General features: G+C 70.2%; 29 protein-coding genes, 1 tRNA gene and 2 pseudogenes. 17 read left to right on the top strand and 15 right to left on the bottom strand.

The features are described from left to right. The 4 genes and pseudogenes from ACRWNP_RS29930 to ACRWNP_RS29915 form a co-directional block, all read right to left on the bottom strand. Positions 1-352, bottom strand: a 352-nt coding sequence (locus tag ACRWNP_RS29930; protein ID WP_431966838.1) for a hypothetical protein, incomplete at its 3' end; no start/stop codon positions are given. Between the two features lie 664 nt (positions 353-1,016). Then, positions 1,017-1,949 (bottom strand): annotated as a pseudogene (locus tag ACRWNP_RS29925) (IS5 family transposase). A 42-nt stretch (positions 1,950-1,991) separates the two neighbouring features. Beyond that, positions 1,992-2,198: pseudogene (locus ACRWNP_RS29920) on the bottom strand (IS5/IS1182 family transposase); the annotation flags it as partial. A 34-nt stretch (positions 2,199-2,232) separates the two neighbouring features. Then, positions 2,233-7,533: a sacsin N-terminal ATP-binding-like domain-containing protein gene (locus tag ACRWNP_RS29915; RefSeq protein ID WP_431966836.1), complete on the bottom strand. Its 5,301-nt coding sequence runs from the start codon at positions 7,531-7,533 to the stop codon at positions 2,233-2,235. Between the two features lie 592 nt (positions 7,534-8,125). On the opposite strand from ACRWNP_RS29915, the gene ACRWNP_RS29910 reads away from it, so the two are divergent. Then, a protein-coding gene (locus tag ACRWNP_RS29910) for an IS630 family transposase (RefSeq protein ID WP_431966834.1) occupies positions 8,126-9,201 on the top strand; the annotation gives its coding sequence in 2 pieces (ribosomal slippage) (positions 8,126-8,572 and positions 8,575-9,201; 1,074 coding nt in all). 898 nt (positions 9,202-10,099) lie between these two features. Next, positions 10,100-12,127, top strand: a complete 2,028-nt coding sequence (locus tag ACRWNP_RS29905) for an N-6 DNA methylase (RefSeq protein WP_431966832.1) — start codon at positions 10,100-10,102, stop codon at positions 12,125-12,127. Between the two features lie 5 nt (positions 12,128-12,132). Here ACRWNP_RS29905 and ACRWNP_RS29900 read toward each other — a convergent pair whose 3' ends face one another. Then, a complete protein-coding gene (locus ACRWNP_RS29900) occupies positions 12,133-13,620 on the bottom strand; it encodes a serine/threonine protein kinase (protein WP_431966830.1) in 1,488 nt (495 codons plus the stop codon). 150 nt (positions 13,621-13,770) lie between these two features. Here ACRWNP_RS29900 and ACRWNP_RS29895 point away from each other — a divergent pair, with 150 nt between their 5' ends. Genes ACRWNP_RS29895 through ACRWNP_RS29880 form a run of 4 tightly spaced genes read left to right on the top strand, consistent with a single transcriptional unit; the run spans position 13,771 to position 23,177 of the window. Further along, positions 13,771-15,414 (top strand): PD-(D/E)XK nuclease family protein, encoded by a 1,644-nt coding sequence (locus ACRWNP_RS29895; protein ID WP_431966828.1) that lies wholly within the window; start codon positions 13,771-13,773, stop codon positions 15,412-15,414. Then, positions 15,411-16,586 carry a hypothetical protein gene (locus ACRWNP_RS29890; RefSeq protein ID WP_431966826.1) on the top strand — a complete coding sequence of 392 codons (1,176 nt, stop codon included), beginning with the start codon at positions 15,411-15,413 and terminating at the stop codon, positions 16,584-16,586. Before ACRWNP_RS29895 ends, ACRWNP_RS29890 begins: the two co-directional genes overlap by 4 nt. After that, positions 16,579-20,184 carry a hypothetical protein gene (locus ACRWNP_RS29885; protein ID WP_431966824.1) on the top strand — a complete coding sequence of 1,202 codons (3,606 nt, stop codon included), beginning with the start codon at positions 16,579-16,581 and terminating at the stop codon, positions 20,182-20,184. The genes ACRWNP_RS29890 and ACRWNP_RS29885 overlap by 8 nt, the downstream gene beginning before the upstream one ends. A 23-nt stretch (positions 20,185-20,207) precedes the next feature. Beyond that, positions 20,208-23,177, top strand: coding sequence for a pPIWI_RE module domain-containing protein (locus ACRWNP_RS29880; protein ID WP_431966822.1), 2,970 nt, complete (start codon positions 20,208-20,210; stop codon positions 23,175-23,177). Positions 23,178-23,185: 8 nt separating this feature from the next. On the opposite strand, the gene ACRWNP_RS29875 is transcribed toward ACRWNP_RS29880, so the two are convergent. Continuing rightward, entirely contained in the window at positions 23,186-24,151 is a 966-nt protein-coding gene (locus tag ACRWNP_RS29875; protein WP_431966820.1) for a serine/threonine-protein kinase, read from the bottom strand. Between the two features lie 185 nt (positions 24,152-24,336). Here ACRWNP_RS29875 and ACRWNP_RS29870 point away from each other — a divergent pair, with 185 nt between their 5' ends. From ACRWNP_RS29870 to ACRWNP_RS29855, 4 genes are all read left to right on the top strand, one after another. Continuing rightward, positions 24,337-29,583, top strand: a complete 5,247-nt coding sequence (locus ACRWNP_RS29870; protein WP_431966818.1) for a DEAD/DEAH box helicase — start codon at positions 24,337-24,339, stop codon at positions 29,581-29,583. A 50-nt stretch (positions 29,584-29,633) separates the two neighbouring features. After that, positions 29,634-32,669 carry a helicase-related protein gene (locus ACRWNP_RS29865; protein ID WP_431966816.1) on the top strand — a complete coding sequence of 1,012 codons (3,036 nt, stop codon included), beginning with the start codon at positions 29,634-29,636 and terminating at the stop codon, positions 32,667-32,669. Then, complete coding sequence (locus ACRWNP_RS29860; protein WP_431966814.1) at positions 32,669-36,796, top strand: Eco57I restriction-modification methylase domain-containing protein; 4,128 nt, start codon at positions 32,669-32,671, stop codon at positions 36,794-36,796. Before ACRWNP_RS29865 ends, ACRWNP_RS29860 begins: the two co-directional genes overlap by 1 nt. A gap of 108 nt (positions 36,797-36,904) precedes the next feature. Then, a complete protein-coding gene (locus tag ACRWNP_RS29855) occupies positions 36,905-38,551 on the top strand; it encodes a hypothetical protein (protein WP_431966812.1) in 1,647 nt (548 codons plus the stop codon). Between the two features lie 18 nt (positions 38,552-38,569). On the opposite strand, the gene ACRWNP_RS29850 is transcribed toward ACRWNP_RS29855, so the two are convergent. Then, the gene (locus ACRWNP_RS29850; RefSeq protein WP_431966810.1) at positions 38,570-38,701 is read right to left on the bottom strand and encodes a DUF397 domain-containing protein; all 132 of its coding nucleotides are present in this window, start codon (positions 38,699-38,701) and stop codon (positions 38,570-38,572) included. Between ACRWNP_RS29850 and ACRWNP_RS29845 the strand changes: the two genes are divergently transcribed. The 3 genes from ACRWNP_RS29845 (at position 38,664) to ACRWNP_RS29835 (ending at position 43,315) form a co-directional block, all read left to right on the top strand. Next, the gene (locus ACRWNP_RS29845) at positions 38,664-39,215 is read left to right on the top strand and encodes an ATP-binding protein (protein ID WP_431966808.1); all 552 of its coding nucleotides are present in this window, start codon (positions 38,664-38,666) and stop codon (positions 39,213-39,215) included. The genes ACRWNP_RS29850 and ACRWNP_RS29845 overlap by 38 nt on opposite strands. Positions 39,216-39,375: 160 nt before the next feature. Then, on the top strand, positions 39,376-40,137 hold the full coding sequence (locus ACRWNP_RS29840; protein ID WP_431966807.1) for a hypothetical protein: 762 nt from the start codon (positions 39,376-39,378) through the stop codon (positions 40,135-40,137). Continuing rightward, positions 40,130-43,315 (top strand): DEAD/DEAH box helicase, encoded by a 3,186-nt coding sequence (locus ACRWNP_RS29835; RefSeq protein WP_431966806.1) that lies wholly within the window; start codon positions 40,130-40,132, stop codon positions 43,313-43,315. The genes ACRWNP_RS29840 and ACRWNP_RS29835 overlap by 8 nt, the downstream gene beginning before the upstream one ends. A gap of 1 nt (position 43,316) precedes the next feature. Here the strand turns inward: ACRWNP_RS29835 and ACRWNP_RS29830 are convergent, their stop codons facing one another. Then, positions 43,317-43,961, bottom strand: a complete 645-nt coding sequence (locus ACRWNP_RS29830; RefSeq protein WP_431966804.1) for a hypothetical protein — start codon at positions 43,959-43,961, stop codon at positions 43,317-43,319. A 92-nt stretch (positions 43,962-44,053) separates the two neighbouring features. Between ACRWNP_RS29830 and ACRWNP_RS29825 the strand changes: the two genes are divergently transcribed. After that, positions 44,054-44,431: a hypothetical protein gene (locus ACRWNP_RS29825; RefSeq protein ID WP_431966802.1), complete on the top strand. Its 378-nt coding sequence runs from the start codon at positions 44,054-44,056 to the stop codon at positions 44,429-44,431. A 1,333-nt stretch (positions 44,432-45,764) separates the two neighbouring features. Here the strand turns inward: ACRWNP_RS29825 and ACRWNP_RS29820 are convergent. Next, a complete protein-coding gene (locus ACRWNP_RS29820; protein ID WP_431966800.1) occupies positions 45,765-46,532 on the bottom strand; it encodes an IclR family transcriptional regulator in 768 nt (255 codons plus the stop codon). 278 nt (positions 46,533-46,810) lie between these two features. On the opposite strand from ACRWNP_RS29820, the gene ACRWNP_RS29815 reads away from it, so the two are divergent. Next, positions 46,811-47,332 (top strand): hypothetical protein, encoded by a 522-nt coding sequence (locus tag ACRWNP_RS29815; protein ID WP_431966798.1) that lies wholly within the window; start codon positions 46,811-46,813, stop codon positions 47,330-47,332. A gap of 210 nt (positions 47,333-47,542) precedes the next feature. Here the strand turns inward: ACRWNP_RS29815 and ACRWNP_RS29810 are convergent, their stop codons facing one another. Then, positions 47,543-47,863, bottom strand: a complete 321-nt coding sequence (locus tag ACRWNP_RS29810) for a helix-turn-helix domain-containing protein (protein WP_431966796.1) — start codon at positions 47,861-47,863, stop codon at positions 47,543-47,545. Positions 47,864-47,884: 21 nt separating this feature from the next. Here ACRWNP_RS29810 and ACRWNP_RS29805 point away from each other — a divergent pair, with 21 nt between their 5' ends. After that, positions 47,885-48,889 carry a hypothetical protein gene (locus ACRWNP_RS29805; protein ID WP_431966794.1) on the top strand — a complete coding sequence of 335 codons (1,005 nt, stop codon included), beginning with the start codon at positions 47,885-47,887 and terminating at the stop codon, positions 48,887-48,889. A 95-nt stretch (positions 48,890-48,984) separates the two neighbouring features. Beyond that, complete coding sequence (locus tag ACRWNP_RS29800) at positions 48,985-50,787, top strand: hypothetical protein (protein ID WP_431966792.1); 1,803 nt, start codon at positions 48,985-48,987, stop codon at positions 50,785-50,787. Between the two features lie 244 nt (positions 50,788-51,031). On the opposite strand, the gene ACRWNP_RS29795 is transcribed toward ACRWNP_RS29800, so the two are convergent. The 5 genes from ACRWNP_RS29795 to sucC all read right to left on the bottom strand — a co-directional run bounded on the left by ACRWNP_RS29795 (position 51,032) and on the right by sucC (position 55,253). Then, positions 51,032-51,116, bottom strand: a tRNA-Leu gene (locus ACRWNP_RS29795). Between the two features lie 126 nt (positions 51,117-51,242). Then, positions 51,243-52,787 (bottom strand): aldehyde dehydrogenase family protein, encoded by a 1,545-nt coding sequence (locus tag ACRWNP_RS29790; protein ID WP_431966790.1) that lies wholly within the window; start codon positions 52,785-52,787, stop codon positions 51,243-51,245. Next, entirely contained in the window at positions 52,784-53,236 is a 453-nt protein-coding gene (locus ACRWNP_RS29785) for a carbonic anhydrase (protein WP_431966788.1), read from the bottom strand. Before ACRWNP_RS29785 ends, ACRWNP_RS29790 begins: the two co-directional genes overlap by 4 nt. Continuing rightward, positions 53,233-54,108: a succinate--CoA ligase subunit alpha gene (gene sucD, locus ACRWNP_RS29780; protein ID WP_431966786.1), complete on the bottom strand. Its 876-nt coding sequence runs from the start codon at positions 54,106-54,108 to the stop codon at positions 53,233-53,235. Before sucD ends, ACRWNP_RS29785 begins: the two co-directional genes overlap by 4 nt. Before the next feature lie 5 nt (positions 54,109-54,113). Then, the gene (sucC, locus tag ACRWNP_RS29775) at positions 54,114-55,253 is read right to left on the bottom strand and encodes an ADP-forming succinate--CoA ligase subunit beta (protein WP_431966784.1); all 1,140 of its coding nucleotides are present in this window, start codon (positions 55,251-55,253) and stop codon (positions 54,114-54,116) included. Between the last annotated feature and the right edge of the window lie 187 nt (positions 55,254-55,440).

Raw genomic sequence — 55,440 nt, 5'->3', positions numbered from 1 at the left:
GATCTCCGCAGCGTCCCATGCTTCGGCGACCTGCCCGCCAGACTCGATCCCCATACTCCTCCACTTGGCGCTTCCTCTCCGCGTCACCGATTCGCTGCAGCACGTAGTGCGGATACGCCTTCAACCCCGCCTCCTTGTTGCGCGGGCACCAGGCAGCGGCGTTCTCGCCGTCTCCTGCCTCCAAATAGAGGCGCTCCATCAATTCGCACGCCCTCGCGTTGCTGGCCAAGGCCATCGGTTCGGCCCATGCGATCGCTTCAGGGATCTGGCCCGCGGCCTCCGCCAGGTCCGAGATCCAGCCCCAACTGTTCTCCTCACCCAGCTCTGCCGCCCGTTGATACCAGACCAACACCTCGGCCGGGTCCTGGCCCCTTTCGCGTGACAGCTGTGCGATCGCGACCGTGGTGTCCCGATCCCTGACCGGTCGCACATCAGCCAGCCGAGTACCTCTGCCTCCACTCCGGCCTGCTCACTCTTCCGCTTGATGGCCCTCTCGTCACGTGAGCGCTTCATCGATCGGCCCTCGGTGTAGGACGCGGCGCGGTGGAAGGTCCGGTACCCGGGAGAGCGGTACCGCTTCGCCGCCATGACCACGCCGACGGCGGGGTCAAGCGGGTCGGCGCGCTCGACGAGGTGGACGTCGGCCTCCTTGCCGGTCTTCAGGACGCCGAGCTCCGTGTCGATCGCGCTCTGCGAGGTCGCCACCCAGTCCGGTAGAGGCTCGGGGCCTCGGCAGAGGCGTTCGACGCTGAGCCTCGACCAGCACTGGCCGTCCTCGAGGTCGTCGTAGGAACGGAAGTCGAAGACGAATCGGTCGTCGACGTCGCCCAGGTCGTCCGGCGGCGGGACGCAGCAGTAGGGGTCGGTGATGAAGCCGTCAGGGAATGCGGGGTGCTGAGGGTGCTGCGAGAGATCGTCGCGAGACATCGCACTCCGGGAAGACCGCCTTGATGCGGCGTTTGCGCAGGTGGGCGCGGTTAGCGCGGGAGGAGTAGGCCTAGGCACTGTTTCTTGGATCATGTGCGGAGCCAGATCACCAGTGATGCGACGGTGACGGTTCCGAGGTAGGTGTAGGCGCGTTTGTCGTAGCGGGTGGCCACTGCCCGGAAATTCTTGAGGCGGTTGATCGCCCGCTCGACGACGTTGCGCTTCTTGTACCGCTGTTTGTCGAAGCCGGTCGGCCGACCGCCGGCCGAGCCGCGTCTACGGCGGTTGGCTCGCTGGTCCTTGGGCTCGGGAATGGTGTGCCGAATCTTGCGTCGGCGCAGGTAGCGGCGATTGCTGCGGGAACTGTACGCCTTGTCCGCACTGACGCTGTCCGGCCGGGAGCGAGGCCGACCGGGCCCGATGCACGGCACCGAGATCTTGTCCAGCACGGCCTCGAACTGCGGGCTGTCGCCGCGCTGCCCTGGCGTCAAGACGATCGACAGCGGACGGCACCGACCGTCGGCCGACAGGTGGATCTTCGTGGTCGCCGCGCGAACGGCCTAAGCACTCGCCTGCTTCACCACCTCCGCCAGGCGGACGGACAGGCTCCGAAATGTCGGATCGCCCAGGTTTGCACCGCCGTGGGGCCCCTTTTGAGGAACAATCACCGGCGGGGCGGCTTTACGGGCACCGGCGGCATGCTGATGGGCCCGGGCCGTTGTGGAGTCCACCGACACATCCCAGTCGATCCTGCCCGCGGCGTTCTCGGCCGCCTGCACCCGCGCCAGCAACATTTCCCACGTACCATCCGCCGACCAGCGACGATGCCGCTTATAGACCGTTTCCCACGGTCCGAAGCGTTCCGGCAAATCCCGCCACGGCACACCGGTCCTCGCCCGGAACAGCACCCCGTTGATGACCTTCCGGTGCTCACTCCACCGACCGCCACGTGTACCGCCACGAGGCAGGAGCGGCTCCAGCCGCCCCCACTCCGCGTTCGTCAGATCTCCTCGGCCAACCACACTGAACAGCCTCAACCCACGCGCGTGATCACTTCAGGAGATCCGAGAAACAGACCCTAGTCGCCCCGCCACGGCGGTGGGCCGGGTGCGGGGACGGCCGACCGGCAGACGGACCCGCACGTTGTTCAGCACCGGGATGGACTGAAGGCTGTCGGCGGCCTGCCCGGCGGTCAGGACGATCGCCATCGGCCGACAGCGCCGGTCGGCGGCCAGGTGAATCTTGGAGGTCAACCGGCCGCAGGACCGGCCGCTCCCCGACACTCGGGACATCGTGCGCTTCAGCTCACGGCCGTCGGCTGTTCCGCAGCGGCGAGCACTGATAGCGCAGCCCCTTGCCCACGATCCGGAACCGCTCGCGACCGGCCGCCGAGAACGGGTTGGGCAGCTCGAACACCTGACGGTGCTCCGGGTCCAGAGCTGCGGTGATCAGCAGGATCCGGTACCGACCGCCACGCGCGTGGGTGCGCGCGGCATCCACCTCGGACGGCCCGAACTCGAACTCCACTCGCTTGCCGACGGGTTCGCTCAGCGCCTTCACCTCGTACAACCGTGTGGTGCCACGCCAGGCGACCTCGAAGTCGTACCCCAGGCTGTCCGATGCTTCCCGGTCGCCGTTGATGACCGCGGCGTACCCAGACCGCCAGCGCACCTCGGGGTAATGGCGCTGGAGCCAGGCCCGTGCCACGACCTCCCCGACCAGACCGATGGCCGACCGCTGGTCCTCACTCACCTGGTGCAGACGGGCCACGACCACCCGCGACGAGCCGGAACTCCCGCCCCGCCCGGGCTGGGGCACCGGCGCGACCGTGTCCAGGCGTACCTTGCCGGACTGGGCGAGGAAGGCTTCGTCGACGGTCCTGGAGGCTAGGTCCGCGATGGCGGAGAAGTGGTCGCGTCCCACGGCGACCTCCTTCTCGCCGATCATGATCGTGGCCGGGCCCGCCCCGCGTGATCCGGCGGTGCCCTGCGCGGGTCCGGTCCGGGGCGTCAGGTCGGCGGGGGTGAGGCCGAGGAGCCCCGCGTCGGCTGTGAGCGGCATGCCGGTCGGCCAGCCCACACCGCGCCGCACCACGTCGAGCAGTTGTCTCTCGCTCAGCTCGATGAGGTCGCTCAGGCCGGAGCCGTCGAGGAAGGTCCGCGCCTCCAGCAGGGGCGCGCCCTGCCAGCCGGTTGGTACGGGTGCTCCGTGCCGGCGGCACCAGGCGGACACGAGCCGGGCCAGCGCCGGAACCAAGGGGTCCAGTGCGGCGGTGTTGAGTTCGCGGAGCCGGTCGACGGGTGGGAGATCGGTGGTTCGCCCGAGATCGTCGTCGGCGCCGTGCGAGCGCAGCCAGGCCTGTGCCCTGGCCCGCATCTCGTCCTCGGGCGGGGTGACGAACCGGGGCAGCCAGTCGGGGTCCGGCAGCAGGTCGTGGAGTCGACGGGCGCCAGCGTACGCGGAGAGGTCCGCGCCGTCGCGGGCCGCCGCCACATACCGTTCCCGCAGCCGGTCCACCAGCGTGCTGGCGTGGCCGCGTACGAAGTCGCCGAAGGCCTGCTCGTGGAGATCGGGGTGGGAGTAGGGGGCGTAGCCGGGGCCGAGCGTGGTGAGCGCCTCGTTGAACCGCTGGAAGTCCAGGCCCAGTTCGTCGCGGAGTTCGGCAGGTGTGGAGCAGGAGCGGGCGAAGGCGACGAGTTCGGCGGCCGACACGGGCAGCGAGACGGTGTACCGGCCGACGATCTGGACGAGTTCGTCCTCGCCTGCCGCGCGGTCGAGCGCCCGCGCACTCTCCTCGTCCCATGCGGAGCCGAGGAGGCAGCACAGGGCCGGGCGCAGCAGTCGTACCGTGTCGTGCACGTCTCCCGTGAGATTGCGTCTGATCTCGGCGACCTTGGCCTCGGTCGTGTCCAGTGCCATCGCCAGGGTGCGGTCGTCGATCCTTTGGGGATCATGGGTGTCGAGCTGCCGTTCCAGCTTGACCAGGATCAGCTCCAGCGCGTCCTGCAGCCCCGGCCTGCCCAGCAGTTGGGCGAGCGCGGACGTGCACGCCTGCAGTTCGTCCCAGCCCTCCTCGCTGCGCCAGACGACGACCGTGGGATGGTTGGCGTCCGGCAGCGGCAGCGCGCGGGTGGTGGGCGGTGGTTCGGTGAGCACGCCCGAGATGACGACCTCCACAGCGTCGGCCCGGACGACGCGCACGGTGCGCAGCCGCTCCAGCAGGGCCCGCACACCGCGCTCGCTGCGGCGCAGGAACGACCCGGACTTCAGTTCCACGGCCAAAGCCACCACCGTGACGAGCCATTCTCTGCCGTCGATGAGCGTGTCGGCGTGAACAGTCGGGGTGATCGGTTCACCGTCGCTGTGGCGGATCTGCACATCGGTCGCCGACGTGCGCAGGGTGCGGATGCCGTGCGCGTCGGCCATCTCTACGATGGCGTCCCCGCTCTCCGGTCCGGCGACCAGGACGGGATGGCCCGCCAGTTCGACGAGTGCATCCTTCAGCGGCGCCTGCTCGTCGCAGACGTGCACGGGCACGTCCTCGGCCGTCGGTACGAAGGTGCCGAGGGCGTTGCCGCGACTAACCACGAGCCGTACCTCCTCGCCGGTGAGCCACGGCCAGCGGGTGTTCTGCGCGAGGTGAGACCACGCCCGCCCGTAGTGCTTCTTGAAGGAGACGCTGAGGTGCGTCGGCACGTCGCCCCGGTGGAGGATCTCGCCGAGGTGCTTGACGGCCGCTCCGGCGTGCCGAGGGTCCTCCCAGCTCCGCAGCCCGCACTGGCGGAGCCTCGTGGCCGCGACCTTGTCGGTGAGAAGCCGCCGGGTCGGCAGCGGCAACGAGGGGACGAAGCCGGGTAGTTCCCCGTCGGTGCTGAACCACGCCTCGCCGGGGGTGACGAAGGCCGGGCCGTCCGACTCGGCGTCCTCCACCGGAAGCCAGGGCGTGCGGCGGAGGAAGGACGCGAACGGTGTGGGCCAGGAGTGCTCGTCCCTCTTGTGCGGGTGCTCGGGCCGGTACACGGTGACGTCGAAGACCTCGTCGCCCCAGGTGCGGAACCCCAGGATGAGCAGTTCGGCAAATTCCCGCCGTGTGGTGGGGCCGAGGTCCGCCACCTCGGTCGCTCCCGGGAGATGAACCAATGGCCGCTGGAACGCGTAGGGCGTCCACGGGTGGGCGAACTTGGTCCACCGGGACCGTACATCCGCCGTCCACACAGGCCCCAGGCCGTCGCCGAGGCCGAACCGCTGGGCCAGGCCACGGGGTGCCAGATCGTTCCCCTGCTGGGCTCCCAGGCGGTCCCCGACAACGGACAGCCGCAGTCCGTCGACCACGCCGACGGCCGTGAGGAATTCGAGGTACGCCTCCCGGTCCCGGACCGGCGCGGGCCAGTCGTCGGGGCCGCTGATCCAGTGCCGCCGCTGGTCCGCCAGCTCGGGGATCCGGGAACCGCCCGCTTTGAGGAACCTCTCCAGCCGCTGCGCGCCTTCGGTGCCCCAGCCCGGTGAGTACGAGCAGCGTGCCGCCCTCGCCCAGCCGCCGTCGGTGAGCGGCACCCGGAAGGCGATCCGCGACAGCCGGTCGCGCTGCCCCGGCGTGAGCGCCGGGAACTGCCGCAGGGCGAAGGTGAGGGCGTCGCGGCTGAGGGCCTCCGAGGGCCGTGCCCCGAGCAGGTCGTGCAGCGCGTCGAGGACCTGGTCCAGCTGGTAGGAGCGGACCAGCCCGCCCCGCAGCAGGAAGTCCCGTCCGGGGCTCTCCCAGGTGATGTCGGGGTGGGTGAAGGCGATACGGCGGCGCAGCGCCTTGAGGTCGCCGGGGACGCGGGTGCCGGCGACGTCGTGCTCGTCCCCGGGGTGGAAGAAGACGGTGCCTTCCTTCTGGCCCTTCTTCCCTTGCTCCGCCGCGCCGCCGAGCGCAGGCCGCAGGCCGCCGTCCTGGTCGAGGATGATCCGCCGACCCCGCAGCGCGGTGTGCTGGCCGGTGAAGGCCTGGGCCAGGTCGTTGTAGAAGTCCGCCCAGCGTGGGCTCGGCGACTCGCCACCTTCTGCCCGGATCTCCTCGGCCACCGCCTCGGCCCAGTCGGCGGTCCTGACCAGCGGAGGACGCAGGGCCCGGGAGACGACCGCCTTGGCCAGCCGGTCGGCACGGGCATGCCGGACCTGGCCCGCGGAGGCGGCCAGCAGATGGGCTCCGGCCCGCGCGAGCGCCCCGGCAGTGAGGACCCGCCAGGGGCGGCGGCCGTCCGGCCAGGCGTAGGTGTCCCGCAGGGTGCCCCAGGACTCCCCGCCCTCCAAGGGGAGGAACGGCTCGACGGCGAGCCGCCCGTCCACCGCCTTGCCGAGGCGGGCCGGGGTGTCCCAGCACATGAGGTCGAGGACGAAGTCCCCGGCGCGGGCGTGCGGGGTCTCGGTACGCAGGTGTCTGGCCGATTCCACGCAAAGAACCGCCAATTGGTCGAGCAACAAATCGTTGAGGGCCACCGCCTCGCTGATGTCGAGCCGGGCGAGCTTGGTGAAGAACGGCGCGTGGGCGTGGCCCGGAAACGGCGCAGAGGACGCCTCCGACATCGGGATGAAGGTGTACATCCGGCCGTTCCGCGACAGCGGCCGGTCCAGTCGGAGCGCAACACCGACCCACGCCTCGCCCTGCCAGTCCCGCCATTTCGCGTCGATCCCATGGACGTCGACGCTGCGCTCGATCGCCACGCGCAGCGCCTCGGTGTCCAGGGTCCGCCGTGCCAGCAGATACCGCCCGGCGTCACCGAGGTCGACCTCGCTGATCCAGTCCGCGGTCCGGGACGCGACCAGGTCGCAGGGGCGTTGGGCACGTGACAGCACATGTCGTGTGCCGCCCTCGGCCCCGTCACGGATCTCCACGACCAGTTCCCGCACGCGGTCGAGGAAGAGTAGTAGGGGCGCCTTGTCGTCCACCACGTTCTCGGCCTGCGCCACGACGAGGCTCCAGGCGTGGTCGTTGCGCAGCGGCAGTCGTACGACGGTCGCGTAGCCGTCCGTGGCGAGTTCCTTGAGCACGGGGTCAGCAGCCTCGGCGGGCACCGGCAGTGCCAGCGGAGAGACGTCCTTGATCACCCGGGCGGCGAGGGCCGGGTCGTTGACGACGGCGTGGATGTCGTCCGGTCGGGCGAAACGGAAGCAGTAGCCGTCGAACGAGTCGGAGGCGGGCGACGCCTTCGAGTAGATCTCCGGCCAGTCGGTCAACTGCAGCACACTGCGGAAGCCGAGCCCCTTGTTGCCGATGCCCTCACCGGCTCCCTTGCTGGAGAGGGCCAGTTCAGTGATGGCCTTGAAGTTCTCCACGGTGAATCCGGTGCCTTCGTTGGCGACGTACAGGACACCGCCGCCGTCCTGGTGGCGCGTGGCCAGCACGGCGATCCTGCCGGTGCCCCCCGCGGCCAGGGCATCGTGTCCGTTCTGGATGAGCTCCAGGATCGTGCGGCCCTCGTACTCCTGGGCCGTGTCCTCGCTGACGGACTTCAGGCTCTCGGCGAAGCGCCAGTCTCCTCCCGCTCCGTCGAAGATCTCGATCCGCCGGCGTGTCAGGGCGGTGATCGCGTCCCCGAACCCCGCCCCTGATCCGCTGCTCCTCATCGGTGTGATTGCCGGTCCCCCCTCGCTGAACCGGCATGCCTGTGCGTGCCTGCCGGGAATCGTGCTCATCAGTGTGTCCGGAAGGGGGCACCAGCCACGTTTTCCGGCCAATTCTTTGAAAGCTCACATGTCGATGCGAGAGGGGGGTGGGGCCCGCTCGGTCCCCTGCGACGTCCGGGCACCCTCAGATGTGGTGAACGGCGGGACGACCGAAAGAAGCTCGTCGGCAGCCCGAATTGTCAGAGGCGGATGCTAGGGGCTGTCTGCGGTTGTGATCAAACGCGGGTTAAGCGAGAGCTGGTCATTCTCAGGGTCCCTCATGAGCCGGAGTGCATGCGCCACCGGACGGCGTCTACGGCACTTGGTCACAGGCCCTGTTCGGGCCTGGGCTCGGTCAGATAGACGCCGGCGAGCGTGCCGTCGTAACCCGCGGCCTGGGTCGCAGCCTCCAGGCTCGGGGAGTCCTTCCCTCCGACGTGGATCACCGCCTCGTAGTCCGCGCGAGTCAGTTCGCGCTCGACCCACTACTGACTTGTAATGCGTGATGTCGTGGGGTGCTGACAGGTCGTGATCGTCGCGGTACACCACGGTCATGAGGTACGCGCAGGGTGGTGGGCTGACTCACGAGCGGAGGGCGTTTCGCGAGCGGATCCGTCTGGACGCGGGTGAGATGTTCGCGGCTGGTAGCGACAACGCCGAGGTGGCGAGGGTGCTGCGGGTGCATGTGCGCTCGGTACAGCGCTGGCGGCGCGAGTGGGCCGAGCGGGGTGAAGCGGGCCTGGTCTCGAAGGGGCCGGCGTCCTTGCCCAAGCTCAGTGACGAGTTGTTCGTGAAGCTGGAGGCGGCACTGGCGTTGGGGGCGGTGGCGCACGGCTGGTCCGATGAGCGCTGGACGCTCGCGCGGATCAGGACGCTGATCGGGCGGATGTTCCACAAGAGCTACACCGTGCCCGGGGTGTGTCTGTTGCTGCATCGGCACGGCTGGTCGCCTCAGGTCCCGGCTCGCAGGGCGGTGCAGCGCGACGATGAGGCGGTCGCGACGTGGGTGAAGGAGACCTGGCCGGCCGTGGAACCACCGCGGCGGCGCTCGGGGCCTGGACCGTCTTCGCCGACGAGGCCGGGTTCTCGATGACGCCGCACACCGCCCGCACCTGGTCCCGCAGAGGTGTCACCCCGGTGATCCGGGTCAATGGCGGCAGCAGACGTCACCTGTCGGTGGCCGCTCTGTGCTGCTACAAGCCCGGCGAGCGGCCGCGGTTGGTCTTTCGGCACACCGGTGACCGGCGGGTCGACGGCCGCAAAGGCTTCTCCTGGAAGGACTTACGAGACCTGCTCACCGCCGCCCACACCCAGCTCGGCGGACCGATCGTGCTGGTCTGGGACAACGTCGGCCTGCACCTCAGTCGCGCGATGCGCGCCTGGATCACAGCCCGGGACTGGCTCACCGTGTTCCAGCTGCCGGCCTATGCACCCGACCTCAACCCCGTGGAAGGGATCTGGTCCAGCCTGCGGCGCACCAACCTTTCCAACATCGCCTTCACCGACTACACGCACCTGGTCACCGCAGTCCGCCGGGGCCTACGCCAGATCCAGTACCGGCCCACCATCATCACCGGCTGCCTCATCGGCACCGGCCTCGCCACAAGCCCCGGCGACATCACGCATTAATCCTCAGTAGTGTGCGCAACGGCAGCGGATTGATCTCGTTGCGGTCGCAGATCAACCGTCCAGTCGCGCCGGGCACCGCACTGCGGACACATCCCTCGGGGGGAGTTCGCCGATGCATCGCAGCCACCAGGCGAGGACGTCGGTGACGCCGTCCGCAGCGTCCAGTTCGCACCATCCGATGGCCTGCTGGAGCAAGGCATCGGTGTCGTGGCCAGCAGCGCGCTCGGCCTGGTCCAGGTGGCGGCGAGGGCGTCCCAGCCGGGCGCGATGCGTACGGAGTCGGCCTGCTCGGGCAAGGTGGTTTCGAGGGTGCCGGCGTACCACTCTCGTAAGGGTTCGGGAAGGCGACGGCCGTGCTCGCGCATCGCGTCCGTGGGGGCAGCGGCGGCTGATCGGTAGGCGCTGCACAGGTGTTGTGCGGCTCGTTGGGCGGCGGCTGCCTGCTGGACGTGACCGCGGGCGGAGTGCCAACGTTACGGCGGCGATGGTGACGAGGAGCATCGTGGACAGGAGCATCGCGGTGGTGCCGCCGTCTTCGCCTTTACCGAGGGCGTTGCCGGCGCGGATGACGCCGCGGGCGGCGGAGCGGATGGCTCCGTTGTCGGAACGCTCGGCGCGAATATGGGAGCGGGTGGCGCCTTCGAAGGCGCGAGCGGCCTCGGCGAGTCCTCGGGTTGAAGCCGGGGCTGGTCTGGGCGAGTGCGTCGAGGAGTTTGCCGACGCCGGCCGGCTGGGCCGCGGAGCACAACGACCTCCCGGATCGTCATGCACATGAGGTGTTTGGCCCAGGTGCCAGAGTGGCTCCCAACATGTGCGTAAACTCAGTCAAAGAACGCGCCCCCAACGCAAGTGATCACGGATTCATTGGGCGCCAGGCTGCCGAGCTCCGGAGGAAATCATGTCCGTAACCGCAGGGTCGACCCCGGTTGTCGTCACCCTTGCGGAGATCGCCCGCATCGCGGGAGTCGGACGCGCCGCCGTCAGCAACTGGCGTCGACGGTACGACAGCTTCCCCTCTCCTGTCGGCGGCACCGACACGAGCCCGCAGTTCTCCCTGCCGCAAGTCGAGGAGTGGCTCAAGCGGGAGAACAAACTCAAGACAGCGCCGAACCCGCTCGACCGGCTCTGGCCGGAATACGAGTCCCTGGGGGACCGAGAAACGACAGGCCTGCTGGTGGCCCAGGTGGGACTCCGGCAGAGCGGCGTCACGACAGGCAGGCCGGCGGCGGGGCCGCTCCTTGATCAGCGTCAGACCCGCCTGCTGGAGCGCACTCTGGAACTGGCTGATCCGGACCAGGAGCACGGGCCCTTCGACTTCCTTCTGGAGCGGTGGCTCCGGACGCACGTACGGCAGATCACGACGACTCCTGTGCAGCTGGCCGGGCTTATGGCGCAAGCCGCAGCCATGAACCACCCAGGCCCTGTACGGACCGTGCTGGATCCGGCCTGCGGGGCGGGGACGTTGCTCGTCGCAGCCGGCCGGCAGTGGGGTGCTGACCGTGCTGCGGGATTGCGTTTCCTGGGCCAGGACAGCGACGCGGTTCTGGTGGAGCTGGCCAAGGCGCGCCTGGCGATCGGCGGGTTCACCAAGCGTGACCTGTCCAACGTATCGTTGGCAGCGGGTGACACGCTGCGGGCCGATGCCCATTCCGGAGCGCAGGCCGATGTGCTCCTTTCCGACCCGCCGTCGAACGAGCGTGACTGGGGCCACGCGGAACTCGCCACAGACCCGCGCTGGGTCTATGGGCAGCCTCCGCGCACAGAGCCGGAACTCGCCTGGGTTCAGCATGCCGCGGCAGCTCTGGCTCCCGGCGGCGTCGCGGTTCTCGTGCTGCCGCCCGCTGTGGCGGCGCGCCGCGCGGGTCGCCGGATCCGGGCCGGTCTCCTGCGGTCCGGCGTGCTCCGGACCGTGATCGCCCTGCCTCCCGGTGCCGCCCCGCCCTACGGTGTCGGACTGCATCTGTGGATCCTGTGCGCGGACGGTGCCCTCGGCCGGGGCGGAGCGGACGGCGCAGAGCTCACCTTCGTGGACACCACACACGCCGCTCGTCCCGTGACCGCCGACAGGGGCGGCGTCGACTGGTCCGCCGTGACGGAGCAGATCGTGGGGGTCCTCGGCGGCACAAGCACGCTGGGAAGCGTCTCGGTACCCGTGGTCGACCTGCTGGACGACCAGGTAGACCTCACGCCTGCACGGCGTGTTCCGAGGACACGGGCCGCCACCATCGTCGACATCAGGCGCCTCTGGACGCGGTACGACGCGCACATGAGGGAACTGCGCGATGCCACCGACGCCCTGTCCGCACTCGTACCCGCGGACGACGGCGAGACGGTTCCGCTCATCAGCGTCGGCGAGCTGGAACAAGCCGGAGCCCTGGAGATCCGGACCGGGCAGGGCCTGCCGGAGTCACTGGTGCGCCGCGGGGAACGCCAGGAGGACGAGGCGCGCGTCCTCACGGGTGCTCCGCTGTCCGGGCAGGCGCAGCTGTGGCTTCCGGCGTCGGTGGTCGCGGCGGGCGAGCGGGATGGCTCGCTCACGGTCACAGCCTCCCAGGACGTCATCGTCTCAGTGCTGGCCCGGGCCTTCGACGTACGGGTGGACGCCGACGCCCCGTCCGTCCTGGGGCCCCAGCTCGCGGCGCTCAGGGCGAATCCCGCGGTCCTCGACCCATGGTTCCTGTCCGGCTGCCTGCGTGCCCCGGCCAATGTGCACAGGGCCGGCACGCACGCATCCACCACGTCACGCATTGACGTACGGCGTATGCACATCCCAAGGCTCTCGCTGGAGGAACAGCGACGGTACGGGGAGATCCACCGGAAGATCACCGCCTTCGAACGCGAGATGACCGATATGAAGAGCGTGGGCGGCGAGCTGAGCCGGGCGCTGGGGGACCTGCTGGCCGCAGGGCACCTTCCCCGGAACTGATCCGGCTACGGCTCTGGCAGCCGGGCGAGGAGGTCGGTCACCTCCGCTTCGTAACCGGATTCCGCCAGCTCGAAGGCGACCTCGCGACAACGGCTCGTCAGCCGGCCGGAAACCGGTACGGCGACGAGCGGCAGCCTGTGCACCACTGTGCGCCAGCCGCTGAACGCCCCGGCGAAGTCCCCCTCGGGCATCAGGCACTCGGCGATCCCGAGGCGGGCCTCCAGCACGAGAGGATCCGAGGGGTCTCCGTTCCCGGCCACGTACTGGTACTGCTCCTTCGCCTCACCCGTACGACCATCCAGTCGAGCGGCATCGGCACACACCAGCCGCCCCTCCAGGACGATCGGCTCGCGGGCCCCCCAGTCCGCCACCGCCTTGGGCAGCAGGTCGTGGAGCTCGGCACAGCGGGCACCAGAACCGTCGGCGAGCAGTTCCGCCCGGGCCTGGGCGATCCGTCCCGCGAACTGGTTGCGCCCCAGCCACCCGCCACGACGGCGGACCGGACGCCGCGCTACGGCACGGGGGGTGGGCCGCGTGTCCGGCGGGCCGGCCACCGCGCTCTCCCGCAGGCGATAGCGTGCGGTCGGGTCCGGAGCCAGTTCCGGATCCGGGGCCGGGTCGCCCGGCTTCGGCAGGAAGTCACACAGGACGTCCAGCACCTCGTCGATGGTATCGGGGCGGTCCGCCGGAGTCTTGGCGAGGAGGTCCCAGACCAGGTCGTCCAGTTCCTCGGGAATGCCGACGTTGATGCTCCGCAGGCGCGGCGGCAGGTCCTCGAGGTGCTGGGTGCTCTTGTTCCGGTCCGGCTTGTCCTCGAAGGGCCGCTCCCCGGTGAGGAGTTCGAAGAGCACACAGCCGAACGCGTAGAGGTCCACCGAGGCGGAGATGTCCTGCTGGCCCCGCAGCTGCTCCGGAGCCATGTACCCGGCGCTGCCCGGGGTCTCACCCAGTGCGGTGTAGCGGGTCGCATCGGGATCGGTGAGGTGAGCGATGCCGAAGTCCAGCAGCTTCACCGCTCCGTCCGCGCAGGCGATGACCACGTTGCCCGGTTTCAGGTCGCGGTGCACCACGCCGTTCGTGTGCGCGTGTGCCAGGGCTTCGGCGACCTGGACGGCGACGGCGACAGCGGCGTCGAACGGGAACGGCCGGCGCGTGTCCAGGAATTCGCGCAGGCTGATCCCCTCGACGTATTCCATGACGAGGTAGGACTCCTCGCCCTGGTAGCCATGGTGCAGCAGACGCGGGATCCCGGGGTGCTTCAGCTCCTCGAGGATCGCACCCTCGCGTTCGAACCGTTTCAGCAACTCGACCCGGTGTCGCGCGCGCTCTGCAGGGGTGAACCGGCCCTGCGTGTAAGCATCGAGCCGCAGCACCTTGACGGCGGCCAACTGCCTGGTCACCAGATCAGTGGCCGTCCAGATGGTGCCCATGCCGCCCTGGTCGAGCGCTTCCTCGACTCGGTAGCGGCCGTCGAGGACTTCCCCGGCTTCCACGCCTCACCCCCGGCTGTTCATGACACGGTGTCAGCCACACTGTAGCGGTTCACGGATCACATCGAACGAATCGCTTGACTGAGTTCACAGAAATACGCTTCCCTGGGTGTGTTGGCGCTCTCGTCCCACCACACCCGTAAGGGGTGCATCGTGCCGCTCCACCTGCCTCCACCCGGAACGAACGGAGACATCCGGCTCATCCGCACCTCGCTGCCACTGCTGCGCGAGGACCCTCAGGACTGCCCGCGCGGCAACGCCCTGCGCGCCAGGGCATTGCTCGCCCAGGTTCCGCCGCGCCGGCGGGGGAAGCCCGTCGAGGACTTCGCCCTCGGGCCGGTCATGAGCGTCCTGGACGCGGTCGAGCACGAGGGAGAGGACGCCGACAGCGCCTTGACGCGGCTTCTGAGGCATCAGAAGTACCATGCCGGGCACGTAAGTTGGGCAGAATCAGCCGTTCGGTCCTACCTGCTGGCGCGCGCGGAGCGCGAAGCGCAGCGGCGCGCGCTCGGGCGTCCGCCGACCCTGCCGGTCCGCGCCCAGTGGACAGCCATCACCGAGAGCGAGGTACCGGACGCCCGCGGGGCGATCCGCTACGAGCGCACGGCGTGGGGACGACGGTACGCGTCCGCCGACGGGTCGGAGCGCGAGATGTGGCTGCTGTCCGTGAATTCCGTCAAGGGGGACCGGCCGCCCGCCGAGATCGCGGAAGCGGCGGCCGTGGCTGCGACGGGCATCCCCTCCCGGTCGGCCTTCCGGGACATCTTCCGTCCCGCCGCCGGCAGCACCGTGCGCCCGAGGCGGGTCCGGATCATCGGCATCGGCTGCGGCAGCGATGATCACGACGTGCTGGCCGACTGGGATGTCGACGAGGCCGAGCGGCGGTTCGCCGAGCACGCCAAGCCCGTGCTACGTCGGGTGATCGAGGGCGACCGGCTCAACCCCGGTTCCAGCTGCACGCGCTGCGAAGGTCTGGCTGCCTGCGCGCAGCCGCCCCGGGCTCCTGGCGTTCTCGGGGTTCCCGGGCCGCGCCGCCCTCGCGCCCGCCGCTCCGTGTCCGCGAGCGACCTGCGCGTCCATGCGCGCTGCCCGGCGCAGTTCCACCTCACCCGTGTACTGCACCTGAAGTCGGGGGACCCGGAGAGCGAGCCCATCCGCAGGGGACGTGCCGTCGACGAGTGGCTCAACCTCCTTCACGGGAACGGATGCTGCCGCACGGCCCCCCTCCCGGATGCCCTTCCCGGCCTCTCCTCCGCCGAACTGCCGACCGCCCTCGCCCTGCTCGCCGAGCACCAGCGGGCCTGCCCTCTCGATGGCCTGCCGTCCGACGAGGCCGTACGGGTGCAGCCACGCCTGACCGCGTACGACCCCGAGCTGGATGTCGTCCTGATCGCCGACCCCGACCTCCTCTACACCCGCTCCGGAGGCTGGATCTGGCACGAGACGAAGACGGCTGCAAAGCCTCCCTGGGAGGGACGCGCGTTGATGGAGACGTACCCGCAGCTCGCCTTCGCGGTGCTGATGATGTCCGCCGGAGTACCCGGTGGTGATCCGCGCCGGTCGCTGATCGAGCTGGAGGTGCTGTACCTGGACGCGGAAGGCACCGGGAAGTCGCGCTGCGAGGAAATCGATCCCGGTGATCCGGACACCCTCGCCGAAGCACGCCGCATCATCGCCGGGCTCGCCGGCCCCTGGGCGGTGGACGAGACCTACGCACCGACGCCCGGCGGTCACTGCGGCGGCTGCGACATGATCACCCACTGCGCGGCCGGCCGCGCGCATCTGGAGGCACGGTGACGGCGACGACCGACAGCGGCATGCCGCCGCACGACGCCGACTGGTCAGCCCATCGCGGCATTCCCCTGATGCGCACGCTGGCCACCGCTCTCACGGTGCTCGACGCGGCCACCGGCCCTGACGCCTTCACCCTGCCCTACCCGCCCGAGGTGCAACGCGCCCTCGACCGGACGGTGCTGGCCTGCCTGGAGCGCGGGGCCGAACCTCCGGTGAGTCTTCCAGACCTGCTGTCGTGGTGCAGCGAGCGGCCGGTGGCCGACTGGCCGGTGGATCTGTCGGCCGAGGCGGCCGGACCAGACGATCTGCTGCTCGACCCGGACTCCTCACGCCCGACCGAGCTGTGCTACGAGTGGGCGGAGCAGTTCTCCGACAGCGCGCTGGTTCTCTACGACCGTGAGATCGTCCGCGCCGCGCTGCGGTTGTGCCGCGAGTACGGCGAGGAGGACGCGTACACCGAGTTCCGGCGGCTCCTGGTCACCCGGCCCGTCCTCACCTCGGCCGAGGAGTGGGCCGTGTCGTTGGACCATGTGCTCGACCCGGTGAAGGAGCTCCTGAGCCGCATCTACCGCCCCGTCCCGGACAGCTATTTGCGCGGTGACGTCTACGCGACCTGCGGCCGGTGTCTCACCCTGCTGACGCCGCTGCCCGACGGCGGCTGGTGGTGCGAGCGGGACCGCTGCCGCCGCCGGGGCCGGCCGCCGGTGGGGCGCCGCATCCCGCAGGAGGAGGCCGGTGAACTGCTCCAGCTGGCCAGGCCGTTGCGTCAGTTCATCACCGGTCCGGGGCGGGCGGAGGTGCAGCTGGAAGGGCGGCTCACCGGGCTCGGGCTGAAGGTCCGGATGTGGCCGGCGTACGACGCCTACGACATGCACGTCACCTTCCCCGACGGCTGGGTCTGGGCGGTGGACGTGAAGGACTGGGCCCATCCGGCGTTCCTGGGGCGGGCCGCCCGTCCGGTGCCGCAGGAGCCCCGGTACGACGAGGCGTTCTGGGTGGTGCCGCAGGACCGCGTCGACGACCGGCCGGGCTACATCGCCACGTACGAGCGCAACCGCCCGGCAACCGCGTGCCGTGTTCCGTTGCTCACCGACACTCACCTGCTCGCCCGCGCCGAGGACCGGCTCGCGCGGGTCGGCGGAGCCACGCGTAAGGAGGAGACCGGCGATGCGTGACCGCGACAGCTGGCACCACCCGGTCAGCCGGGAGGTCGCCCGCTTGTGGGACGAGGTTCCCGACGAACTCGGCGATGTGAAGCCCGGCCTGCTGTGCCAGGCGGAACTGGCCCTGCGGATCCTGGAGCGCATCGCGCCGGACGAGCCCGCCCGCGGTGCCTACGTCCTGCTCGGCGGTTACGAGTTCGCCGCCGCCCGGGGATACGTGTCCTGTCCCGAGCACGAGGTCATGCTCGGCGCGGGTCGTCATCTGCTGTGGCACCTGCGCCGCGGCCGCGCCTGGGAGCGCACGCTGGAGACCTACCGGGCCCTGCCGGACCGGCTGCGGGCCTATGAGGTCCTCGCGCTCGACCGGCCGGCGCGACGGCGTGAGCCGACCGTCGCCTCGGACCGGTTCGCCGTGTACGAGGCCGCCCTCGCCGCCCTGCCGCCGTTGGCCCGCAAGGAGCTGCCCCTGGCCCCGGCGGGGCGCGCCACCTTCGTCGACCGGCGCCGGCCCGCCTCCGTGACGTTGCCCGAGGAACTGCGTCCCGACCCGGTTCCCGGTCATGATCCGGAGGCGGGGCGGCCGGGAAACGGTGAGCCGCTCACGGTCAGCCGGGCCGACCTCGTCGAGACCGCCCAGTGGATGGACGCGACGGAGCGGGAGAACGAGGTCGAGAACCCAGGTCACTGGGAGGACCGCCTCACCGAGCTGCACATCTTCCCCCGTGATGCGGACGGGCTGGGCTTTTCGCAGGAAGGCGATCTCCACCTGGACGGGCCGCTGCACCTGGCCGGCATGGTCGGTGCGGGCAAGTCGACCTTGATGACGCTGATCGCGGTCTGGGGAGCCCGCCGGACTCCGGCGCTGCGCACCACGCTCGTCGTGGGCGATGTGGCCGAACAACTGCGTCTGACCGCTCTGCTCCGCGATCTGGGGCTGACCGCCACGCCGGTGCTGGGTCTGACCACGCGAGAGACGCATGTGCAGCGGCTGCACCGACGGCTCGCCTCCCGCGGCTTGCACAACGTGCTGGACCACGACGACCCGGGCTTCGACCACCTGAGCACCGTCTGCGTGGTGGACGCCCTGCGCGACACCGAGGCGGCACAGCCCCTGCGGTTCGTGGACGCGCCGTGCACCTCGCTCCACCCGGAGAAGAAGCGCACTCGCGACGAGAACCCGGATTCCGGCGCGCTGCCCGAGCCCTACCGGCCGGGACAGCGGCGGTCCCCGTCCGAGGGCGACCGCCCGGCGGAGGTGAAGGGATCCCCGCACGGGTGCCCCCTGTGGTACGCGTGCCCGCGTCACCGTGCGGCCCGGGAGCTGGTCGACTCTCTGATCTGGGTGGCCAACCCGGCAAGCCTCGTGCAGTCGGCCGTGCCGCGCCACCTGGGCGAGGAGCGGCTGCGCCACCTGGAACTGGCCTGCCTGCGCAGCGACATCATCGTCGTGGACGAGGCCGACTCGGTGCAGATGAAGCTGGACGAGATCTTCGCGCCGTCGGCGACGCTGGTCTCTCCCGGCCCCGAGTCCTGGCTGGACCAAGTGCAGACCCACCGTATCGAGGAGCTGTCCCGGCAGGGCCGGCTGCCGCTCACCGACCAGGAGGTCGAGCGCTGGTCCGCCTCGCTCACGGTTGTCCATGCCGCCACGGACCGCCTGTACAAGCTGCTGATCTCCGACGCCGACCTGCGCGAGTGGGCTGACATCGAGTATTTCAGCCCCTGGACGCTCCAGGAGAAGCTGCTCGGCTCCTGGTTCGCGCAGGACTCCGATGCTGGCGTCCCGGACGGCGTGTCCGACGAATCGGAGCTGTACGAGGCGTACGAGGACGACGTTCCGGAGCCCGAGTCGGCCGGGCCGGAGGTGGACGCCCACCGGGCCGAACTGACCGAGCGGTTCGACGACTTCCGGGATGATCCCCTGGGCGGCCGGAGCCCGTACGGCAATCTGACGGACGAACTGGTGCGTCTCGTTCAGGACCTGCTGACCACACTGTCCTCCTCAGGCACGCGTGAGCGGGTCCTCGCCGTGCTGCGCCCGCTGCTCGCGGACACCCCCGCGTCCGTGCGGGCCCAGGACGAGGCGTGGCTCGATCTGACGGCCCGGCGCCTGGAGTTCATGCTGCTGCTCAGCGCCCTGCACCAGCGTCTCGAACGGCTGGTCTTCCTCTGGCCCCAGGTGGAGGCCGCCCTGCACCTGGACTCGACCGGCAACGAGCTGTCCCGCCGTCCGCCGCTCGACTACGCCCCGCTGGTCCCGGAGGCTCCGATGGGCAACGTCCTGGGGTTCCAGTACCTGCCGGACGAGCGGGAACGCGATGTCGAGGGGCGGCACAGCGGCACCCTACGCTTCTTCAGGTGCGCGGGTGTGGGTCGCGAACTCCTGCTCTCCCTGCCCGACGTGGGTGCCGACCCTGGCCGCGGCCGCAGGGGTCCGCACGTCGTGCTGATGTCCGGCACCAGCTGGGCGGGCACCTCGACACGCGCGCACGTGGTCGCCCCGGTGGGCGCGGTGCTCACCCCGTCGCCACGGTCCCTCAAGGCCGTGAGCGAGTCGGAATTCAGTACGCACTTCCTGTACGACGACGAGGGGCGCCCCCTGAGCCTGTCGGGCACCGAGCCGAAGGCCCGGCCCGCGGCCTGCCGGGCGATGGTCAGCCGGCTCGGGTCGCCCGGCCGGGGCGGCGCCCCGAGCCCGTTGGAGCAGGAACTGGCCAGGGTCGCCGACAGCCGCCGGCGCCGGGCGATCCTCCTGGTGGGCAGCTACAAGGAGGCGCACACCGCGGCGGAGGTCCTGCACGAGATGGAGCGCTGGCACGGCCGCGTGCGGGTGCTGGCCGCCGACGACGCGGACCTGGAACAGGCCGTACGCGGCTCGGCACCGCCCAAGCCGGAGGCGGATCGGGTCACGGCGCTGCGCCGGGGTGATCTCGCCACGTTCGCCCAGGACCCCACGGCGGAGATCCTCGTGGCCCCGCTGATGGCGGTGGAACGCGGGCACAACATCCTCAACGCCCAGCGCAACGCGGCCTTCGGCACGGCCTTGTTCCTCGCCCGGCCGCATCCGCGCCCGGACGACCTCGCGCTGGCCGTGTTCGCGATCAACGACTGGGCGGCCCGTTTCGCCCGCGACGAACCCGGGCTGCCGCAGGGCACGTTCGGCAAACTGGTCATGGCCGCGGCGGACCTGGACGCGGCCGGGCGGGCCTTCCGGCACGTGGCGCGCGCCGAGTGGCGCCGGCTGCTGTCCCGCCGCTACATCTACTCCCGCCTGTCCGACCACGAGAAGACGTCCTTCACCTGGGACCAGCTGGTGACGATCTGGCAGGTCATCGGCCGCCTGGTGCGGGGCGGGGTGCCCGCCCGCGTGGTCTTCGTGGATGCCCGGTTCGCGCCGCGTACGGCCGAGTTGCTCTCACCCGGCGCCGCGGCGGCGCCGCTGCCGCGGGAGGACGGCCTGCTGACCGGTCTGCGGGACGTGCTCGCCCCCTACTTCGCGGAGGGCGCACCGCCGCCCGACTGCTCCGATCCGGCGGACCCCGCGGTCGCCCGGCTGCTGTACACGCCGCTGTACAAAGCGCTGCGCGAGATCGAACACCGCACGTCCTGACCTTCACCAGAGAGGACCGGCCCATGGCTCGCCCTTACGACTCCATCCGTACCGCCACCGCACGTCCCGTCTCCTCGGACGCCTCGGTGGTCGAGCGGTACCGCGCGCTGCCCTTTCCCGAGGAGTGGACCGGGGCGCTGCTGGCCCTGTGCAACGCGGGCCGTGACAAGCCGCTGGAGACGGTGCCCACGTTCCGTATGGACCAGGTCGTGCAGGCGCTCGCCCCCGACGTCCTGGTACGGCCCCGTCCCAACCGCCACCGCGGGGAGGGCCGGGACTTCTGGCTGTACGCCCCCGAGAACGTGCCCGATCCGCTGCCCGACGTGGCGTTCAGGGGGCTCCTCGCCACCTGGCTGAAAGACCTGCGGTCGGAGCCCGAGTTCCGCTCGCTGCTGTCCGAGACCCGCTCGGCGCTGCTGGAGAACCCGCCCCGGTGGCAGGAAGGAGTACCGGTCGAGCTGCTGCGTCAGCAGCGGCCCACCGACGGTGGCACGGCCGCGCCGGAGCCGCGTCAGTTCCAGTTGTCCACCGACTGGCTGGCCCGGCGGATCCTCGCCCTGGAGCCCTACGACTTCGGGGGCGGGCGGCTCCGTTTCCGGGCGATGCCGCGCGGCCCGATGGACCGGGGCGCCGAACTCGTCTCGCAGGCACTGGAGTTCGAGGGGAGCCGGGGTTCCGAGTGGTTCTCCGTCGTTCTGAACATCACGTTGCAGACGGTGCCGTTCGACTCGCTGCCCCGCTTCCATGTGCACAGTCATATCCGCCGGTACGCAACCCGGGTGAGTGCCAGGACGGGGCGGCTGTACCTGCCGTTCGGCCGCCGCACCACGGTGCTGCTGCGCCCGCGGGTGCCGTGGCTGCCCGGAGCACCGGCGAGCGACCGGTTCGCCGTGGCGCGGCTCGCCTGGAACCGCGGTGGGCACGACTGGGTCGGGGGCGGGCCCGCCGGGATGCTGCGGAACATGTCCCTCACGGAGTCGTTCCCGGACGCCGACGCCATCCTCACCGACCCGGCCGGCTGGCTCGCGGACGACATGCGCGCGGCCGTCCTTTACAGCACGGCCATGGGGACGCACGAGGTCGGAGCCGGTCTGATGACCGACCAGCGCTCGAAGATCGTGGAATGGGCCCTGCAGGCACTTCCGGAACAGCTGGAGCCGGTGCCCGCGCTGGCGCGCACCCGCCTGTCGGGCAGCACGCCCGGCAACCCCCGCCAGGAACCCTCCAAGGAACCGGCGAAGGCCGAGGAGGAGCGCAGGCGCGCCCAGGCCCGGCGGCACGGCACGGCGTTCGCGCTGCGCCATCTGCCCCAGGACCTCGCCCCGGGCGAACTCCCCACCCTGGAGGCGCGGTTGCTGTGGCAGACCCCGGTGATGCGGGACACCGCGGTCAACGCGCTCGTCACGCACCTCGATCTCAAGGGTGACGGCGGCGCGCCGGCTGCCGAGGAGGCCTATGACGGGACGGTGGTCCTTCAGTGGGAGTCCCCCGAGCTCACCGTGCGCCTGCACTGCCGCAGGCTCTCCCGCTCCCTCGGCCAGGACCTCGCCCTGCCGGAGGGGACCCGGCACTCCCGGGCCGCGGTCACCACGGCGATCCGCGATCGCCGCCGGGAGATGACGGCCTTCCTTGCCGAGGAGGGCGTCTCCTCACCCGCGCCCACGCTTGCCCTGGTGGAGATCGACCGGGCCAAGGACTTCTCGTCCCCCGGCCATGACGCGAAGTTCGCGCTGCGGCTGGGCTGCACGGACGCCGGCGTGCTCACGCAGTTCATGGCCGTGCCGAAGAAGGCCCAAAGCTACAACAGCGAGAAGAACAAGGAGTTCCGGGCGGCGAAGGCCTGGGACGACGGACTTCGGCAGCTGGGTGTGCGGGTCCACCCCGAGCACAGCCTCGGTGAACACCTGCCCGGCGGCCTGCGGTACGCGGCAGTGTGGATGGTGCGCAAGAACCGGCGCAGCCGCACCCGGTGGGCAGGGCATGTGCCCGTCGCCGTGCTGGTCACGCCGGAGCCCTCCGGTGAGGGGCTGGCCCGGGTGGAGGGCTGGGACGACGAGGCGCGTGCCTGGGTGCCGTACCCGGTGATGCTGCTGAAGCTGACCAGGCAGTGCGAGGTACCCAAGGACCTCGTCCCCGCGCCGCGCGACGGCGAGGCCCCGGTGACCCGTCCGTCCTGGTGGGCGGACATGGCTCAGCAGCGGCGGGAGACTGAGGAGTGGCTCCAGCGGGTGCGCCGCACGCTGCGCTCCACGCCGACCATGCTGCTGGCCCACGGGCAGAACATGCGCTCGCACTGGACGTGGCTGCAGGACGGCACCGTGGTCGCGGACAAGATCCGCGACGGCCACGCCCCCGCGCGCCGCCTGGATCCGGACCTGCGACTGGTGCGGGTGCGTACGGCGCGCAACCGGGAGACCGCCCAGTGGTGGGGCGTGAACCCTGGCGGCCCCAACGGCCTGGCCGCCCACCTGTGGACAGACCCGACCGCGGACCCCGACGAGGCCCGCGTCTTCTGGTCCACCACACCCAAGGCCCGCACCTTCAAGCTGTCGGTGGCCGCCGACAAGCTGGCGCCCCGCGTCAACACCAAGGGCAAGGTGACCATCGACACGGACAAGGCCGCGTGGAACCCCGGGCTGGTGGAGATCGCCGTTCTGGGGTGCCACCCCGGCGACGGTGACCTTCCTGAGGCGCTCGCGCTCGCCGCGCATCAGCTCCGGCAGGCCCCCGACCTGCCCGACGCACTGAGCCTGCCCCTGCCCCTGCACCTGGCGGGACTCGCCCAGGAGTACGTGCTGCCGACCCAGAACGAGGACGGCGGGGACGGCGGCGACGCCCACGACTCCGTCGCCGACGCCGACCCGGACACGGGGGCGGCCCCGGGCGTCGAGACGGCTCCCGAGCCGGAGGAGACAGACTGGGAGCAGCTCACTTTGGACATCCCGCCCCAGCCCACGCCCATGGAAAAAACGTATGAGGGCGAGCCTCGCTGACGATCCCGCTACTGCGCCCTGTCTGCCTGCCTGGCCCACTGGCGTACGGGGCGCGCGTCCGGTGCCATCGGGTGGTGGAACGGCCGACGGGGGTCGGGCTCGGCCCACGGCACCAGGGCGCCCTCCGGAGTGCCCGGACCGGGCAGGTGGGCGGCGAGGCGGCGGTAGACGTCGCCAGCGTGCGCAGGCCGGTCGACCGGTTTCTTGGCGAGCAGTTCCAGGACGAGGGTCTCGACGTCCTCGGGGAGATCCGGGCGCCGTACGCGCAGCGGCTCTGGGGGTACCTCCGTGTGCAGGCTCGGCACCATCAGCGGGGCCTCATGCTCGAACACCGGGCTGCCGGTCAGCATTTCGTGCAGCAGGCAGCCGAGGGCGTACAGGTCCGTGCGCGGACCGACCGGCTCGCCCATGACCTGTTCGGGGGCCATGTACTGGAAGGTGCCGAGCCGTTCGCCGGTCGTGGTGAGCTTGTTGGTGTCGCCGTCGAGGATGGCGGCGACACCGAAGTCGAGCACCTTGACCACGCCGTCGGTGCGGATGCGCACGTTGCCCGGTTTCAGGTCGCGGTGGACGACCTGGCGGGCATGGGTCGCGGCCAGCACCGAGCAGATCTGCACGCCGACGGCGGCAGCCTCCTCCAGGGTGAGCTGCTCCCGCTCGGCGATGTAGTCGCCCAGATCGAGACCTTGGACGTACTGCATGACGAGGTAATGCGTGCCGGTTTCGACACCCAGGTCGTACACGGCCGCGAGCCCGGTGTGGTCGAGCTTGGCGACCGCCTTGGCTTCGCGTTCGAACCGCGCGGCGTCATGCGCCAGTTGCGTCGGTGTCAGGCCACTCGCCGGGATCATGGTCTTCACGGCGACGCCCCGGCCCAGGTGTTCGTCGTCCGCCATCCACACCTGTCCCATACCGCCGTGGCCGATGGGGCTCTTGATGCGGTACCGCTTGTCGATGAGCGTTCCGATGTCCATAGGTGACTGAGTGTGCCACTGTCATGCACGACGGGGCATGACACCCCCCGCATGACAGTTCACACATTTGAGGGGCGTGACCCGTTGACTCAGTTCACAAATTGATGGTGTCATAGGAAGCCATATCATTGCGGCCCGCCACCCCTACCTCACCCGGTACGGTGAACGTGCAGGTCGGCGCAGGAATGAGTGAGGGTTTTGTGGACGTCTTCAAGGTGCACGAGCAGCTGATCGCCGACTACCGGTCCTTCACCACCAGTTCCGTCCTCGTGAAGAACGACCGCATCCAGAACACCGTCGACGAGGCGCTCGTCCAGGGCGACCAGTGGCCCGACCCGTGGCTGTCGCTCAATCCGAGCTTCGCTCCCGGGGGCACGGTGACCCAGCTCGTGCGGGAGGGACTGCTGCACCCGGAGTGCGAGCGGATCTTCCGCGTGGACAAGGAGAAGGACGGCTCCCTCCAGCAGGGCCGGCCCATCGCCTTCCACCGGCACCAGCGGGACGCCATCGAGGCCGCCCGCGCCGGTGGCAGCTACGTCCTGACCACAGGCACGGGCTCCGGCAAGAGCCTCGGCTACATCGTGCCGATCGTGGACCAGGTACTGCGGGCCAAGCAGGAGGGCACCGCTTGCGGCATCCAGGCGATCATCGTGTATCCGATGAACGCCCTCGCCAACAGCCAGCGATTCGAGCTGGAAAAGTTCCTGCGCCACGGCTACGGGGAGGGCAAGGAGCCGGTCACGTTCGAGCGCTACACGGGGCAGGAGAAGGAGGACGAGCGCGAGCGGATCCTCAAGGAGCTGCCGGACATCCTGCTGACCAACTACGTGATGCTGGAACTGATGCTCACCCGGCCCCGCGAGCGCAAGGCCCTGATGCGGGCGGCCGAGGGCCTGAAGTTCCTGGTCCTGGACGAACTGCACACCTACCGCGGCCGGCAGGGCGCGGACGTCGCGCTGCTCGTGCGCCGGGTCCGCGACGCCTGCGCCGCGCCGGACCTCCAGGTCGTCGGCACGTCCGCGACGATGTCCAGCAAGGGCACCCTCCAGGAACGACGCCAGGACGTCGCCGACGTCGCGACCACCCTCTTCGCCGCCGAGGTCACGCCGGACCGTGTGGTGGGCGAGACGCTGGTGCGCGCCACCCGCGACCACGAGCCGGCCGACGCCGAACTGACGGAGCGGATCAGGGCGAACGCGCCCTCGAGGGAGTACGACATCCTCAAGGACGACCCGCTCGCCTGCTGGATCGAGACCGAGTTCGGGCTGCGCACCCTCACCGAGGGGCCGGACGCGGGGACTCTCGTCCGGGCCGAGCCCACGACGGTGGAGAAGGCGGGCCGCATACTCGCCGAGCGCACCGGCGAGTCGTACGAGGCCTGCGTCGCCGCCATCCGCGACACGCTGCACGCCGGTTCGCAGGCCAAGAACGACGAGACCGGCCGGCCTCTGTTCGCCTTCCGGCTGCACCAGTTCCTGTCCAAGGGCAATTCGGTGTACGTGTCGCTGGAGGACGAGGAGACCCGGCACATCAGCCGCACCTACCAGCTCCGGGTGCCTGGCGCCAAGGACAAGATCCTGCTTCCGCTGTCTTTCTGCCGGGAGTGCGGCCAGGAGTACCTGACCGTCGCCCGCGAGGAGCGCAAAGACGGCTCCCTCGCCTTCCGGCCGCGCACAGAGGAGGACGAGGACAACGGCTACCTGTACGTGAGCGCCGAGCACCCTTGGCCCGACGACACCGGCAAGGCGATCGACGCCCAGCGCTTCCCGGACAGCTGGATCGTGACGGACGACAAGAAGGGCGGCGCCCAGGTACTGGCCGACAGCCGGCGCAAGCGGGTCCCGCAGCCGGTGTGGGTCAGGCCCGACGGATCGGTCGTCGACCGCGGGCAGGGCCTGTACGCGGCCTACATCCCCATGCCGTTCATGTTCTGCCTCAACTGCGGGGTGAGCTACGAGTCCCCGCGCGGCAACGACTTCGGCAAGCTGATGACGATGGACCGCGAGGGCCGCTCCACGGCGACCTCCCTCATCAGCTCCAGCATCGTGCGCCACCTGAAGGAACTCCCGGCGGACGAACTCGACGAGGACGCCCGCAAGCTGCTCACGTTCGTCGACAACCGGCAGGACGCCAGCCTCCAGGCCGGTCACTTCAACGACTTCGTCCTGGTCACCCAGTTGCGGGGTGCCCTCTACCAGGCCATGGTCGAGGCCGGTGAGGACGGGCTGCTGCACGAGGAACTCGCGCCCGCCGTGGTGGCCAAGCTGGGCCTGCGGCCGCAGAACTACTCCAAGAATCCCAAGGAGGCCTCCCATCAGGCGAAGCGCACCCTGCGTGCCCTGACCAAGGTGGTCGAGTACCGGCTGTACCTGGATCTGGAGCGCGGCTGGCGGGTCACCATGCCCAACCTGGAGCAGACCGGCCTGCTGCGGCTGGAGTACGCGGACCTGCGGGAGATCACCGCGGACGAGGAGCGGTGGGCGAAGGCCTGCGGACCGTTGCGGACCGCCGGACCCGGCAAGCGCGCGGAGCTCGCCCGGATCTTCTTCGACGAGCTGCGGCGCGTGCGCGCGGTGGACTTCCCCACCTTCGAGCAGGCCGACTTCGACGAGCTGCGCAAGGTGTCGTACATGCTGAACGACGCCTGGGGGCTGGCCGAGACGGAGCGCACCCCGCCGCCGCCCGGTACCGCGTACGTCCGTCCCGGGCGCCCGAACCGCGCGCGCACCGAGCTGAACGTCACCGCCCGGGCCGGCTTCGGCCGGTTCCTGCGCAGGCCTGGCCAGTTCCCGGGGCTGGGGCATCCGCTGGACATGGCCGAGACGCAGCAGGTGATCGTCGATCTCGCGGACATCCTGGCGGAGGCCGGGCTGCTCACCGAGGTGCCCACCGGGCGCGGCGAGGAGCCCGGCTACCGCATCAACCACACGGCGGTGGTGTGGACGGCCCGCGATGACGAGTTCGGCGCGGTCGACCGGGTGCGCCGGACCTACGGCAAAGACCGCGGCCCGCGGGTGAACCCGTTCTTCAAGAACCTCTACAAGGAGGTCGCCTCGACGCTCGCCGGCCTGGTCGCCCGGGAGCACACCGCCCAGGTGCCCACGGAGGTCCGCGAGGAGCGCGAGGAGGACTTCCGTGAGGGCGTCAAGCTGCCCCTGCTGTACTGCTCCCCCACCATGGAGCTGGGTGTCGACATCGCCAGCCTGAACGCGGTCGCGATGCGCAACGTTCCCCCGACCCCGGCGAACTACGCGCAGCGCAGCGGTCGCGCCGGCCGGTCGGGCCAGCCCGCGCTGGTCACCACGTACTGCGCCACGGGCAACAGCCACGACCAGTACTACTTCCGCCGGTCGAACGAGATGGTCTCAGGCGTCGTCGCCCCGCCCCGGCTGGACCTCGCCAACGAGGACCTGGTCCGCTCGCACGTCCACGCCATCTGGCTCGCCGAGACGGGCCTGGAGCTGGGCAAGCGCATCCCGCACATCCTGGACGCGGCCGGTGAGGCGCCCTCGCTACGGCTGTTCCCGCACGTGCTCGAGCAGATCCAGGATCCCGCCGCCCAGCGGCGTGCGCTGCGCCGGGCCACCGCGGTCCTCAAGGAGTCGGCGGACCGCCTAGCCGATACCTCGTGGTGGGACGAGCGGTGGCTGGAGCGGACCGTCGACAAGGCGCCGGGGAGGTTCAGGAAGGCGCTGGGCCGCTGGGAGGAGCTGTTCCGCAAGGCGCTCAAGGAGCGGGAGGTTCAGCACCGGCGCATCCTCGACAACACCCTGAACAAGGACGCCTCCGCCCAGGCCGAGCGCCGCCGGCACCAGGCGGAGACCCAGCTCAAGCTGCTGAAGAACGAGGACACCGGCGGCAACAGCCCGCTGTCGGACTTCACGCCGTACCGCTACCTGGCCTCAGAGGGGTTCCTGCCGGGTTACTCCTTCCCCCGGCTGCCGCTGGCCGCTTTCATCCCCGGCACGGGCCGCGCCGCGCGCGGCGGGCGGGACGGCGACTACCTCCAGCGTTCCCGCTTCATCGCGATCCGCGAGTTCGGTCCGGGCGCCTTCATCTACCACGAGGGCAGCCGGTTCCAGGTGGACCGCGTTCAGCTTCCGACCAGCGCCGCGGGGGACCTGCAGACCGAGGAGGCCAAAGTGTGTGAGCGCTGCGGCTACCTGCACGTCGGCGAACAGCTCGAGAACACCTGCGACTCCTGCGGCTCCGAGCTGACGGAGTCCCGGTACAACCTGCTCCAACTGCGCACGGTCTTCACCAGGCGTCGGGACCGGATCTCCTCCGACGAGGAGGAGCGGCAGCGCACCGGCTACGTCGTCGAGGTGTCGTACAAGTTCAACAAGCACGGCGAGCGCGACGGCTCCCTGAACGCCGCCGCCCGCGACGCCGACGGCGCCTCGCTCGCCGCGCTGACCTACGGAGACAGTGCGACCGTCCGCCTCACCAACCTCGGCTACCGCCGCAGCAAGCAGCGTTCCGGCTTCTGGCTGGACCCGGTCGAGGGCAAGTGGCTGGACGCCAAGAAGGACCAGGACAAGCCGGGCAAGCAGACCTCCGAGGAGCAGGACGGCCTGGAGAGCGCGGAGAAGGCCGAACGCAAGGTCCCGGTGATCCCCTACGTCCAGGACACCCGGAACATCCTGGTGCTCCAGCTCGCCGAGAAGGTCGCCCCGGACGTGGCGGTGACCCTCCAGTACGCGCTGGAACGGGGCGTCGAGGCCGAGTTCCAGCTCGAAGACGGCGAGCTGGACACCGAGCAGTTGCCGCCCTACGACGGCCCGCGCGACCGCATCCTGTTCATCGAGAGCGCCGAGGGCGGCGCCGGCGTGCTGCGCCGCCTCCAGGCCGAGCCGGACGCCCTGCGCCGTGCCGCCGCCCGCGCCCTGGAGATCGCCCACTTCCGCACGGACGGCACCGACAAGGGCGGCCCGGAGAACGGCCCCGCCTGCGAAATGGGCTGCTACGACTGTTTGCTGTCGTTTGGCAACCAGCGCGACCACCAGGTCATCGACCGCAAGATGGTGCGGGACCTGCTGCTGCGCTTCGGCGGCGCCCGGGTCGACGGGACCGTCCCCGGCGTCTCCCGCGACGAGCACGCGCAGGCACTGCTGGACGGCGCCGACAGCACGCTGGAGCAGAGGTTCGTGGCGTTCCTGACCCGCAACGGACTGCGGCTGCCCGACAAGCAGCAGTACTTCGTCTCCAGCGCCCTGTCCCGCCCGGACTTCGTGTACCAGACGAAGGTGGGCCCGGTCGCGGTCTTCATCGACGGCCCGCATCACGACTCGGAGGTGCAGGTGCAGCGCGACGAGGACGCGCAGGAGCGGCTGTACGACGACGGGTGGGAGGTCATCCGCTTCCGCCACGACGACGACTGGTCCGAGATCGCCCGCAGGTATAGCTCGGTGTTCGGCGCCGGCGACGACTGATCGCACCCCTCACTCCTCTTCTTCGTACGTCTCTTTCGAAAGGTCCGCCGATGACGCCGCCCACCACCGCCGCTCCCGCCCGGGACGGCAGCCGGGAGTTCGCGGTCGGCTCGCTCGTGCACGCGCGCGGCCGCGAGTGGGTCGTCCTGCCCGATTCCACCCCCGAGTTGCTGGTCCTGCGCCCGTTGGGCGGCGCGGAGGACGACATCGCCGGGGTGCTGCCCGCTCTGGAAACGGTCGAGCACGCCCGCTTCGCCCCGCCGAGCCCGTCCGACCTGGGCGACCAGGCGGCGGCCGGGCTGCTGCGCAGCGCGCTGCGCATCGGGTTCCGTTCCAGTGCCGGCCCGTTCCGCTCGCTGGCCGGTATCTCCGTGGAACCACGCCCGTACCAGCTGGTGCCGTTGCTGATGGCGCTGCGCCAGGAGACCGTGCGGCTGCTGATCGCCGACGACGTCGGCATCGGCAAGACGGTCGAGTCCGGCCTGATCGCGGCCGAGCTGCTGGCCCAGGGCGACGCCCGCGGCCTGGTGGTGCTGTGCAGTCCGGCGCTGGCCGAGCAGTGGCGGGCGGAACTGCGCGGGAAGTTCGGCATCGACGCCGAGCTGGTCCTGGCGTCGACGATAGGACGGCTGGAGCGCAGCCGCCTGTACGGCCAGTCGGTGTTCCGTCCCGACCGCAACTATGTCGTGTCGACCGACTTCATCAAGTCCCCCCGCCATCGGGACGACTTCATCAAGAACTGCCCCGACCTGGTCATCGTCGACGAGGCGCACACGTGCGTCGCGGACACCGGCCAGGGCGGTACCCGGCAGCAGCGCCAGCAGCGGTACACCCTGCTGCGCGCGCTCGCCGACGACCCGAACCGCCACCTGCTGCTGGTGACGGCGACCCCGCACAGCGGCAAGGAAGAGCCCTTCCGCAACCTGCTGGGGCTGCTGGACGAGCGGCTGGAGACGATCAGCCTGGACCGGCAGGCGGGCCGCGACCTGCTCGCCCAGCACTTCGTGCAGCGCCGCCGCGCCGATATCCGGGACGACTTCCGCGAGGACGCCAACTTCCCCAGCGACCGGAAGTCCCGGGAGGACGACTACGCCCTGCACCCCGACTACCGCCGTCTGCTGGACGAGGTGATCTCCTACGCCCGGGAGACCGTCCGCAGCGCCGACGGCGCGCTCCAGCAGCGCATCCGCTGGTGGTCGGCGCTCGCCCTGCTGCGCGCCCTGGGCTCTTCCCCGGCGGCCGTCCGCAAGACTCTCCACACCCGGGCCGGCGTGCAGGACGCCGACTCGGTGACCGAGGCCGACGCCATCGGCAGCCGGACGGTCACCGACCCGGCCGACGACGAGGCGGCGGAGTCCGCGGACGCCGTCCCCGGCGCGTTGCTCGCCCCCGGCGCTGCCGACCCGGACGCGGCGGCCCTCGACGAGGAGGACAGGGCAAGGCTGCTTGCCATGGCGGAGGCGGCGGAGGCGCTCAAGGGGCCTGCCAAGGACCGCAAGCTGAAGCAGCTGATCGACACGGTGCAGGAGCTGCTGACCGAGGGCTACAACCCCATCGTGTTCTGCCGCTTCATCTCCACCGCCGAGTACGTCAAGGAGCACCTCGACGCGGCCCTCAACAAGGGCGGGAAGGGCAAGAAGGGCGCGCCCGGGAAGAAGGCGTACGCCGTCGAGGCGGTCACCGGCGAGCTCTCCCCCGACCAGCGCGTCGCCCGCATCGCCGCGCTGACGGAGGAGGACGAGGACGGCGAGGCGCCCCCGGAGCGCCGTGTCCTGGTCGCCACCGACTGCCTCTCCGAGGGCGTGAACCTCCAGGAGAGCTTCGACGCGGTCGTCCACTACGACCTCGCCTGGAATCCGACCCGGCACGAGCAGCGAGAGGGCCGCGTCGACCGCTTCGGGCAGCGCCGGGACGTCGTCAAGGCGGTCACGCTGTACGGCTCGGACAACGCGATCGACGGCATCGTGCTGGACGTCCTGCTGCGCAAGCACGCCCGCATCCGCAAGGCGACCGGCATTTCGGTGCCAGTGCCGGACTCCTCCGAGAACGTGATGCAGGCGGTGCTGGAGGGGCTGATCCTGCGCGGGGAGCGCCCGCAGTACGAGCAGGAGGGCCTGTTCGCGGTGGAGTCGCCTGCCGGCCGACAGACGGCCGAGCTGCACCAGGCCTGGCAGAGCGCCGCCGAGCGGGAGACGGCCTCGCGCTCCCGGTACGCGCAGAACGCGATCAAGCGCGACGAGGTGGCGAAGGAGGTCGCCGAGGTGCGGGCCTCCCTCGGCACCGGTGAGGAGGTGCGCCGCTTCACCCGCCGCGCCCTCGCGGCCCTGCGCGGCGTCCCCGGCCCCCTGCCCGGTGAGCCGGACGGCTTCACGATGAACTCCGAGGCGCTGCCCGCCCCTCTGCGGGACGCCTTCACCACTCTCCTGGGCCCGCGCCACCCCCGCCCGGTGGCCTTCCACGACGCCCCGACCGCCCCGCGCGGCGAGGTGGCCCTGACCCGCACCGACCCGGTGGTGGCCTCGGTGGCCCGCTTCGTGCTCGACGCGGCGCTGGACGACCGGATCGAGCAGTGGCAGCGCCCGGCCCGTCGCTGCGGAGTGGTCCGCACCACGGCCGTGGCCAAGCGCACCACACTGCTCCTGGTCCGCTACCGCTTCCAGCTGTCGCTGCCCGGTCGGGACGGCGTGCTCCGGCAGCAGCTGGCCGAGGACGCCCGCCTGCTCGCCTTCCGGGGGTCGGCGGCGAACCCCGACTGGCTGCCGGAGGACGAGGCGGTCGCCCTGCTGGAGGCACGGGCCGCCCAGAACACCGACCGCGCCCTCGCCCAGGAGCGCATCGAGGGCGTCCTCGGCTCGCTGGAGTCGCTGATGCCGACGCTGGAGGAGCGCGGCGAGCAGCTCGCGGCCCGCCTCCTCGACTCCCACCGCCGGGTGCGCGGCGCCTTCCGCGACGTGCGCGGCGCGACCGGCCCGGCCCGCCGGGGCCTGCGCGTGGACGTCCAAGGCCAGCCCGACGTCCTCGGCGTGTACCACTACCTCCCGGTCCCCATCCTCGACGGCACGACCACGAACGGGGAAGCCCGCTGATGAGCCTCGCGAAGACCATCGTCACCGACTCCGCCCTCACGGTGGGCGGCCTGCTGCCGCCGGACATGCTGACCCGGGTCCGCGACGGCAAGGACGTGCCCGGCGCCCAGCCGAAGGACTACGGCCTGTTCGCGGTTAACGACACGGTCCGGGACGCGGCCGAGCGCTCCTGGGCGTACCTGAAGGGCGTGTGGACGGCCTACCGGGACTCCCTCGCCAAGGACGGCGCCCTCGACAACGAGGGCATCGCGGCGGTCGGCGTGACCGTCGAGCGCTGGCTGCTGCCCCTGTTCGAGCAACTGGGTTACGGCCGCCTGCCCGAGGCCCCGGCCGGTGGCCTGTCGTCGGCAGACGGCGAGAAGCGGTTTGCGGTCAGCCACGCCTGGCAGGCCGTGCCGGTCCACCTGACCGGTTGGAACGTCGACCTGGACCGCAGGTCCTCCACTCTCCCGGGCCCAGCCCCGCAGTCGCTGCTCCAGGAGTACCTCAACCGCAGCGGCGCGGACTCCCTGTGGGGCCTGCTGTCCAACGGCCGGCTGCTGCGCCTGCTGCGCGACTCGACGTCCATGGTCGGCTCGGCCTACGTCGAGTTCGACGTCGAGGCAATCTTCGAGGGTGACCGCTTCGCCGACTTCTTGCTGCTGTGGCGCCTGACGCACCGCTCCCGCTTCGAGGCACACGGCGACAGCGGCGCGGCGGGCTGCTGGCTGGAGCGATGGCGCACGGAGGCGATCGCCAGCGGCACCCGCGCCATGGAGCAGCTCCGCAAGGGAGTGGAGAAGGCCCTGGTGACCCTGGGCACCGGCTTCATCCAGCACCGGGACAACGCGGACTTCCGGCGGCGGCTGGACGAGTCCGAGGTGACGGTCCGCGCCATGCACCCGGCGCTGCTCAACCTGGTCTACCGCTTGCTGTTCCTCTTTGTCGCCGAAGACCGGGGCCTGCTGATCCCTCCGGACGCTCCGGACGACGCCCGCGAGCGCTACGAGAAGTACTTCTCGTCCGCCCGTCTGCGCCGCACGGCCATCCGCCGCACCGGCGGCCCGCATGGCGACCACTGGCACGCGCTGCGCCTCGTCCTGGAGGGCCTGGGCCAGGAGGGTGGCCGACCCGAGATCGGCCTGCCCGGCCTGGGAGGCCTGTTCGAACGCTCGGAGGCGGACGTCATCCTGGACGGCCTGGAACTGCCGAACGAGGCGCTGTTCACGGCCGTGCGGGCCCTGTCCGTGGTGACCGACCCCAAGCTGAACCGCCCGCGCCGGGTCGACTACCGTCACCTCGGCGCGGAGGAACTGGGCTCCATCTACGAGTCCCTGCTGGAACTGGTCCCCCGCTTCAACCCGGCGGCCAACTCCTTCGAGCTGCGCACCCTCGCCGGCAACGAGCGCAAGACGACCGGCTCGTACTACACACCGTCCCCGCTGATCGACTGCCTGCTCGACTCGGCCCTGGACCCGGTGATAGACGACGCGGTCAAGTCGGGCGCGACGCAGGAGGAGCAGGAGGCCGCGCTGCTGCGGCTGACGGTCTGCGATCCGGCCTGCGGTTCGGGCCACTTCCTGGTGGCGGCGGCCCGCCGCATCGCCAAACGGCTGGCCGCGGTGCGCATGGACTCGCCCGAGCCGAGCGCGGAGGCGACGCGTACGGCGCTGCGGGACGTGATCGGCCGGTGCATCTACGGCGTCGACCTCAACGAGATGGCCGTGGAACTGGCCAAGGTGTCGCTGTGGATCGAGTCCCTGGAGCCCGGCAAGCCGCTCGGCTTCCTGGACTCCCACATCAAGCACGGCAACGGCCTGGTGGGCGCCACGCCGAAGCTGCTGGCCGAGGGCCTGCCGGACGACGCCTTCAAGGTGATCGAGGGCGACGACAAAAAGTGGGTCGCCGCGCTGAAGAAGCGCAACAAGGCCGAGCGGGAGGCATGGAAGGCCCGCCTGGTCGGCGTCCACCAGGGCGAGCTGTTCGGGTCGACGACGGCGCTTGCGTCCTCCAACGCGAAGCTGGCGCGGGCCGCGGCGGACATCACGGCGGCGCGGAACGACAAGCTGGAGTACGTTCACGAGCAGCGGGACGCGTACGTGGCGCTGACGCAGGACCCCGACTCGGACTACCTGCGGGAACGGGAACTGGCCGATGCGTGGTGCGCCGCGTTCGTCTGGGAGAAGACCCCGGAGGCCGCTCCGCCGGCGCTGACGCTGGAGGGGCTGCTGAACCTGCGGAAGAACGGCTGGAAGAAGCTCCCGGAGGGGACGAGGGACGCGGTCGCCCGGCTGCGGGACGAGTACCGGTTCTTCCACTGGCACCTCGAGTTCCCCGAGGTGTTCACGGTGCCGGAGGACACGGATCCCTCGGCGGCGGGGGTGGACGAGCGGACCCGGTGGGGCGGGGGCTTCAGCTGTGTGCTGGGGAACCCGCCGTGGGAGCGGGTGAAGCTCCAGGAGCAGGAGTTCTTCGCCACGCGCAGCGAGGAGATCGCCACGGCGCAGAACAAGGCGGCCCGGGAACGGCTGATCAAGGCACTGGCGACGAGCGAGGAGCCGGCGAAGCGGAGACTGCTGACGGACTTCGCCGAGGCCAAGCGTCAGGCGGAGGGCGTGAGCCACCTGCTGCGCGACTCCGGCCGCTTCCCGCTCGCCGGCCGGGGCGACGTCAACACGTACGCGGTGTTCGCCGAGGCCGCGTCCCTCGGCATCGCCCCGCACGGCCGCTTCGGCCTGGTCCTGCCGACGGGCATCGCTACGGACGCGACGACGGCGCCGTTCTTCTCAGACCTGGTGCGCAGCGCGCGGCTGGCGTCCTTCCTGGACTTCGAGAACGAGGCGTTCCTGCTGAGCAGGGCGGTGCACCACTCGGTCCGCTTCTGCCTGCTGACGGTCGCGGGCCGTAAGGAGCGGGTGCGGGAGGCGTCGTTCGCCTTCGGCACCCGCTACATGGAGGACCTGCCGAGCCGCCGCTTCGCGATGCCGCCGGAGGAGATCCTGCTGGTCAACCCCAACACGGGGACGCTGCCGGTGTTCCGGTCGCGGCGGGACGCGGAGATCACGTTGGGGATCTACCGCCGGGTGCCGGTGCTCATCAGGGAGGGAGACCCGGAGGGCAACCCGTGGGGTCTGTCGTTCATGCGGATGTTCGACATGTCCAACGACTCCCACCTGTTCCGCACACAGGAGCAGTTGGCGGCCGACGGCTGGACTCTGAACGGCAACATCTTCGAGCGGGAGGGACAGCGGTACCTTCCGCTGTACGAGGCGAAGATGCTGCACCACTTCGACCACCGCCTCGGCACGTACGAGGGCCAGACGGAGGCGCAGGCCAACATGGGGACGCTGCCCCGGGTGACGCCGGAGCAGCATGACGATCCGCGGTTTTTCCTGAGGCCACGCTACTGGGTCCCCGAGTTCGACGTGGATACAGGGAAGAGGGATAGGAAGGGCAAGCCGGTCATGGAGCCGGGAGTGGCTTCGCGGCTGGCGGAGAAGGGGTGGCGTCACCGGTGGCTGCTCGGCTGGCGGAACATCGCTCGCTCTTCCGATGAACGCACCATGATTAGCGCCGTCGCCCCGTACTCCGGGGTCGGCCACAGCAACCCGCTGATGCTCCCGCGCGACGGAAAGTCCGCTCCCGTCTTGCACGCTGTTCTCTCGTCATTCGCCTTCGACTACGTGATTCGGCAGAAGATCGCTGGCACAAACCTGACTTTCGGTTATCTGTACCAGCTTCCCGTCCCGCTTCCGTCGGCCTTCGACGATCTGGAGACCGACGCCAGCTGGATCGCCTGCCGAGCCATCGAGCTCACATACACCAGCCACGACATGGCCGACTTCGCCCGTGACCTAGGCGATGACGGGCCTCCCTTCCGCTGGGACGAATCGCGTCGCGAGCTGCTCCGTGCCGAGCTGAACGCCGCTTTCTTCCACCTCTACGGGCTCGACCGCCATGAAATCGACCATGTGATGGACACGTTCCCTGTCATCAAGCGCAAGGACGAGGCCGCCCACGGCACCTACCGCACCAAGGCCCTGATCCTCGACATCTACGACCGCATGGCCGAGGCCCAGCGAACCGGCATCGCCCACCAGACCGTCCTCGACCCACCCCCCGGCCAGGGCCCTCGCCACCCGGCGTGACCTGACCGCCCCGCCTGAGCACCCTCACCGGCGCGCCGCCTACACCGGGCAGCGCGCCGTACTCGGCGCGTCCATCGCCCATCCACCTCACCGCACAGGCAGCCGCCCATGGAACCACGCAACTACCGCATGGTCATCTCGACCGCACAGGACTTCGTGACGACCTCGGCCGAAGCCGACCGCCAACTGCACCACTGGCTCGGCGTGATGAAGCGCTACGACACCTCCGCCCTGGACATGGGCCGCAACGAGATAGCCGAGGGCGTCACCCTCGACCACGACGCGGCAGCGGGCCGGCACGGCTCGTACTCCCGTTGGCGACTCCGCGAGAACCGGCCCGGCAACCAGGGCGCCTGGCAGTCCACCCTCGTGGTCCGCTCCGACAACGGCAAGGACGCGCGCCGCACCTGGCTCCAGGTGGACATCGAGCACCAGCCGGCCCCGGGCCAAGCACACATCCGTGCCAACACGCCCGGCATAGCCAAACTCCTCCTCGACGCCCTCCCCGCAGAGGACGGCCTCGCCGAAGTCGGCACGGTTCCGAAGTTCATCGAGCAGGACGACGTGGAGGAGGTAATCGAGGAACTCTGCGAGCAGGACCGCAGACTGCCCATCGTCGTGGCGAGTGTTCCGTACGGGCAGGATGCGGAGGCCTGGACGAAACGGATCGTCGAACCGGTCTTCCGGCACCTCAGCGGTCTCGCCGTCATGTACGTCCTCCGGCCGGAGGCCCAGCAGTCCTTCAACAGGACCCTCGAACACCATCCCGTCTTCGGGGGCGGCGTTCGCACCTACCTTCCTGGCGTGGACCCGGCCTGGCAGCCCGACGCCCAGCGTCACCCGGTGATGTCCCGGTCGACCATCGAGGCGAACGTCGGACGAGCGGCGGCGATCCTCGCCTCCCTTCCCCAGCGCCTGGCGCTGAGCCACCCCCTCCCGGAACCGCTGGACACCCTGCCGTTCCAGCGCAGCCGTCCCCGTCCGGTGGCCGACACGTCCAGCCTGGAGGCCCTTCGCAAGGAGCTGCGGAAGGTCGACACCCAGCGGCAGGAGGCGGAGCAGCGCGAGGAATCAAAGGACCAGCAGATCCGTGAGTTCCGTCTTCGTGTCAAGGAGGCGGACGACCGGGACTTCGAGCAGATCGTCGAGAACGACCAGCTCTACCGGGACTTCCAGGACGCCCACCGCAAGGTCCGCTTCCTGCAGAAGAAGCTTGAGGAGGCGGGCCTCTACGCGCTGGCCCACACACCGCCTCCGGAGCCCGAGGACCAGCCGGCCACCTTCGCCGAAATTCTCAACCGCATGGACGAGTTCACCTATCTGCGGTTCACCGGAAACTCCAAGAAGACCAAGGATCTGGACGCCCAGTGCATCGTCAACTGGGTGACCGTCGCCTGGGACGCGTTGCGCACGCTGAACGAGTACGCCGCCGCGTCCGCCGCAGGGACGACGGGCGGCGACTTCCGCCACTGGTGCGACAACCTTCCGGACGAATCCTCGAACCGCTTCCCGTCCGCCAAGGTCAAGATGAAGGAGTCCGAGACGGTCGGGAACAGAACGAAGTGGCGTCGGCAGCGCACGTTCCCCGTGCCCACGTCCGTCGCCAAGGAGGGCAAGCTCTTCATGCAGGCCCACCTGCGGATCGGCGGGGGCAACACGGTGTCGCCCCGGCTCTATTTCCATGACGACGGAGCCAGCACAGGGCTCGTCTACGTGGGGTACATCGGAGAGCACCCCGACAACACGCAGACCTGACCGGCTACTGCGGGTGGGTCAGCGTGCGACGGCGAACCGTACGAACGCGGCCCACTTCCAGGCAGAGACGGTGAGTTCAGCGCGGGCAGGTACCTTGGAGTCACGGACATGGATGGCGCCGGGCGTGACAGCGACTTCCAGGGATTGCACCGCCCTCGTTTCCGCTCTAGCTGCTCTTGAACCAGGTGAGAGGAGCGGATTCCGCAGTACTCATAGCTCTGCCACCACTTTTTCGACCAAGGCGCAGATCTCCCCCCTTCGATTCAGCCAGCTCCTCAGTTCCACACCGCGCGGCGCCCGCCTGGCCCGTCTGCTGACCGTGCAGCAGCTCGGCGCGTGGGGCTGGCCGCCAGCCTGCACGGTGAGCGAGTGCACCGCACTCGTCGTCGCCGAACTCACCGCGAACGCGCTGACCCACGGCTGTGCGCAGGGCCGCGGGTTCCGGCTCGGCCTCACCGTCGAGGGACCCGACGCCGGCACCCTCCGTGTCGAGGTCACCGACGCCCGGGGCGACCGCGCGCCCAGGCCCCGTACGACCGCCCCGGAGCCCATCGCCCAATCCGGACGCGGCCTGCTCCTCGTCGAAGCCCTCGCCGCTCGCTGGGGATGGGAACCCTGGCCGCCCTCCGGGAAGACCGTGTGGGCATGTCTCCCGCTCCCCTGACGAGGAATGCGAGACAGTCCGTCCACAGGCGAGCACACACCGTGGACAACTCCCTGGGGAGGTGGAGAGAATTCCGATCACGCTGTGGGGGAGGGACGTACGGGTGGGGGAAGACAACGCCGTGGGCGGCGCTGTGCCGCGCATCTCGCAGGGTATCGAGATGTACGCTGGCAAGGACGGGGCCGTGTCGTGGAGTGGCGTCGAGCTGACGGCCGACGTGATGCGGGAGTTGCGTGGGGGCCCGTGGGCCGAGCGGGTGGGTGATCTCGCCGCCACCCGCGACTTCCTGACCGAGTTACGGGGCCTGGCGACGACGGACATGGAGACCGACGCCCTCAAGGCTCTTCTGGCGAGCGAGCCGGAGCCGCTCCCCTGGCAGGTCGGCGAGGCCCTCGCCGAGGTGCTGCTCGAGCACTGGCACGGGGCGCTGTGGCTGTGGGACGGCGCCCGTGACCGGCGTACGCGCAAGGCGAGCCTCCCGGGCGCCGATCTGGTCGGCCTGTGCGTGGCGGACGGCTCGGCGCGGCTGCTGTTCGGCGAGGTCAAGTCGTCCTCCGAGCAGTCCGCCCCACCGGGCGTCATGATGGGTTCGGATGGCATGATCCACCAGCTCAGGAAGCTGTCCGCGAAGGACGACCACCTCACGCTCATGAAGTGGCTGCGCTTCCGGTGCCTGACCCCGGAGCACAAGGCCGCCTACCAGACAGCGGCCGGCCGCTGGGTGAAGTCGATGGGCAAGGACATTCAGCTCTTCGGCTGTCTGGTGCGCGACACCGCCCCGGAGCCGAAGGACCTGAGCAACCGGGCCAAGGACCTGGCCAAGACGGTCGTGGAGCCCATGCATGCGCTGCTCACGGCCTGGTACCTCCCCGTGGCCATGACGTCATGGCCCGACCACGTGGGGGTGCTCGACCATGGCTGACCTGGGCTGGCTGGACGACGTACTCGACCCGGCCCTTGTGGCCGAGGCCGACGAGGGGGCGCACCGCGTGCTGATTGCGTCCGCTCTGCGCGCTGTGGAGGGGGAGGTCCCGCCGGGCCCCGAGGAGGGCCACGAGGCGGTCGGTTTCGCGGTGGACGCCCTGGACCTGCTGGCCTGGGACGCGATCGCCGAGGACCCCAAGGCGGAGTCGACGCGGCGGCTGTGCGGGCAGATGTTCGCCCTGGCGCGGGCCCGGCTGCCCGCCTGGGACTCGCCGGAGGCCCGGCTTGAGCTGCTGCGCACGGCGTGCCTGGGCTGGATCGCGGACGAGACACCGCTCGCCGCCCGGCTGCTGGCGGACGTGGAGCTGCCCTCCGAGCCTCGGTTGGCCGATGACTGGGAGTCGCGTGTGCGGCGCGGTACCGCCGACGCGTGGCTGCTGTTGCTGCGCAAGCGCGGGTGGGACGACCTCGACGCGCTGGACCAGCTGCTGGTGCGGTTGCGGTGGGAGCAGGCGGGGCTTGAGGAGCCGTACCTCTCGGCGGCGGGTGACGACGCGCGTCCCGCCGCTTGGGGGCTGGCGGCCCACTACCACCTGCTCAAGACGGCGGAGCTACTCGCCGAGTACCTGGCTACGGGCGCGCTGATGCGGGGGCGGCGGCCGAGCCGTCACTACGGGGTGCGCGAGCGTGTGCAGTCGCACTGCGACCGCGCGCTGGAGGCCGCCATGGCCTCGGCCGACCCGGACCTGGAGGTGCTCGTACGGCTGCTGACCGCGACCGCCGACCAGATCATCGACAACAGCCTGTGGACGGTGGCGCGCGCGGTCAGTCCGGAGGTGAACGCCTTCGTGGCCTCGCTGGTCGACCGGGACCGGCCGCGCCCAATCTTCGAGGTGCTGCCGCCGCAGCGGGTCGCCCTCGCTGAACAGGGGCTGATCCGCACCGCGCACCGGAGTGTGGTGGTCAGTCTCCCGACGAGCGCGGGCAAGACGCTGATCGCCCAGTTCCGCATCCTCCAGGCACTCAACACCTACGACAAGCAGCAGGGCTGGGTCGCGTACGTCGCCCCGAATCGGGCGCTGGTGAACCAGGTGACGCGGCGGCTGCGCCGTGACTTCGCGGGGCTCGGCATCGGGGTGGAACGGGTCAGTCCCGCCCTGGAGTTCGACGGGCTGGAGGAGGACATGCTCACGGACCGCGGCGAGGGGCGGTTCCGGGTGCTGGTGTCCACGCCCGAGAAACTGGACCTGCTGCTGCGGTCAGGCTGGCAGGAGAAGATCGGGCGTCCGCTCTGCCTGGTGGTGGCCGACGAGGCCCATCAGCTGGGCGAAGGCAAACGCGCGATCAAGCTGGAACTGTTGTTGGCGACCGTCAACCGGGAGGCCCTGGACGCCGGTTTCCTGCTGCTGACGCCGTTCATCGACAACGGGGACGTCATCGCCGAGTGGCTGGACAGCGGCAGCCGGCAGTCGGTCGGGCTGTCCGTGGACTGGGCCCCGAACGACCGCATCCTCGCGCTCGCCCTACGGGAACGCACCCCGGGTGCCGGTGGCTTCCGGGTCGCCCTGGAAACCCTGGTCACCAGCCGCAGAACGCTCAGCGTTCCGGACACCCTGCCGCTGGACGGCAACCGGCCGCTCGGACTGACCTGGTCGCAGGCGAGCAGCCCGACCAGACTGGCCGCAGCGACGGCATCCGTGCTGGCCGAGCGGGGGCAGACCATCACCCTGGCCGGGCGACCGGACTACGCCTGGTCGATCGCCAAGCTGCTCGCCGGTGGCCGGGAGGACCTGCCGGACGCCGGCGAGGACCTGCGGGCCGTCCAGGCCGTGGTCTCGGAGGAATTCGGCCCGGACTTCCCTCTGGCGGGGCTGCTGGCCAAGGGCATCGGAATCCACCACCGCGGCCTGCCCGACGACATCCGCACCCTCACCGAGTACCTGATGGAGTCGGGTGACCTCACCCACCTGGTCTCCACCACCACCATCGCCCAGGGCGTCAACTTCCCCGTGGCCAATGTCGTCCTGGCCTCCCACCAGTTCCCGTACGGGGAGGACATCCCGGCCCCGGACTTCTGGAACCTGGCCGGCCGCGCCGGCCGGGTCGAGCAGGGCGAGGTGGGGCTGATCACGCTGGCGGCCACGGATGAGGTACGGGCCGGGAAACTGCGGGTGTTCGTCGGCCGCCAGGTGACGGAGCTGAACTCCACCCTCGTCGAGATGGTGCGTACGGCCATGGACAGCTACGGTCACCTGGACCTGCGCAACCTCGCCCACCTCCCCCAGTGGTCGGCGTTCGTGCAGTACCTGGCCCACACCTACCGGCAGATCGGGGACGCCGAGGAGTTCGCGGAAGAGATCGAGCAGATCCTGCGCGGCACCCTGGGCTTCCAGGACCTGCGGCGCACGGACCGCGGCTGGGCGGCGGAGCTGACGCGCAGCGTGCGTACGTACGCGGAACGGCTGTCCGGGCAGCCGCTGGCCCTCGTCGACAGTACGGGCTTCTCCTGGGAGAGCGTGTCGGCGACCCTGGGACGGCTGAGCGACGCACGCATCGGCCGCGACGTGTGGGAGCAACCCCTCTTCGAGGGCGACCGCCGACCGTTGGCCCAGCTCATCGGCGTCATGCTGGAGGTTCCGGAACTCAGGGACAACCTGGTCGAGGTGACCAACGAGCACGAGGGCCGCAGCGGGGACTTCGTCGCCCGCGTCATGCAGGACTGGGTGAATGGTGCGTCGATGCGGCAGCTCGCCGCCGACCACTTCACGAAGGCCGGCACGAGGGACGAGCTCAAGGCGATCACCAAATGCTGCCAGCGCCTGTTCGGTGAGCTGGCACCCGCGGTCTCCTGGGGCCTGTCGGCGCTGCAGTCGCTAACCCTGGGGAGGGACTTCGCCACCATGCCGGCCGAGACCCAGCGCGAGCTGCGCAACATCCCGTCGTACGCCTACTACGGCGTCCGGACCGAGGACGCCATCGCGATGCGGCTCGCGGGCGTACCACGGTCGGCGGCGGCCCGCATGGCCGCGACGATCGCCGACGAGGGCCTGACAAGCGGCCCCGCGGCGGCCCGCACCCGCCTCGCCGCACTGCCCGAGACGGCCTGGCGATCGGCCCTGGGCGTCAAGGGCCCGGCCTACCGGACGGTCTGGCGGATCCTCGACGGGGTGCAGTGACTCACCGGACGCAGGACGCCCACAGCACGTACGCCCGACGAGCTTCCACGAGCAGTGCGGCCGTGGCGCCCGGAGTGCCGAAGGAATCCACCGCCCTCGCGGTCACCGTGCGCAGGTGATCGGCGGCGATCCGTGTCCGCTCTCCCCGGACCTCATGCTGGCGCGAGGCGAGCGCCAGGTCTCGCTCCCACATGTCCTCCAGCGTGCTGTCCCCCGGGTTCTCCACGTCGTGCACCGTGGGGATCCGCGGCAGGTCGTCCGCGGTGAGGAGCGGAACAGCCTGTACGCCGACGGCGTCGGCCAGTTCGCCCTCCTCGTCCGCGTTCGCACCGAAGAGAATGCGCCGCACCACCATGCGATCCGCCTCCGACCTGGCCACCTCGGCCGCGAGCGCGTCCAGCCGGTCGAGGAGCACCGGGACGGCCGCGTACTCGCGGCGGCGCAGCAACTCGTCGAGCTCGCGGATCGCCTCGTCACCGCATTTCTGCGCGTGATCGAGCAGTCGGTTGCACCGGACGATCTCGTCGAATGCCCGCTGTGCGGTGCGCACCGCATGCTCGATGTTCCGCAGTGACTCGTCCAGGTCGTCGTCCTTGCGCCCACCCGGAACCTCCGCATTGGGCGTTGTGCCGTACGTCATGGTCACGCCGTTCCCCCTTGTCCTCGTCCCCGCGACTCATCATATGGAACACGATCAGCACCTTGACTCCCGAACACGGGTTGAACACTATTAACACTATGCCGACTATCGAACTCGATGAGCAGACTCACGAAAAGGTCGTCTTCGCCGCACGTCTCATGGCGTGCACGCCGTCCGAAGTGGTACGGCGGTTGGTGGAGTCATGGAGCACCCCCGAGGAGCCTGGCGAGGAGTCGGACGGCGTTCGTGTCCACGCGGTGTACCGGGGCGAGCGGATCCAGGGCCTCTTCCACCCGGCCACACGCACCCTGACCGTCACCCAGGGACCGGGGACCGGTCAGTCCTTCTCCTCGCCCAGCGCCGCCGCCATGGCGGTGATCCAGGAACTCAACCCGGACCGGTCCCCCAACACGAACGGCTGGCTGTTCTGGCGTGTCACGAGCAGTGGCGACGAACTGAAGTCCCTACGCAGGTAACCGGACTCGCGTAGCAGCCGATTCTCCGCAGCCCTTCAGCACGACCGCCGCCTCTCACCAAGGACACACCCTCATGACCACCCCGGACGCACCCGCCACCCACCTGCTGATCATCAACGCCCACGAGCCCCTCGCCTGGGTCCTGGAAAACCAGCGGATGGCCTTTCCCACCGGCCGCACCCAACAGTCCTTTTCCCTCCGAAAAGGAGACGAGATCCTGCTGTACACCACGCGCGGCTGCTTCGGGAACCCGACCCGGGACCTCGGACGCGTGATCGGCCTGGCCATCATCATCAGCAAGGTCCGCACCCTGGACACCCCTGTCGTCTTCAGGAGCGCCGTTTCACCGAAGGGTGCTGGCTGCGCGTCCACGGCCTCACGCCCTTCCGTGAGGGCGTCGTCCTGCGCGATCTCGTCAACGACCTCCAGGTCTTCCCCGACCCCGCTCACTGGAGCTTCCGCATGCGCCGGGCCTCGCTCCTCCTGCCGGACACCGACGCGGCCCTGATCAAGCGGGAACTACAGCCTCTCCTGAAGCCCTACGGCTCAGTGGTGGGTGACTACTCCCTCAACCGCCGCTGACGAAGCGGCCTACGCTACGACGAGGCACCACGACACCGCCGCCCGTCGAGCGCGCGGCCCGCCCCGACAGGAGTTGAGTCCCTGGCCCTTCCCGCCCCGTGACATGGTCGCCGCCTTAGGCATACACATGCACTTCCAGACCCTGGAACAGACCATGCGCGAACGCCACCCTCCCAGGATACGAATGGCCGGTTAAGCGGCCGCATGTCAGGATCGGACTGTGCATGCCTTCCTGGACTCCGTCGAAAGTTCGAGGTGCCCTACCGTGCCGCCTCCCAGGATGCGGCGGGTGGTGTTCGTCGCGTTACTGAGCTCGGACGGCCGGCTTGCCCTGGTGGCAGATGACCCGCCTGGAGCTGTTCACCGATGGGTGCTCCCTTCAAAATCCGTCCGAGCCACAGAGCCCTACCGTGAGGCGGCAGTGCGCGTACTCCGCGATGCGGTCGGCACGATGCCGGTGCGCGAGGGCGCTGTTGAAGGATGCCGCTGGGCTCAGGTGCCTGTGCCCATGGGTCGGAGCCGCCGAGAGGCACACGTGTTCATCTTCCGTCTCGCTGCGGCTGGTGCTCCGCCGGAGCATCTGCCCTGGAGGGGAGCGACACGCTGGGCGGGGCCTGAGCAGTGGCAGGAGTTGTGCACACGGTGCGATCTGCCAGATGTGGATGTGCTGTTGACGGGATACCTGGAGGGGTGGATCCCGGACGGGCGGATCACGTTGGGGCCTTGAGCCCCGGCACCTCGGCACCCGCTGTCACTCTGCCCTGGCGATCGCGGTGGCGGTCTCCTGCAGCGCCATGGCAACCGCTGGCATGTCCTGTTCACGCAGACGTACGGCGGGTGCGTACACGGAGATCGCAGCGAGCGGTTCCCCGATGCGGTTGCGGATGGCCACGCCTACGCCGTGCAGGTCGTGTGCACTTTCCTCGAGGTCTGCCGCCCATCCGCGGACTCTGACTTCCTCCAACTCCACCTCAAGCAGCGGCCACTCAGTGATGCTTCCTGCCGCCGTGGCAGGAAGCGCGGCCGGGAGTGTCGCGCGTACATCCGCCGGGTTGCGCAGTGCGAGCAGGGCTTTGCCCGCCGCTGTGACGTGGGCGGGGAGCTCCTGTCCGAGCGGAACACTGACGCGTAGGACATGCCGGCACTCCACTCCGTCGAGTAGTCGGACGACGGCCGTATCCAGGGAGTACAGGCACACCGTCTCCTGCAGCTTCTCGGAGAGCTCTTCCAGGGGTCTGCGCGCCTGTCGTCGGACGTCCAGCTGGGCGATCGCGGCCAGTCCCATGCGTACGAGCTGCGGCCCCGCTGAGTATCCGTGTTGGCCAGGATCGTGGCGCAGGAAACCCGTGCGCTGCAGGGTGACCAGGATGCGGTGTGCGGTGGATCGTGAGATACCGAGCTCCCGTGCGGTTTCGGTAACACCGACCTCCCCCCGGTCATACGCCAGGACGAGAACATCCAGGGCCTTCGTCACCGACGCCAAGGCCTCTGTCGCCGACAGATGCTTGCCATCCACCATGAAGGAACCGTAGCGCTCAAACGTTCCCGGAGACCGGGAGCTTCGACAGAATCCACACGTCAGGATTCTGTGGTGGCACGTCCCGCAGTTCCGGTGCGGCATCGCTCGAACCCGGCGAGCCAACTCAGGGCCAAGATAGGTCGAGTCCTGCGATAACCGAGACCGGACTTGCCGTGCTTGAGCGCACTGCTGACCGTTTGGTAGCGCCTCACAGGAACTGCGTGCGTGCCACAGTGTGCCGTCCCTACACTGGCAGCGGCCTTCCTTAGGAGTTCGCTATGGCGGGATACCGGACCAGCGCACCTGCGTCAGGCAAGGGTGTCTACATCGGCCAGGCCCGGCATGCCGTGAAGGAACTGATCACTTCACTGCGCGATGAGCTGGCCACATTGGAAGCTGTGTACGCGATGATGTGCCAGGGCGTCGAATCCACCGATGCCCGCGAAGACCCGCCCCACACTGGCGAGGACGCGGAAACCGCCCAGCGTTCCCAGGAGGGTCCGTCTGAAGTTTCTGTAGCCGACGAGGATCCTTCGTCCGAAGATGCGCCCCCAGGCATGGGCACTCGGGCCCTGGGGCCACCGCGTAACGGAAGCATGCGCGATGCGATCCTCACACTCCTGTGCGCCGCTCAAGAGGCAATGTCCATCACCGATATCGCGGCGGCGGTCCGCCCGGGAGCCGACGCGACTGTCCGCTCATCCGTAGGAAAAACCCTCAACCGCATGAAGCAACTTGGCGAGGTGGAAAACGTAGCACCGGGAATGTTCCGCGCCGTGCTGTCATCTCGGGCTGCTTGATCCACTCGAGAACGATCCTAACCCCACAAGCAGGCCTCCCTCGATTAGCGGTCGAGGGAGGCCACCAAACACGCGAACGGACGCTTCTCCTAGCAGGGTTCCGGTCCGTCGCGCACGTTCACTCTAGCGCTCCCACGGGTGGTGCTATAGGGCGTCTGCGCCATTCCGCACTTGAGCGTGCACGACTGACCTCAAATAGGCAATTGGGGATCAGTCATGAGCACATTGGGTCGCATTCGATCCGGGCCAGAGCGCCAAGCCCAGGGCGCGCTCCAGTCGGCAGACCGTCAGGACATCCGGCCAGGTGGCTCCCGCCAGCAGATCGCCGATGGTCTGTCTGCCGACGTTGCTCTGGGCGGCCAGTGCACGCAGCGAGAGTTCCGGCCTCTCACGCAGAGCGGCGGCGAGGCGGCGGGCAATCGTTTGGACCACTGCCGCGGCGGGCTCCCCGGTGATCCGGGCATCCGGCCACTTCTCCGGATCGACGGCGTAGCTCCATGGCGGCGCCGTGCGCGCTCGGCCTCCAGTCATAAAGATGCGTTCCTTCAGATCGTGATCGACACTGACACCAGTGGCCGGTTAACCGGCCACCTGTCATGGGCCTTGCGCCTGGAGGTCGCTGTGTCGAATCGTCTGCTGGCCTACGCACCGAAGGCCGAGACGGTGCCGCCCGCCCAGTGGCGCCGCATCGCTCCGGTCGTGCGCTCGCTGGGATTCATGGCCGTCGCAGCGGGACCCTACGGCCCAGACGTGGTCATGACGCCGCTCGCACGGCTGGTCGCCTGGGTCGAGGCCCAGGGCCTCCCGCTCGAACCCTCGGTGATCCTTGACCAGAGCACCGTCGAACGGTTCATCCTCGTCGGCTGCCGCGACATGGCCGCCAACAGCCGACGAACCTGCAGCAGCCAGTTGCGCCGGGCCTCCGAAGCGCTCCTGCTGGACCAGCTCGGACAGCATGCGCCGATCCGGCTGAAGGCCACCGCCGCCCCAGTGGCCCCCTACCCGCCGGCGGAAGTCGCCTACTGGCTGATCTGGGCGCAGAGCCTGCCCACCCCGGCCCAGCGGCGCAACGCCTGTCTTCTGTTCTGTCTCGGCGTCGGTTGCGGGCTCGCCGTTGAGGATCTTGTGTACGTTCAGGGGCGGGATATCCTCGTGGGCCCCACCGGCCGGGCACTGGTCAAGGTGCACGGGCGCCGTCCGCGCACTGTCGTATGCCGGTACGCCTACGAGGAACTGCTGCTGGCGGAAGCCGCCCACATCCCGGCAGATGCGTACGCCTTCCGGCCGGACTGGCAGGACCGCACCAGCAAGCACATCGCATCGGACTGGCTGGCCAGGTACCCGCGGATCATCGGCCGTTGTGACGGTGCAGTGCTGCAGATCCAGCGGCTGCGTACGACCTGGCTCGTCGAACTGCTGAATGCAGGTATTCCGCTGAAGGTGATCCTCAAAGCGTCGGGACTCGGGACCCTGCACAGCCTCTCGCGCTACCTCGTCTTCCTCCACGACGTGCCCGAAGCGGAGGCATCCGATCTGTTGCGGGGGGCGGCGGCATGAGCAGGAAGAACCCGGAGGACAAACCCTGCCGACGTACCGGCCTCGCCCTACGCCCTGCACCGCAGGCCCCCGGCCGTACCCTCAGCGACCGCGTTGTGAGGCAGGTCTTCGACCTCGTGCGCCACAGCGGAGTACTGGAACGCCTTCCCTCCAACGAGCACCGGCCAGGCCCGAAGGGCTTCCCGTTCCGCACAGTGCTGATCGGCCTGATCCTGTCGCAGTACATGGGCAAGAGCGCGAACATCAACGACGCATGGGAGACGCTCTTCTTCGCCCTGTCTCCAGGGTCCAAAGCCCTCCTTGACGTCCCCGACGTCGACCTGCACATCCCCGAGGGTGCAACCCGGGAAGAAATCGACCGCGTCGCGCACCACCAGTACGCGACGTCGAAGCGCGTCTACCGGTCCTGGGCCTCGATGACCCGGCGCCTCGACCCGGCACCACACGACCGCCGCAAGCGGCTGTCGCTCAGCGAGGCCAAGAAGATCCGACGGAAGTGGAATGCCCGCGCCAACCAGGACACCGTGCGCAATCTGGAGGCCATCGCCCAGGATCTGGTTCTCGCTCCGGTGATGGCTTCCTACCGGCGCGGCGACTTCGCTCGATGGCCTGGCCACATCGCGGTCGACGACACTCCGGTTCCGGTCTGGGGCAAAGAGCCGGACTACCACCAGGACCGGGCCTCGCTGGAGATCACCGCCGGGATGTACGTGAAGGGAGGAACGCAGAAGAAGTCGGGGCCCAGCGGCAAAGCTGCGGCCTCCACGAACACTGGCACCCGGCGCGGCACGACAAACAAGCCACCGCCTCGCAAGACCAAGTCGGGACGGGAGAAGAAGGCCAAGGCGCCAGAGAAGAGAGAGTTCCGCTACGCCATGATGGCCGCGTTCCCGGGCCACGGCCATGGCGACCTCGCCGGCGCCTACCCGGCGGTCTGCCTCGGCATGATCCTTCACACCCCGGGCACCGAACCCGGCCCGGCCGCCCTGCGCGCCATCCAGCCGGCCTTCGAACGAGGCCTGGTCAAAGACCTGTTCTGTGCCGACCGGGGCATCACCCAGGCCAAGCCTCACAACCTGCATCTGCAGCTGCTCAAACTCGGCCTCAACACGGTGAAGCACTACAACGACGACAAGGTCGACCGGCAGGGAGAGTTCCGCGGCATGCAGCTGGTCGGCGGCGAGTTCTACTGCTCGCTGATGCCCACCCCGCTCATCACTGCGGGCGCCACATACATCGACAGCCGCACGGACGAGGACCGCGCCCACGCACTCAACCTGATCCAGTCCCGGAAGGACTACCAGACCAAGATCAAGGAGTACGGGCCCGCAGGGGACCAGCGTCGACAGTGCCCCGCCCTCGGATCCCACGCCACGGTCACCTGCTACCGCCGGCCCCAGCCACGCCCGTCCACCGTCGTCGACCTCGACGCCCCCACTGTCCGCACCCCGGCAGCCCTGCCCACCATCCCCAGGCCCAAGCGGGACACCCCCGTCTACCCCGACATCTGCAGGGGGAAGAGCATCACCGTCCCGGGCACCGTGTTGGCCAAGTGGCGGCAGAAATACCCCCTGTTCACCCCTCTGTGGCAGGAAGCCTGGTCCGGACTGCGCAGTCAGAACGAGGGCGGCAACGGAAACCTCAAGAAGTCCGCCCTCGACAGCATCGACAATCCCCAGCTCCGCCTCCCGCACGGACGCGTCGCACAGACCCTGCTCAATGCCGTCATCATCTTCGTGGCGAACCTCAGAGCCATCCGACGGTTCCTCCGCGACCAGGGCATCCAGCCCCGCAAAGCCAGCACGCAGAGCGCCGCAACCCAACCCGGTGAGCCCCCCGACCCGCCCCAGGCGCGACCGGTTCCGACCGAGCAGGTCGATCCTCCGCCACGCGAGTGACACACCCCCGCCGCGCTCCGCCCCCTGAAAACCCCACATGCCTGCGCCACGGCTACCAGCCGTCGCGCAGGCATGTCCTGTTTCCGCAGGTGAGAGGTGCAGTACCTGGACCGCCACCGCCTCACCCCCTCACCGGGCCGATCACGAGGCTCGAGGCCCTAGAAACGACGAAATACCGGTGAGTCACATGACTCGACCGGTAATTCGTGAACGCTTCGGGACGATCTCGTGAACGTCCCTGTTGTGTCCGAGGGGGGACTTGAACCCCCACGCCCGATAAAGGGCACTAGCACCTCAAGCTAGCGCGTCTGCCATTCCGCCACCCGGACAGGTGTTCCGCGGGTCTGGCCCCGCGGCGACAGGGACAACGATACCAAGGATTCCGGGTGGGTTTCACCTGCGTATCCGCAGGGTGCACGGGGTGCCGGGGCCGTGTGGGCCCCGGCACCGGGGCCCTACGCCGCCTCGGGCGGCATCAGGTGGTAGCCGGGGAAGTTCCCCGGCAGGCGCTCGTGCGCGGGTCCCTGGGTGACCGCGCGGACCAGCAGCTCGCCGCCGACGAAGGCGCCGCGCCATGAGGCGCCGAGACCGCCGAAGAGCTCGGCACGGTCGCCGCGGGACCGGGGCTTGTTGTGGCCGACCTTGAAGGCGCGGATCTCCGGGGCGAGGCGGGCGTAGGTGTCCCGGTCGTCGGTGGAGAGGGTGGCGACGAGGGCGCCGTCGCCGGCGTTCATGGCGGCCAGCAGTTCCGCCTCGGTGTCGACCAGGACGATCGTGTCGACCGGGCCGAAGGGCTCCGCGTGGTGCAGCGGTGAGGTGGGGGTCGGGTTGAGGAGGGTGACCGGCGGCAGGTACGCGGAGCTGTCCTGGCCGGGCAGGAGGCGGGCGTCGTCGAGGCTGCCGCGGTGGATCGGGATCGCGCCGCGGTCGACGGCCTCGGAGACGAGGTCGCCGAGTTCCCTGGCTCTGGCCGCGTTGATCAGCGGCCCGAAGTCGAGTTCGGGGAGGTCGTCCCCGGGATCCTCGACGGCGAGCGGGTGGCCGAACCGTACGGAGCGCACGGCGGGCAGGTACGCCGACAGGAAGTCGGCGAAGAGCTCGCGCCGCACGACGAAACGGGGGTAGGCGGTGCGGTGCTGCTTGGCGTACTCGAAGGTCCCGCGGATGTGACCGGCGAGGGACTCCCAGTCGCTGTAGTCCCACACGCCCCAGGAGTTCAGGCCGTCCTGCTCCAGGACATGGCGTCTGCCCGGGTCGGCGGCCGCGGAGGCGATCCGGCCGCCGGTGTCCCGGCCGCCGACCACGCAGACGCAGCCGAGCTCGGGGGCCCGTACCAGCGCGGCGGAGAGCTCGTCGCCGCCGCTGACCAGGGTCACCGGTACGTCCTCGCGGGCGATGAGCGCGCAGGCGAGGGTGAGGCAGGCCAGTCCCCCGTCGGTGGGGGTCTTGGCGATGACGGCGTTGCCGGCCAGCGCCTGCACGAGCAGGGCGTGGACCAGGACGCTCATGGGGTGGTTCCAGCCGGCGATGTTGCCGACCGGGCCGGGCAGGGGGCGCCGCCACTCGACCATGTCGTCGATCTCGCCGATGTACCAGCGGACTCCGTCGACGGCCCGGTCGACGTCGGCCCGGGCGAGCCGCCAGGGCTTGCCGATCTCCCAGACCAGAAGGAGGGCGAGCAGTCCGCGGTGCTCACAGAGGGCGTCCAGGGCGGCCGAGACCCGCGCCCTGCGCTCGGCGACGGGGATCACCCGCCAGGCGCGGTGCTGGTCGAGGGCGGCGCGGACGGCCCGGCGGGCGGTGTCCGCGTCGAGCCGGGGCGGCCCGGCGACGGGGGTGCCGTCGACGGGGCTGGCGGCGCGCAGGATCCGGCCGTCGGCCTGCCAGGCGCCGGCCCACAGGTTGAGGACGCGGTCGTCGTGGAACGCCTCGGGGGCGGCCCGCAGACACCGCCGCCAGGTGTCCGCCCAGGCCGTTCCGGGTTTGAGGGCGAGCGTCACGGATGCTCCGCTCTTTCGGGGCGGAGCTCACGCAGCGCACCACCACGGGTGTAGAGGAATCCCCGCACCACCTCGGTACGGGGCAGTTCCGTGGCGCCGAGCAGGCGGGTGATGCACGCGCGCAGGTCCTCGGCGGGGGCGCCCAGCGCCTCGCAGTCCTCGTGGTGCACGAGCACGATCTCGCGGGTGCCGCCCCGCAGCTGGCTCAGGCGGAGCGAGCGGAGGGTGTCGGGGGTGACGCAGCCGCCCGCGTTGCGGATGACGTCGGCGTCGCCCGGCCGCAGCCCGAACATCGCCTCGACGCCGAGCCGGGCGTCCATGCACGCGACGATGGCGACCCCTGTGCGGGGCCGCTTCCGCTTGAGGTCGATCGGCGTGAGGGCCGCGCCCACGTCGTGCCTGCGGATGAGCAGTTGCTCCACACCCGAGGGCCTGGCGGGGGCGGTCACCGCAGCAGCCCGCGCACGAGCCGCGCGGTCTCCGAGGGGGTGCTGCCGACCTTGACGCCGGCGGCCTCGAGGGCCTCCTTCTTCGCCTGGGCGGTGCCGGAGGAACCGGAGACGATGGCGCCGGCGTGGCCCATGGTCTTGCCCTCGGGCGCGGTGAAGCCGGCGACGTAGCCGACGACCGGCTTGGTGACCAGACGGGAGATGTAGGAGGCGGCGCGTTCCTCGGCGTCGCCGCCGATCTCGCCGATCATGACGATGAGGTCGGTGTCGGGGTCGTCCTGGAAGGCGCGCAGGCAGTCGATGTGGGTCGTGCCGATGACGGGGTCGCCGCCGATGCCGACGGCGGTGGAGAAGCCGAGGTCGCGCAGCTCGTACATCAACTGGTAGGTCAGCGTGCCGGACTTCGACACCAGGCCGATGCGGCCGGCGGTGGTGATGTCGGCCGGGATGATGCCCGCGTTGGACTGGCCGGGGCTGATGAGCCCGGGGCAGTTGGGACCGATGACTCGGGTGCCGGAGGCGACGGCGCGGGCCCGGAAGGCGACGGTGTCGTGGACGGGGACGCCCTCGGTGATGACGACGACGAGCCCGAGCCCGCCGTCGACGGCCTCGTCGACTGCGGTGCGCACGAAGGGCGGCGGCACGAATACGACGCTGGTGTCGGCGCCGGTCATGCCGACCGCCTCCTTGACGGAGCCGAAGACCGGGACGGTACGCCCGTCGAACCCGACCCTCGTGCCGGCCTTGCGCGGGTTCACGCCGCCGACGACGTCCGTCCCCGAGGCGAGCATGCGGCGGGTGTGCTTCATGCCTTCCGAGCCGGTCATGCCCTGGACGATCACCTTGCTGTTGCGGTCGAGGAAGATGGCCATCGCGCTCAGCTCCTTGCGGGCTCGGCGGCCCGCGCGGCCGCGCCGTCCATGGTGTCCAGCTGCTCTACGAGGGGGCCCAGCGCCGCCGCGGCCTCGTCGAGGATGGCGCGGCCGCGCTCGGCGTTGTTGCCGTCGAGGCGGACGACGAGGGGCTTGGTGAGCTCGACGAGGTCGAGGGCCTGGACGATACCGTCGGCGACGGCGTCGCAGGCGGTGATGCCGCCGAAGACGTTGACGAGGACGGAGGTGACGTCGGGGTCGGAGAGGATGATCCCGAGCCCGTCGGCCATGACCTGGGCGGAGGCGCCGCCGCCGATGTCGAGGAAGTTGGCGGGGGCACCGCCGTGATGGGCGACCACGTCGAGGGTGCTCATCACCAGTCCCGCGCCGTTGCCGATGACGCCGACGGTGCCGTCGAGCTTGACGTAGTTGAGACCCTTGGCGCGGGCGGCGGCCTCCAGCGGGTCGCCCTCGCCGGGGGTCTCGTACGCCTCGTGGACGGGGTGGCGGAAGCGGGCGTTGGCGTCGAGGGACACCTTGCCGTCCAGGGCGAGGATCCGGCCGTCCGTGGCGCGGATCAGCGGGTTGACCTCGACCAGCAGGGCGTCCTCGGCGGTGAAGACCTCCCACAGCGCGATCAGGACGGGCACGGTCTCCTCGGGAAGGCCGGCCGCTTCGGCGATCTGCCGGGCCTTGTCCTCGGTGACGCCCTGCGCGGCGTCGACGGGAACGCGGGCCAGGGCCTGCGGCCGGGTGGCGGCGACCTCCTCGATGTCCATGCCGCCCTGGGCCGAGGCCATGGCGAGGAAGGTGCGCTCGGCGCGGTCGAGGAGGAAGGAGACGTAGTACTCGTCCTGGATGTCGGCGGTCGGCGTCAGCATGACCTTGCCGACCGTGTGGCCCTTGATGTCCATGCCGAGGATGGCCCGGGCCTTGTCCTCCGCGTCCGCGGGGTCGCAGGCGAGCTTCACGCCGCCGGCCCTGCCCCGGCCGCCGGTCTTCACCTGGGCCTTCACCGCGACCTGCCCGCCGAGGCGTTGGGCGGCGGCGCGGGCCTCGGCGGGGTCGTCCACCACCTGGGCGTCGAGCACGGGGACGCCGTGCCGCGCGAAGAGCTCCCTTGCTTGGTACTCGAACAGATCCATCGTCAAACGCACCTGCCCTGACTCGGAGGCCGAACGGTAATCCGGTGCACACCTCTGGACACCGGGTCGTCCATGCGGGATAAACGTCTGCATACAGTATTCGTCGGCTGTATGCAATGTACAGACCGCGGGACGGAATCCCGCGTTCGACCCGTTCACCGGCCCCCGACCGGAAGGAACCCTGGTT

It is taken from the genome of Actinacidiphila sp. bgisy160 (assembly GCF_965342435.1).
In the GTDB taxonomy this organism is placed as follows: domain Bacteria; phylum Actinomycetota; class Actinomycetes; order Streptomycetales; family Streptomycetaceae; genus Actinacidiphila.
Note: the sequence above shows the minus strand (reverse complement) of the source record. Positions and strands in the feature narration are given on the sequence as shown.

What these genes read in the sequence shown, in the direction of transcription:
- ACRWNP_RS29915 (WP_431966836.1), bottom strand. Translation starts at nt 7,533, where the DNA reads ATGAGGAGCAGCGGATCAGGGGCGGGGTTCGGGGACGCGATCACCGCC.
- ACRWNP_RS29905 (WP_431966832.1), top strand. Translation starts at nt 10,100, where the DNA reads ATGTCCGTAACCGCAGGGTCGACCCCGGTTGTCGTCACCCTTGCGGAG.
- ACRWNP_RS29885 (WP_431966824.1), top strand. Translation starts at nt 16,579, where the DNA reads ATGCGTGACCGCGACAGCTGGCACCACCCGGTCAGCCGGGAGGTCGCC.
- ACRWNP_RS29880 (WP_431966822.1), top strand. Translation starts at nt 20,208, where the DNA reads ATGGCTCGCCCTTACGACTCCATCCGTACCGCCACCGCACGTCCCGTC.
- ACRWNP_RS29875 (WP_431966820.1), bottom strand. Translation starts at nt 24,151, where the DNA reads ATGGACATCGGAACGCTCATCGACAAGCGGTACCGCATCAAGAGCCCC.
- ACRWNP_RS29870 (WP_431966818.1), top strand. Translation starts at nt 24,337, where the DNA reads ATGAGTGAGGGTTTTGTGGACGTCTTCAAGGTGCACGAGCAGCTGATC.
- ACRWNP_RS29865 (WP_431966816.1), top strand. Translation starts at nt 29,634, where the DNA reads ATGACGCCGCCCACCACCGCCGCTCCCGCCCGGGACGGCAGCCGGGAG.
- ACRWNP_RS29860 (WP_431966814.1), top strand. Translation starts at nt 32,669, where the DNA reads ATGAGCCTCGCGAAGACCATCGTCACCGACTCCGCCCTCACGGTGGGC.
- ACRWNP_RS29855 (WP_431966812.1), top strand. Translation starts at nt 36,905, where the DNA reads ATGGAACCACGCAACTACCGCATGGTCATCTCGACCGCACAGGACTTC.
- ACRWNP_RS29845 (WP_431966808.1), top strand. Translation starts at nt 38,664, where the DNA reads ATGGCGCCGGGCGTGACAGCGACTTCCAGGGATTGCACCGCCCTCGTT.
- ACRWNP_RS29840 (WP_431966807.1), top strand. Translation starts at nt 39,376, where the DNA reads ATGTACGCTGGCAAGGACGGGGCCGTGTCGTGGAGTGGCGTCGAGCTG.
- ACRWNP_RS29835 (WP_431966806.1), top strand. Translation starts at nt 40,130, where the DNA reads ATGGCTGACCTGGGCTGGCTGGACGACGTACTCGACCCGGCCCTTGTG.
- ACRWNP_RS29825 (WP_431966802.1), top strand. Translation starts at nt 44,054, where the DNA reads ATGCCGACTATCGAACTCGATGAGCAGACTCACGAAAAGGTCGTCTTC.
- ACRWNP_RS29820 (WP_431966800.1), bottom strand. Translation starts at nt 46,532, where the DNA reads ATGGTGGATGGCAAGCATCTGTCGGCGACAGAGGCCTTGGCGTCGGTG.
- ACRWNP_RS29815 (WP_431966798.1), top strand. Translation starts at nt 46,811, where the DNA reads ATGGCGGGATACCGGACCAGCGCACCTGCGTCAGGCAAGGGTGTCTAC.
- ACRWNP_RS29810 (WP_431966796.1), bottom strand. Translation starts at nt 47,863, where the DNA reads ATGACTGGAGGCCGAGCGCGCACGGCGCCGCCATGGAGCTACGCCGTC.
- sucD (WP_431966786.1), bottom strand. Translation starts at nt 54,108, where the DNA reads ATGGCCATCTTCCTCGACCGCAACAGCAAGGTGATCGTCCAGGGCATG.
- sucC (WP_431966784.1), bottom strand. Translation starts at nt 55,253, where the DNA reads ATGGATCTGTTCGAGTACCAAGCAAGGGAGCTCTTCGCGCGGCACGGC.